We start from the raw sequence: 57671 nt of genomic DNA, 5'->3' as shown, positions 1-57671 counted from the left end.
GTTAGTTTTCTTCCTTGTCCTTTTTCTCTTTCTTCAAACTGTTTAAATTGCTTTGCAGCCGTATGATGGTCAACAATGCTCACTCCTGCTTTTTTAAACGAATGAAGCACAGCTGCGTTTAATTCAACGAGCGCACGGTCTTTCCATAATGTTGAATCTCTCGTTGTATCATATCCGAGTAGAGAAGCAATCTTTGGAAGCATGTTGTATCGTTTTTGATCAGCTAAGTCCCGAGCTCCAATTTCCGTCCCCATGTACCAGCCATTAAATGGAGCCGCTTCATAGGTAATACCTCCAACTTCTAATTTCATATCAGAAATAAAAGGAACACCGTACCACCGCATTTGCAGAGAGGAAAGTTCCTCTTCTGTCGGATGGTGAATGTCCACTTCTAACACGTACTCTTTTGGAATTTCAAACAGTTTTGGCTTTTGTTCTTTTATTTGGATGACTAATGGCAATACATCATAAGGGGTTCTATCCCCTTTCCAACCAAGAGACTCACAAAACTGCGTAAAATGAATGGAATCCGGATCTCCAATGACTCCATCTTCCGTTTCATAGCCAGCATACCTTACCAATTGATGATTTAGTATTCGTACAAAACCTGACTTAAAAACCGTAATGGTCGGAATGATTTTCCCTTGATTTGTCCCATATTGGAGATGAAAAACAGAGCATCCGCGATCTCTTCTTCTGTTGTGAGAGATCTCTCATCGAGCACATGCATCGATTCCCAAAATAACCGACCAATACAGCGATTGCTGTTTCTCCAAGCCATCCGTGCCCCATGAGCTAGTTCTTCATATGTATGAATATATGTACCTGTTGCTTTGATTTCTTCGTATACTTCATCTAAGCGTTTTTCATATTCGTCGCTACTTTTTCCTAATTCTTGATAGCGCGTTTGCAAAAACGTTTTCGCTTCAAGTTCTAACATACCAAACACCTCATTCGATAGTCCTTGTTCCTTCAAGAGCATTGAAAAAGGTGAAAATCAACCTTTTCTGTGCGCTCTGTTCTTAGTGTAGGCGAGATCGCTTATTTTACCAACTATTACGGCTACTTTTTCAAAAAAAAGACATGTTGTCTATAACAACATGCCTACTTAGAGAGAAGCTCTTTGATATCATCTTCTATTTTTTCCGGTGAAACCGTCGGTGCGTATCGCTCTACTACATTCCCATTACGGTCGATTAAGAATTTTGTGAAGTTCCATTTTATTTCTGAACTTAAAACACCTTTTTTCTCTTTCTTTAAATATTGAAATAGAGGATGTGCATGACTTCCATTCACGTTCACTTTAGCAAATAAAGGGAATGTTACACCAAAATTGATCTGACATGTCTCCTCCATTTGTTGATCCGTAACAGGCTCTTGATTCATAAATTGATTACAAGGAAATCCTAGGACAACGAACTGTTCCTCATGATAACGCTGATACAATTCTTCTAGCCCTTTAAACTGCGGAGCAAGACCACACTTTGTGGCTGTATTGACAATAAGCACAACTTTTCCTTTATACAACTCAAGACTTACTTCTTCGCCATTTGGCTTTGAAACCGTAAAATCATGTACACTCATTAAAACACACCATCCCTTCATTACAGCTAGTATACTGAAGCGAATAGAAAAGCACTACAAAAATGCTCTTTCTGTGTTATTTCATCCGTCTGGCAAAATCGACAAACCGAAACTTATCTGGACGGTGTCTTGATTCGGTATACTGAAACAATGTTGTATCTTCAAGATACACATGACTTTTGACTACCACGATCGTATCGTACCCTTTAAGGTCCAGGAGATCACGATCTTCATTAGTTGGCGGTTCAACGGTTATTTCTTTTTTGGCAAAACTGATCGTCAACCCTAACTCCTGTTCAATATATTCGTAAATGGAGTGCTCACAAATTTCTCGGGTTAATCCGGGAATCACGGACGATAAAAGATAATCTTTATCCAAAATGATTTTTTCATGATCAATTTCACGTACACGCTTTACTTCCCAAATCAGTTCCTGTTCTTTTAATTGAAAATGGTCTAAAAGATGTGAACTCATTTGTTGTTCGGTTAGTTGAATCACGTCTGTTCTTGCCCTTTTTCCCATTTTATTTGCCAATTCATGAAAACTAACTAACCCTGATATTGGAAAATTTATTTTCTTCACATCCAGAACAACAGAACCTTTTCCTTGCATTTTTTGAATATACCCATGTTCTGAGAGCAATTTTAATGCTTTGCGAATCGTTTCTCTAGATGCTTCATACGTCACAGCTAGTTCGTTTTCAGAAGGAAGCAGCTCAGAAGCTTGTAATATTCCATCTTGAATTTGTTGTGCTAACTCATCATAAATGATTTGAAATTTGCTTTTATTCATCATACCACCCAGCTAAAGTGTACCACGATTACTTGCTGTAATAAACGAGTGACTCATAAGGACGTAGCTTAATTTCATTTTCTATTACCTTATTTGCCTCGTCATAGTTCGCTAAAAGAACCTTACTATCAGCTAAATCCTTTTTCCACTCATCTGGCACAGCAAACGTCGCTTCTTCCCCGTAAAAATTATTAATGACTAATGCTTTTTCATCGCCATTGACACGCTCATATACAAAAAGCTTTTTATCATCCTCTACAAGTAGACGATACGTTCCTTCCGTAAACAGAGCATACTCTTTTCTAAGTTGTATCAACTTTTTATAGTGATAAAATACAGATGATGGATCAGCTACAGCTTGTTTTGCATTGATTTCTGTATAGTTAGCCGCTACCGGAATCCAAGGCGTACCAGTGGTGAACCCAGCATTTGCTTCATCGTTCCACTGAACAGGAGTACGGGAATTATCACGAGATTTTCGTTTGATGATCTCCATGATCTCGTTATCTTCCATTCCTTTTTCCTTCATAATGTGATAATAATTTAGCGTTTCAACATCGCGGTAGTCTTCAATTGACTCAAAACCAGGGTCCGTCATCCCAAATTCTTCACCTTGGTAAATATACGGTGTTCCTTGCATAAGGTGAATCGTGGTTGCTAGCATTTTTGCTGACTCTTTATGGTAGGTTGTATCATTTCCGTAGCGTGTTACGACTCGCGGTTGATCATGGTTGCACCAGAATAACGCATTCCACCCTCCCCCTTTACTCATTTCCACTTGCCACTTGGTTAGAATTTGCTTTAAAGCTTGGAAATCAAATTCACCAATTGCCCATTTCTCTCCATTCGGATAGTCAACCTTCAAATGGTGAAAATTAAAGGTCATGCTTAATTCGTTACTCTTTGGATTCGTATACTGGATGCAATGCTCAATAGATGTTGATGACATTTCTCCGACTGTCATACTATCGTATTTCGATAGCACCTCTTGATTCATTTCCTTCAAAAATTCATGGACTCTTGGGCCATCTGTATAAAATTTACGTCCGTCCCCCGGAGCAACACTGCCATCATCATTTGGGAATGATTGATCCTTTGAAATTAAGTTGATCACATCAAGCCGGAAACCATCAATTCCCTTTTCAAACCAGAAGTGCATCATGTCATAAACATGCTTGCGTAACGTTTCATTTTCCCAATTGAGATCTGCTTGTGTTACATCAAATAGATGCAAGTAGTATTGACCTGTTTTTTCATCATACTTCCATGCATTCCCACCAAATTTCGATTGCCAGTTCGTTGGTTCTTCTCCATCTACAGGATCTTTCCAAATATAAAAGTCACGATACGGATTATCTTTTGATTGCTGTGATTGCTTAAACCACTCATGCTCTGTTGAAGTATGGTTCACAACCAAGTCCATAATAAGTTTCATACCACGAGAGTGAGTTTCTTCAAGCAATTGATCAAAATCATTCATCGTCCCGTATTCTTCATGGATCGAATAATAATCGGAAATATCATATCCATTATCTTTTTGAGGAGATGCGTATACCGGTGTTAGCCACAGAACATCCACCCCTAGCTCTTTTAAGTAATCTAGCTTCTCGATGATTCCTTGTAAGTCACCTATTCCATTTCCTGTTGTATCATTGAAACTCTTTGGGTAGATCTGATAAACAACAGACATTCTCCACCATTCGTTCATTTCAAAACACCTTCCTTACATGCCAGTAGTATCTTCTCTTGTTTAGTATCTTCACTTTTGTCTAATAAATCATAGTCTGACAAAATGAATCAAAAACTGTTACTTGTATATACAAGTAACTTTACTTTGTTTTTCGTTTCATTTCAACCATAACTTACAAAAAAAGCACACCAAATGATGTGCTTTTTGCTGTCTATTTTTTTACGGTTACGACTAATAAATCTGTTTCTGCTCTTGTAGCATCTTGTTTTTTGCTTTTCTCCATGGCTTCAACCACTTCATCCGTGTTTGTCACGATGATCGGAGTAATCGTACTTGCAGCTTTTTCACGAATAATATCAAGATCAAAAGCGATTAATTTATCGCCTCGCTTTACTTTGTCACCCGCTTTAACGAAAGCCTCAAAACCTTCCCCATTCAAGTTTACGGTCTCTAAACCAATATGAATTAGAACCTCTACACCTGATTTCGTTTTAATCCCTACAGCATGCTTCGTTGGAAAAACTTGAACAATTTCTCCATCAACAGGACTGACTACTTCTCCTTCTACTGGATCAATGGCCATTCCATCGCCCATCATTTTTTGAGAGAACACTGGATCAGGAACCTCTGAAAGTTCAAGAATTTTCCCTGTTAATGGTGCACTTACTGTTTCTACTGCTGGTTCTTTTTTCCCAAATAGACTTTTTAACACACTATACACCTCTTTAAGAAAACAAAGCTGCCCGCTCCCCTCTCTTACAAGAAGTATTTAGACAGCCTCATTTCACTTTATTTATTTTCCTAAACGCTTATATGCGTTAATACCCATCTTAGTTTTTGCTAAAACCATCGTTAATATGATTGGAACAACAATGGCAACGAGCATCGAAACAGCAAACACTAGCATGTGATGCACCTGAATGGACAAGATCCCAGGTATCCCACCAACACCGATTGAGTTAGCCATTACTCCACTTCCAACGGAGATAATCGCTGCTAACGCAGAACCAACCATAGCTGCAAGGAACGGGAATACATATCGTAAGTTTATCCCAAACATCGCTGGTTCAGTAACACCGAGATAACAAGAGATCGCAGCTGGTACAGACACTTGCTTCTCTTTTTCATCTCTTCTGTTTAAGATAATCATCGCTACAACAGCTGAACCTTGTGCAATGTTCGATAAAGCAATCATCGGCCATAAATTCGTACCACCAAATTCACTCATTAGCTGTAAGTCTATTGCATTTGTCATATGATGCAGCCCTGTAATAACTAGTGGCGCATAAACAAATCCAAATAGTGCAGCAAATAACCAACCAAATGCTGATGTTAAACCCGAATAAACAACATTAGAAATCCAAGAGCCAATCGTCCAACCAATCGGTCCTAACACAACATGTGCAACCAAAACAGCAGGAATTAAAGCAAAGAATGGAACAAAAATCATGGATACTACACTTGGAATGACTTTACGTAATCCTAACTCTAAATAAGCTAGAACAAAACCGGCTAAAATAGCTGGAATAACTTGTGCTTGATATCCAATCATATCCACTTGCGCAAATCCAAAATCCCAAGCTGGAATCGCATCTGAACCTGGTACACCGTATGCATTTAATAGCTGCGGAGACACGAGCGTAATCCCTAATACAATCCCAAGGATTTGCGTTGTTCCCATTTTTCTTGAGATAGCCCATGTAATCCCAACAGGCAAGAAGTGGAATATCGCTTCACCAATCAACCATAAAAACGAGTGAACACCAGCCCAGAATTGAGAAACTTCTACTAGAGTCTGTGTTCCACCATTCATCATGTTAATTTCGCCAATTACATTTCTAAAACCTAATATAAGACCCCCAACAACAAGCGCAGGAATTAATGGCGTAAAAATATCCGCAAGATGTCCGATTAAACGTTGTAATATATTCATGTTTTGTTTTGCTGCTTGCTTTGCTTCATCCTTCGAAGTATCACCAACTCCAGCTATCGCTGTAAATTCATTATAAAAAGAAGCAACTTCATTTCCAACGATCACTTGAAACTGACCAGCTTGAGTGAACGTTCCTTTCACAATGTCAATCTCTTCTACTTTTTTAATATCTGCCTTTTTCGGATCGTTTAATACGAACCGCATTCTTGTCGCACAGTGAGTAACAACAGAAATGTTTTCACTTCCTCCCACGTGTTCGAGCAACTGTTTGGCAGCATCCGTATACTTGCTCATTTTTTATCCCCCTTTTAGGTGCATCTTACAACTATTTGTATATACAAGTTTAATTGTTTGCGTTTTCATTCTAACTTGTATGTACAAGTGTGTCAACACTAATTTTTTGATTTTTTTTAGCCCTAGCTCTCTTAACACGAAGTATTGCAATCATTAACTTATTTTGTGACGTTTCAAAAGTTCTATTCATTAAAAGAGGTGCCTGACCAAGTAGTTTCGATTACATAAATAAGGGGCTATCTCAAAAGTCTATTTAAGACCTTTGAGATAACCCCAAACCAAAATTGATATTCTCTTACAGACGGTTTTCTCTTAACAGCACATTAACATTTATTTTTTTACAGATCGTGACATAATGCAAGCATGTCAACAACACGGCAGACATATTCATCCCTAAAATGATTCCGTCCATTTGCAAATTTGGATTAGACCCTAATACGTACATCATTCCAAATGAAAAGACCGTTGAATAAAGTGCATGAATAAAAGCATCTTTTACAAGTCCTAATCCAATTAAATAGGCTTGCATCGGAATCACAAAAAAATGGAATAAAAAGTACGGGACTAACAACTGCAAGTAACGAACAGCTGGTGAGTTTTCAAAGAAGAGACTCGTTAGTGGCTCTGCAAAAAAGTAGAAAGTGGCCGCTGCCGGTATTCCATAAGCAGCAGTAACGAGCATCACCTTTCTCAAAAGAGTTTGCAATCTGTCTGTATCTTTTTTGGCATACGCCTCTGACACTGTAGGGATCAAAACAATTAACAAGGAATGGGCAATAAATGCCGGAAAAAAGCCGATCGTAAAGGCAACCCCAGCCATCTTTCCATACTGAACCATGGCAAGTGTATCGACCATTCCAGCTTTGACTAACGTTTCTTTAATAAAAAATGGTTTCACGGCAAATGTAGCCGCATGGAAAATTCGAAGCCCTGTTGTTGGTATCGATACTTCTAACAACGTTTTTCGAACTTTGCTTCCTGACAAATGCGCTCTTGGTTCGCGTTTTAATTGACGCATATGAATGAGAAAGGCTACAAATAAAAAGCTTAACACTAAAAATTCACTCGCAATTAATGTACACAACGCGACTAACAAAGCTACATCTGCTTCAAAAGTGGTGAACATAAATAATACGACTAACAAAACTAATTGACCCGCACGACGAAGGAAATTAGCAAAAGCGATTTTCCCCATCTTCTGTGAACCCATGAAATACCCTCTAGCCACGGATGAAAATGCAATAACTGGGATTAATAAAATAAATAACCACGGAACTAATGGGTGATAACGATCAAATACCGGGATCATCGGAAGAAGCCATATGGCTAATAACGAAAAGACAACGGTACAAATCGTTGCAAATTTCAAAGCATGTATCAACATACTACGATGGAAAATAACACTTTTCTCCGCTACAAACTTAGAGATTGAAATGGGCAATTCTAAGCTTGCAATTACAACAATGAAGAGAATGGTAGGCAAAATAGACATATAGAGTCCAAGGCCTTCTTCCCCCAACTCCCTAGCCAAAATCATGTTAATTAGAAATTCTATACACTCACCTATAAATGCAACAACGATTAACAACACGGCACTTTTAAAAAACGTATTCATTGTTTCTCTCCTCACATCCTGTCCCTAATTTATATGAGACAAGTTGCTAAAATATGGTGAGAAAAAACAAAAAACCCAAGATCATTTTAGTCTTGAGTTTACAAATAAGATCTTTTATTTCATTGCTGCTGAAGCAGCTTCTAACCGAGCTGTATGACTCTCGGCAATTGGGAGCATGATCGTCACTTTCGTTCCAACATCTAGATTGCTCTCATATCTTAATGTACCGCCCATTTCTTGTATGATTCGAAAAGACACCACCGTTCCAAGACCTGTGCCCTTTTCTTTTGTTGAGTAAAAAAGCGTTCCTATTTTTGCTAATTGATCTGGTGTCATCCCTTTACCATTATCAGTAATGACTACACTCACAACCGTTTCATTCTCTTGTACCTCAACTGTCACTTCCCCTTTTTCAGGAGTCGCTTCGATCGCATTTTTAATGATATTGATTAACACTTGCTTTAACTGATTTTTATCAATGTGAATGAACGTTTGTTTCGGTAATGAATGAATGGACAACGCAACATTTTCCTTCAGTGAATAAGGAGATAAAAAGCTAAAAATTTCATTAATGATTTGATTCACCTCAACAACTTGAACATGTTTAAATTGAGGTTTAGCAAAATTTAAGTAATCACTGATAATCTCCTCAGCTCGGTTCATTTCACACAGAGCAATGTTAAAGTACTCTTTTTTCTTTCCCGTTTCGTCTTTTTGCATTAATTGCAAAAACCCTTTAACGACCGTCAATGGATTTCGAACTTCATGAGCAATCGAGGCTGCTAGTTCACTAATTGCATTTAACTTAGCCGCTTTTTCCATTTCTGCTTCAATTCGTTTTTTCTCCAATAACTGCTCTAAAAGCAAAGTAGCAAATCCCACCGCAATGACAATGGCAGCAGTGAACACTAAAATATAAAAGATAAAGTGACCGTACTGTTTATGCAGATCTCCAATCAATTCTAAATAAATCGTTAACAATGCTAATTCTATAATAGCTACATAAAAACTTAGCTTTATAGCATACATCACTCGTTCCCACTTCATATCGAGCCTATTAAACTTTTTAGCAAGGAAATAATAAACGATAGATGTAGAGAGAATGACAGCATACCCTACAAATAGTTGATCTCCACCAATAACCGTCCTTAAAATAAGCAACAATCCACAAATCGACCAGCCCGCTTTAGGTCCAGCATAGAAAAAGGCTAACATGATTAGAACATAACGTAAATCCCAATGCATTCCCTGTTCCTCAAAAGAAAAAAACATACATATGGAAGCAGAAATGCCTAATAGAACCGTCAAAAAAACCTTTAATTGTTTTTCTTTCCGGTCATTGAGTAGAAGTGATACAACTAATATTGGTATTAAAACAACTAACACATGCAATAGAAGTTTTTCAGCAATCATATAGAGGCTCCCCATCATTTGAGTCACTTTGCTTGACTCGATTATGTAATTCCATTATTCGACATTTTTATGACTAATCCTGCAAAATATCTTAAATAGTATAAAAAAATGAAAAACAAAAAATGTCCCACCAATTTCTGGTAGAACATTTAGACTATTAAGCTAAAATATCTTGTATTGAATCGGTAAGTGCTTGAGTCACAACAGACATTTCCTCATCGTTAATAATAAGGGGCGGTGCGATCGTCAAGACATTATTATAACCAGCTACCGTTGCACCATTCTTTCCGATAATGACCCCTTTTTCTTTACATCTTCCAATGATTTTATTAACGACTTGAACATCTATTGGTTGTTTTGTTTCTTTGTCCTCCACTAACTCAATTCCGATCAGCAATCCTTTCCCGCGAATATCTCCCACTTTTGGATGCTCTGCGAGTTTCATGTTAAGCATTTCAAGCATGGTTTCTCCAACTACTTTCGCTCTTGTAAACAACCCTTCCTTTTTCATGATTTCAAGATTTTTTAGAGCTACTGCACATGCAGCTGGATTCCCCCCAAATGTATTCACATGCCTAAAATATTCATATTCTTCCGTACCTTTAAAAGCATCATAGATTTCTTTTTTCACCGCCGTTACCGACAAAGGTAAATAGGCGCTCGTAATTCCTTTTGCCATTGTAATGATATCTGGCTTCACTCCATAATGCATAAATCCAAATGGCTCCCCCGTTCTTCCGAAGCCACAAATAACTTCATCTACAATGAGTAGCGCTCCTTTTTCTCGGCAAACGTCGTGTACGGATTGTAAATAGTCCTCCGGCGGCATTAAGATACCTCCACCCGTTATAATCGGTTCCATAATAACGGCAGCAACGGTTTCCTCTAACTCCCAGACCATCATCTGTTCAATCGCTTTTACTTCCTCTCTTTCTCTTCCTACTTTAGAAGAGTCTACAGGAGAACGATAAGAGTCTGGCGGTGGCACATGTAAAAAGCCAGATGCAAAAGGCTCATATTTATATTTACGCTGAGCTTGCCCTGTAGCAGCTAAAGCACCCAGTGTGTTTCCATGATACGACCTGTACCTTGATATAATTTTTGATCGATTGGTTTCACCTTTTTGTTGATGATATTGTCTTGCAATCTTAAAAGCTACTTCATTTGCCTCCGAGCCACTGTTTGAATAGAAAAAAACATACTCGCCACCTAACATCTCATTTAGCTTCTCTGCTAGTTCAATTGCCGGTGTATGACTATGTGTAAGAGGAAAGTAAGCAAGTTTTTTCATTTGTTCAAAAGCAGCCTCTGCCAATTCTTCACGCCCATAACCGATGTTTACACACCAAAGCCCTGACATCGCGTCTAAATATCGATTTCCTTCCTCATCCGTTACCCAAACCCCTTTAGCTTGTTGAGCAATTAATGTATTGTTTGGGTTATATGGTTTCATCGCGTGCCACACCAATGCTTCATCTTTCTTTTGAGTCGCAGTTGTTTCCTCTGTTTTGGACATCATGATCCCTCCCTACCTTTCTATATCTTATTGATATTCAGTTCTTTTTAGACACCATTCTTCAACAGATTCAGTCAACCAAAAAAATAATAAGTATGTAAAAGTTTTAGAGGGAACAAAACATAAAGAACCATGAAATGCCTTAGAAAAAGAGGTGTCTAAAGATTGCTCTTTTATCGACACCTCCAGAACGATTACATGCTTTTTTCTGTTTGATCTTGAATCATTTTCGTAACAAAGTATTTTCTTGCTTCAGCCGTTTTAATATGAAGCTGGATAAAGTCATTCTCTTTCCCAGAAATGACCTGAGAAAAGTCAACGAATGCCCCACTTAAATTCTCTATAACCCTTTTAATTTCATAGCCTCGCTCAAACAAAAGATCTATCTTCTCTTTTTCATCTATGAACTGTTGATAATCAGACAAACCTTACACCTCCACTTGAAGAGACGTTTTCATAGGTAATGAATCAGACGTTCCAAACTTTTGACGTTTAATATATTGTCCGTCTCCTTCCGTTCCAACGAACGCTTTTTCCCGTATCACAAATTCCCCACGTGACAACACACTGACCGGTTCGCCCGTTATGTTCATTCCTTCAAACGGATTGTAGTCGACCGCCATATGATGTGTGGAAGCTGAAATAACACGCTCAATGGTCGGATCAAATAAAACTAAATCTGCATCTGCACCAACTGAAATTGTTCCTTTTTTAGGAAACAAGCCAAATAGTTTTGCTGCTCTCGTTGATGTTAAGTCAACAAACTGTTGAAGCGAAATTCTCCCTTTTTTTACGCCCTCTGAAAATAAAATACTGACCCGGTCTTCAATAATTGGGCCTCCGTTTGGTATTTTTGTAAAATCACCTTTACCCAAATCTTTTTGACCAACAAAATCAAATGAACATTGATCCGATCCTAATGTTTGAAGATGTCCAGCCTTTAAAGCATTCCAGAGAGCTTCTTGATGAGATTTTTCTCGTAAAGGTGGCGACCAAACATATTTAGCTCCTTCAAAATCAGGTTTTTCTAAATACGTTTCATCAAGAACGAGATACTGCGGACACGTTTCTCCGTATACTTGAATTCCCTTTTGTCGCGCTTCTGTTATTTTCTCAATGGCTTCTGCACACGAAACATGAACAACATACAGCTGTGAATCCGCTAATCCCGTCAACTGTGCAGCCCGCCCAGTTGCTTCTCCTTCTATTTCAGACGGACGTGTTTTGGCATGATAGATTGGATCGGTTTGACCATTAGCTAGAGCTTGTTTCGTTAAGTATTCAATTACGTCGCCATTTTCGGCATGAACCATCACCAGACTACCTAAATCTTTGGCAGCAACTAACGTCCGGAACAATGTTTCATCGTCAGCTTGAAACACATTTTTATAGGCCATAAACACTTTGAAAGAGGTAATCCCTTCATCATCAATAACAGATGGCAGCTGCTCTAATACTTGATCATTGATTTCTCCAATCATTAAATGAAAGCTATAATCAATAACGGCTTTGTCTTGAGACTTAGCATGCCAACGATCAATTGCAGCTTGCAGAGGTTCCCCTTTATTCGTTAAGCAAAAATCAATGACGGTTGTTGTTCCACCAAATGCCGCCGCTTTTGTTCCGGTTGCAAAGTCATCCTTTGACACCGTTCCACCAAATGGCATTTCCAAATGAGTATGTGGATCAATTCCACCAGGGAACACATACAATCCGGTTGCATCGATCACTTCTGCTCCATCTTCGGGCAAATTTTTACCGATGGCTGCAATCGTTCCTTCTTCAATTAATAAGTCAGCTACGTATTCGTCTGATGCCGTTACGATCGTTCCATTTTTTATCACTTTTTTCAATGAGATCCCTCCATTAGGCTTTTACGGTTGTTGATTTACTAACGATGGCTTGACGTTCGTTCCATGTCATCGACGGCAACCCTGTTTTCACTTCTACCATGTCAATTGCCCCATCTACTGGACAGACGATTGAACATAAATTACAGCCAACACAATCTTCTTCTCTCACTTGCAAATAACTTTTTCCTGATGGATCTTTTAACATATCAATGCATTGGTGCGATGTGTCTTCACAGGCGATGTGGCACTTATTACAGTTAATACATGTATCTGGATTGATTTTGGCCACTATTTTGTGATTCAGGTCCAAATCTCCCCAATCGGAAAAACGCGGTACGGATTTACCAACTATTTCACTTACTGAAGAGAGACCTTTTTCCTCTAGATAATTTGATAGACCATCAATCATGTCTTCAACAATTCGGAATCCATGATGCATCGCCGCTGTACAAACTTGAACATTAGACGCACCCATAAGCATGAATTCTACGGCATTTTTCCAATCAGAAACCCCACCCATTCCTGAAATTGGAACCGATACGCGTGGATTTCTTGCACATTCTGCGACCATGTTTAAAGCAATTGGTTTAACAGCCGGTCCACAATATCCTCCATGCGCTCCTTTTCCTGCGACGTGCGGGATTGTATTCCATGAATCAATATCAACGCCTGCTAAACTATTAATCGTATTGATCATACTGACCGCATCGGCTCCACCTTGAACAGCCGCCTCTGCTGTCACTGTGATATCTGTTATATTCGGAGTCAATTTGACAATAACAGGGGTCTGTGCCACTTCTTTAACCCAATAGGTTTGCCTCTCAACAAGTTCAGGCACTTGTCCGGAAGCAGCACCCATTCCTCGTTCAGCCATTCCATGCGGGCAACCGAAGTTGAGCTCTAAGCCATCTACCCCTACCGCTTCCACTCGTTTGACGATCTCATGCCATTTTTCTTGTTGTGGCTCTACCATGAGTGAAGCAATAATTGTATGATTAGGAAATTGTTTTTTTGTTTCCGCAATTTCTTTTAAGTTCACTTCAAGCGGACGGTCTGTAATTAACTCAATGTTATTAAAGCCTGCTACTCTTTGGCCATTAAAGCTTACAGCAGCAAATCGTGAAGAAACATTTAAAATAGGATCTCCTAACGTTTTCCAAACGGCGCCACCCCAACCAGCTTCAAATGCTCGTTGTACTTGGTATCCAGAATTTGTTGGTGGCGCTGATGCTAGCCAAAAAGGGTTCGGTGAAGATATGCCAGCAAAATTTGTTCGTAAATCAACCATTGAATCTCCTCCTTATGCTGTTTCACTCGCTAGTTTCATCGCTTGTGCATGGATTTGATAAGCTACTAACTTCCCTTGTTGAGCAGCCGAGACAACCATTGCTTCTCCTTGTCCCTTTCCAAAAATAACATCCCCACATGCATAGACATTTTCGTTCGACGTTTGGTAGGTTTCCTTATCAATCTCCACAACGCCATCATCATGCTTTAAGCCAAATTGTTCAATAAGGTCCACATACCGCGATTGACCAATCGCCCGAATGACTACATCGACTTCAAGGATGAATTCTGATCCTTCAATGGCGACAGGACGGCGTCTACCATCTTCACTTGCTTCTCCTAACTCCATTTTGATGCATTCAAGTCCCACCACTTTACCTGAATCATCTGTCACAATTTTTTTAGGAGACGTTAACCATCTAAATTCGACTCCTTCTTGTTTAGCAAATTCAAATTCAAATGGATAGGCAGTCATCTCTTCGGCTGTTCTTCGATACACAATTGATACATTTTCAGCCCCAAGACGCACCGAACATGTTGCAGCATCAATCGCTGTATTCCCAGCTCCGATTACCGCCACCTTTTTCCCAACATACTCGCTTGTTAATTCCTGCGATTTCGTCTCTTTAACAAAGTCGATCGCATCAAGCACCACTTTTGCCTCTTCCCCTCCAATTCCAACAAACGGTACAGAAGCCATTCCGATCGCCAGGACAACCGCATCAAACTTTTTCATTAATTCACTTGCTGATACATCAACCCCCACTTTTGTATTTGTACGAATTTCAACATCAAGACTTTTTACTTGTTCTACTTCCCAGAAGGAGACAGCTTGTGGAAGGCGAAATGAGACAATTCCATACGTATTTAATCCACCAGCTTCTTTTTCTGCCTCAAAAATCGTTACCTTATATCCTAATAGCGCAAGCTCCCGTGCAGCAGACAATCCCGCGGGACCTCCTCCAACAATCGCTACTGTTTTCCCACTTTGTCGTCCTGCTTTAAATAATACTTGTTCATTTTTCATCGCCCAATCGGTTGCATATCTTTGTAAGTTTCCGATCATAATCGGTTTTGTTGAATGATTTAAAACACATGATCCTTCACAAAGTTCTTCTGTCGGACAAACACGTGAGCAGCTTGCTCCTACTGGATTTTCCATCATAATGGTTTTCGCTGAACCTTTTAAATTCCCTGAAGCAATTTTCTTAATAAAAGAGGGAATATCAATTCCAGTTGGACAAGCCTGAATACAGGGGGCATCATAACAATAGAGACAACGACTCGCTTCCTCTAAAGCTTCTTGCTTCGAAAGACCGTTATCTACTTCCTGAAAATTCAATTGAAGCTGTTCCAATAGTGAATGGTTTTGACTCACACAATCGACCTCCTTCATGAAAATCAACAAACGAATAATAATTAAGACAATTCTGAATTTTAATGATGTGGATGATGATCAATTACTTAAATCTGGAATTTCTTTGTAATCGTATCCTAACATGTCTTGTTCTATCTGACTTTTCATTCAGAAGGTTTCCTTACAAACTTTTCAATAAATCTCTACACATATATGTGTAGAGATAAAAAAGGAAACACCACTCAAGAGATGAAAAAATAACCCTAGCAGGGGAATGACACGGAGACTCCTGCGGGAGCAGTGACCCACGTGTGAGACCCGCAGGCGACAGCCGAGGAGGCTCACCGGGCACCCGCGGAAAGCGTAGTGTCATTCCCCTGCGGCTGGTTACCCACTAACTTATGTAAGAAAATCCCTGTTTTCTGCAAGGCTAGTGTCTTACACTAACGAAAATAGGAGCGTTGTGAAGGAATTCCCCTCACTACGCTCCTTTTACTTTTAAAAACTCAAGAAAATAGCTCCGTATCCTAGCCCACCTGCAATGACAAAGGCAGGGTGAACTTTCCACTTTTCTAATAAGAAAAAGGCTGCCACTAGTAAAAACACGGTATGCCAGATTCCGGCACCTACATACGAGCTTTCTAAAAAACGGTACGTTAAAACACCTAATAAAATCGCGATTGTTGGACGTACAAGAGATGTCATGCTTTTTACTTTAGGTGAATCTTTAAACTTATATAAAATTCCTAATAAGGCAATCATCAAAATCAAAGAAGGTGCTACTGTAGCAAATACACCTATAAACGCACCGAACACTCCTCCGACCTCATACCCAATATAGCCAGCCATCTTGGTTGCAATCGGACCAGGCAATGCATTTCCAAGGGCTAATACTTCACTGAATTCTTCGACCGTCATCCATTGATACTTCGCTACTACTTCATATTCTACTAATGGGATCGATGCAGGACCGCCCCCATAACCTAATATACCAGGAATAAAAAAGGCCAAAAACAATTCCCAATAAATCATTTAATTCACTCCTCTCTGTTGTTGCTTCTGCTTTTCTTTTTGCTTATTTGGCTTCAGAAGAGCGTAAGCAAGAAGAGCCGCAATGACAATTCCAGGGTGGATATGAACAAGTTCAATCAATAAGAAACTGACAAGCAGCAGTGTCACACTAATTTTCCAACCAAGTCCTTGATTTGATTTTTTGAAAAAGTCCCACGTTAACACAGCCATCATGACGACAACAACGGGTATGACCCCACGAGTCATTCCTTCTACCCATGGTTGATCTTTAAAGGTTGTTAAGGTTGTTAACAACACAATCATCATTAAAATGGACGGAACAATGGACGAGAGTACGGCATTAATCATCCCAAACACCCCGGCTACCCGATAACCAATATATCCAGCCATTTTCGTATTAATCGGACCAGGCAACGTATTCCCAAGCGCTAAAACGTCACTAAATTCATCATCATTCATCCACTTAAATGTCTGTACTACTTCTTTATGTACAAGTGGAATTGCAGATGGGCCTCCTCCGAAACCTAAAATACCTGACCTGAAAAAAGCAATAAATAGATGCAGGTGAGTTTTCATTTATAAACCTCCAAACTTATAACTACGACAATAAACAAAAATAAAAAACTTTAATACCCCAATGCTGCTCCATCTCCGCGCGGATCGGCACCACCATGCCTCACCTTATTTTGATCAATTTGTATCGCACCTGCATGCCCCATTATGTCGGTAAACTCATCAACTAGTTCTACATCATGACCAAGTTTCTTCAATGCTTGAATCACTTCTGCCGATACTCGTGATTCAACTTTTAGACTATTTGAACTCGCGCCCCACGTTCGTCCATACAACCATCTTGGTGCTTCAATCGCTGCTTGAACATCAAACTGATAATCGATGATTCTTGTCACTAGAGCCGCTTGCGTTTGCGGCTGACCCTCTCCGCCCATCGTGCCATAAACGAGGCTAAGCTCATCATCTTTTAATAACATAGCAGGATTTAATGTATGGAACGTACGTTTATTCGGTTCTAAACAATTAATTTCCTTTTCATCAAGCGAAAAGAAGCTACCTCTATTTTGCAATAAAACTCCTGTATTCTTCGGAATAATGCCGGAACCAAAATCATGGTAAATGCTTTGAATAAAGGAGACTGCATTGCCTTCTTTATCCACAACACCGAACCAAACGGTATCCCCTTTTGGATCCAATTGCTTTTCCATCTCTTTTGATAATTGTACGTTGATTTCATTTGCTAAAGTCATCCCATGAGATTTGGACAACAAATCATCCACTGGGATGTCAACAAAGTCAGGATCCGTCAACCATTTGTCTCGATCCGCGAATGCAAGTTTCGTCGCTTCGATAAGCAAATGATAATACTCTGTTGATCCTTCTTCGATCGTTTCAAAATCAAAGTTATTCAGGATATTTAAAATAGAAAGTGATGCCATTCCTTGTGTATTCGGCGGCAAATTATAGGCTGTATGACCTTTGTATTCTACACTAATAGGGTCTACCCAGTTCGATTGGTGGTTTTTGAAATCATTTAATGTGAGCAATCCGCCGTTTTCTTGAAGATCGGCGACTATCAATTTAGCGATGTCCCCTTCGTAAAACGCTTTGCTCCCTTCATCAGCAATCTTTTGTAACGTGTTAGCCAAATCAGGCTGCTTCATGAGTTCCCCTTTTTTGTATGATGAACCATCTGCTTTTAAGAACGTTTTGCAAAATTCATCAAACCGTTGGAGATAACGAAACTCATGATCGTTCTCATCTATATTGACATTTGTCCAATGTTCTTGGCTCGGTGTAACAGCGAAACCCTCTTTTACGTAACCAATCGCGTAGTTCAAAAGGTCCTTCCATTCATGAGTACGTCCTACGTTTTCAGTTGAATACGTATAAGCCTCTCCCCATCCAGCAACAGCTCCTGGAACAGTATTAGCAGATAAATAACCACGAGCTGGAATTTTATCAAATCCTTTTTCTTTGTAAAAGGAAATAGTAGCCTGTTCTCCAGAACGTCCACTGCTGTTTAATGCTTTTACTTTTTTCGTTTTCGCATTATAAATCAACCAAAAATTGTCGCCACCGATGCTATTCATATGTGGATAGACAACTGAAATCGTCGAGGCTGCAGCAATCGCCGCCTCAATTGCATTTCCGCCATTTTGCAATACATGTAATCCCGCTTGTGATGCCAAATAATGAGGGGTCGTAATCATACCACTAGGGCCCATTGTCGTCGAACGATACCCTTGTTCACGTTTATATGTCATCAAAACCACCCTTTCTTTTTCTTTTGTAAATTACAACACAACACTTTCCAAACAAAAAGAAGTTATTTATTTAAATAATAATACAAAAAGGTCGTTTTTTTCAATATAAAATTCCGATAATTAAGAAACCTCTTTAACAAAAAGGGTAGTCGCAGCTAGATTTGCCTATGCGACTACCACATTATTACGTATTTAACTAATAGCTTTTACAGAAATGGAAACAGATAACGTTTGCTCTGCATTTCCATAATGAACGCCTTTTAACGGAGAAATATCGGCATAGTCACGACCAGTAGCTACACATATATGCTGATTTTGAGCTAGCATGTTATTGGTTGGGTCAAAGCCAATCCAACCATAGGGTGGAAAAAACACTTCAACCCAGGCATGTGTAACCGAATCACCCCGCATCGCCACATCTTCACCGGAGTATATGTATCCACTTACATAGCGAGCGGGAATCCCTTTAGAACGGCAAATCGCTAACATGACATGTGTGAAATCTTGACACACACCCGTTTTTTTACTAAACGCTTCTGCAGCCGTTGTTTTTACATTGGTTGATCCAGGCATGTATTGATACTGTTCATAAATATACGTGTTTAATCGTTTCACAAACGTATAGCGATCCACTGTATCGCTTCCTAGTTCTTCTTTTATAGACGCTAACTGATCATCAGATAATGTTGTATAATCTGTTTTCATCAAAAATTCAGCAAACCTTTGCTTAAATGACTCACTATCCATTTCAATCTCAGTCTCATTCGTCATGTTCATGTCTATTACCGGGTGATTCAGTTCAATCATAGACTTCGTTTTTACAAGTAATTCATGATGTGGAGCCCAAATGTAAAAAGTCGCAACATCATTATTCCAATAATCACGATGTTCAGAACAAAACGCTTCTGGATTAATTACTTGGTCATACGAAAGCACTTGTTGATAGTCATTAGAAAGAGGCTTAAAAATACTTTGATTAATACTTTGCCTTATTGGCATGCTGTATTGGTAATGAGTGCTTTGGAGCACTTCGTATTTCATAATGTACTGATCTCTCCTAAGTAGTAAGTATCCATAATGGCATTACCTACTTCGTCACATAATGTCTGAAGTTTTTGAAAATAGTCGTGAAGAGAAATAGAGATATCGTTAAGAGACTCGTAACTTACTTCACGTTTTAATTCATGTAACGTATCATATAGCCTTCTTGAATAATCCGTCACGCCATCAGCCTGTAATTTAGAAAAAGCATACATCATCCGTTCAGCATTAAAGTTTGCTGATCGTGGTAACGTTGCATCAAAAACCAAATAATTTACGACTTGCAGCGGTTCAATAAAAGCTTGATACTTTTGCAAATACGATTCGTACCCACTTACTGTACTTAAGACCGCACTCCAATAATGATAATTTACACTGTCTATATTATCTCGCGCTGCTATTTTTTTATGATAGTAAACATCAAGGGTTCGTGAAAGCTTACGCAACCGCTCCAAATGCTTGCCAAACATAATAAAGGAATACGAATCACCTCTTGGCATTAGACTAGTAATGATCCCTTGATATTGAAATGATTTTTCAAGAATTTTTTGAAAGAAATCGTTCAATTGTTCAATCGTCACATCTGATGTAGGAAAGTCTCGAATTTCTAAGTAGAGCTCATTAATGACTTCCCACATTTCCATCGGAATGATTTCACGTATCCCTTTTGCGTTTTCCCTTGCCAACGCAATACACGATCGTATCGAGTTAGCATTTTCTTTTGAAAAAGCTAAATAATGGATAACAGATGATCGCTTACACTGGGAATAGGACTGTTGAAATTGATCTAGGTCACCTGCTATTTTGACTAATTCTTCCCATTCATCATCTTGTTTGATCTTAAGGTTATGGTTTTCTAACATGCTGATTGTTCGTACAGATAAAAGCTTCGCAATGTTATCTGCACGCTCCATATTTAGCGATAACCAATAAAGCGAATCAGCTACTCGACTCAACATATTCTTCCCTCTTTTCTATATGTGCGACTTAATCTAGTATCCATGTATCTTTGCCCCCGCCTCCTTGAGAAGAGTTCACCACTAAAGACCCTTCCCTAAGTGCAACTCGAGTCAATCCACCAGGAACGACATGTGGAATTTCGTTTAAAACAACAAATGCCCGCAAATCAACGTGTCTTCCTTTAATGCCCTCATCTGTAAACGTCGGAGATTGAGATAAAGAAATGGTAGGCTGTGCGATAAAGGCACTAGGGTTAGCTATTACTTTACTACGGAACAAATCTTTCTCTTCCTCAGTAGCTTGAGGTCCTATTAACATGTTGTAGCCACCAGACGAATTTCTTTCTTTAAAAACCAAATGATCTAAATTAGCTAGAGCATAATCAAAATCCTCTTGTTTTGACAACTGATATGTTTTGACATTATTTAAAATGGGCTCTTCTTTTAAATAAAAACGGATCATGTCCGGAACATACGCGTATGTAGCTTTATCATCTGCGACTCCATTACCGACACCATTAGCTATTGATACATTCCCAGCTCGGTAGGCATCAATCAATCCCGGTATTCCAATTAACGAATCTTCTCTGAAAACAAGTGGATCTAAGAAATCATCATCGATACGTCGATAAATCACATCTACTTGTTTTAATCCTTTTGTTGTTTTCATATAAACGACCTGATTGTTGACAACTAAATCACGCGCTTCCACTAGTTCAATTCCCATTTCTTTTGCTAAAAAGCTATGATCATAGTAAGCAGAATTATAGACACCAGGTGTCAGAAGGACGATGGTTGGTTGTTGCTTTTTATTAGGTGCGATATATTTTAATGCAGCATGCATTTCGTGAAGCTGATTTTCCAACGATTCAACAGAGTAATCTTGAAATAAATCAGGAAATAACTTTCTCATCACAAACCGATTTTGAAACACATAAGAAAGCCCCGAAGGATTACGAATATTATCTTCTAGTACCAAATAATTTCCTTCATGATCACGAATGAGATCTATTCCAGCAATAAAAATATGATTTTTCGCTGGTACTTGAATGCCATATACTTGATGATAAAAATGAGGAGATGTTACAACTAAGTCTCTTGGAATAACCCCTTCATTTAATATGTTCTGTTCAGAATAAATATCATCTAAAAAAGCATTTAGCGCCAGCACTCTTTGCTGAAGACCTTTTTCAACTTTTGCCCATTCCTCTTTGGAAATAATCCGTGGTAAAGGATCAAAAGGCATCGTTCTTTCGGTTCCTTCCGTATTGTTGTAAACCGTAAACGTAATTCCTTGACGAAGAAAATTTTGTTGTGCTAACTGATACCTTGACTTGACCACTTCTTTATCTAGTTTTGACATATTTCATATAGTGGTTGGTAATGAGCACGAGGAGCATTTAACTCTTCAAACATCTCATCAAAAAAGCCGTTGGAAGCCGCATAATTTCTGATCAATCGGAGCACCTACCTTTGAAGTTTGCTTTAAATCATTCGACAATAACTTTAAATTACCTTCAAAATTTTCAGAATAAAGTGTAAAATAATCTTACAAGACCACACTCGATTACCCCACTCTTTTCCTTTCTCCTTGATTTTCACCCTTCTATTGGCTTTTTCAAACCATTTCCCACGTCAGAAATCTTATCAGCAACTAAAAGAAACTTTCGACATTCCTTGTTACTCTTTCTAATCAAAATTAGCAATTCTCCTCCTTTTTTGTTATGTGAGAAAAGCAAAAAAGCCATAAAAAGAGAGTAGATCTCCTTTTATGACCTATTGCACATATCATAATAATATCCTTTATGCTTCAGCAACTGTTCATGCGTTCCTTTTTCAAAGAGCTTTCCATTTTTAAGCACAATAATTTGATCGGCTTCTTTGATTGTATTTAACCGATGGGCAATAACAAAACTTGTTCGGCCTTCCATTAACCGTTTCAATGCTATTTGAATATTCATTTCCGTCATCGTGTCAATGCTACTTGTAGCTTCATCAAGGATTAACAAAGACGGGTTGGCAAGCATCACCCTCGCAATAGAAAGAAGTTGTTTTTGCCCCTGGCTAATTCCACTTCCATCTTGATTAAGCACCGTCTCATAGCCATTTGATAGCTTAGAAATAAACGAATGAGCATTAGCTTTTTTGGCCGCTTCCATTACTTCCTCATCCGACGCCTCAAGTTTTCCGTAACGAATGTTTTCTTTTATCGTACCTTGAAACAAATACGTATCCTGAAGAACAATGCCGATATGCTGACGCAAGCTGACTAATTGAATGTCGTTCAGATCGACGCCATCAATTGTAATTCTTCCTTCTGACGGTTCATAAAACCTCGATAGCAGATTGATGATTGTCGTCTTCCCGGCTCCTGTAGGCCCAACAAGAGCAACCGTTTCTCCCGCTCTTACTTGAAAACTAACATCTTCAATGGTCTTCTGATTAGCTTCATAAGAAAAGGACACATGTTCAAACGAAACATCTCCCTGAATCGAAGAGACCTGACGAGCATGGGGGTGGTCACGCTCCTCCTCTTCATCAATAATCTCAAACACTCTCTCTGCACCTGCAACTGCTGATAATAGTGTATTAAACTGATTGGCAAGATCATTTAAAGGTCTCGTAAACTGCCTTGAATATTCAGCAAAGATCACAATCACTCCAATTGTAATGAGTTGATAAAAAGCTAAGATCCCACCGATTCCTGCAATAAAAGCAAAACTGAGGTTGTTTAATACGTTCATTAATTTCGGAATAAAGCCAGAGTAAGTTTGCGCCCAAAAGCCAGCCCCTTTTAACTTTTCATTTTTCACAGCAAACGAGGCGATTACATGCTCTTCTCTAGAAAAGGCCTTAACTATTTTCTGACCTGTAATCGTTTCTTCAATATAGCCGTTCACTTCTCCTAAATGCTTTTGTTGTTCTTTGAAAAACACACTCGTTCTTTTTGTAATCCATTTTAACCCAAACACCATTAATGGAATGACCGCTAATGTGATCACAGTTAATAATGGACTTAGCCAAAGCATGACACTAATTATGCCGATAAACGTGAGAACACTCGATAAAATTTGAATCACCGAGCTGTTTAATGTTGTGCTGACATTTTCCATATCATTTGTCAATCTACTCATTAGTTCGCCATGTTGGCGTTTATCTAAATACGAGATCGGTAATTTTTGAAGACGAGTAAACAATTGCCTTCTCATTTCATAAACCGTTTTTTGAGCAATTCCAATCATGAGAAAGTTTTGAAGCCAAATGCTAATCGAATAACTGATGTAAATCAAAAACAAGTACATTAACAACTGAAGCAGCCCATTCACATTGTGAGTGACCAAAAATTCATCAATCGCCATCCCAACAAGAAACGGACCTAACAAGCTTAAAGCAGAACTAATCACAACGAACAAACCAACGATAAAAAGATGCATTCGATGCTGTGCAAGAAGCAGCCAAATTCGCCTTAACGTATTCTTCCAATCTCGAGGTTTGGCTTTCTTGTGATTATTCGGGATCGTCTCTGTTTGTTCCGTGCTTGTTAACGGAATTCTTTTATATTGAAAAGGTTTTATAAGCTGATTAGACATCTACTCTCTCCTCCTCTCTCTCTTGAGATTGAAGTATCGCTTGATACAAAGTAGATTTCTTTGCAAGTTGCTCATGTGTACCCTCAGCGATTATCTGTCCGTCTTCTAACAAGATGATTTGGTCTGCCTTTATAGCAGAACTAATTTTCTGTGTAATGAGCAAGGTTGTACATGAGTAATCTTCTAGTGCTTCCAAGAAACGCCCTTCTGTTTTCACATCTAGCGCACTCGTACAATCATCTAAGAGTAATAGTTTTGGCTTCCTGAGCAATGCCCGAGCGATCGATAGTCGTTGTTTTTGCCCTCCAGATAAGTTGACCCCTTTTTGTCCAATTTTCGTTTCATATTGATCTGGCAGTTGCTCAATTAGATCATGAATTTGTGCATGTTTTGCTGCTTCAATGACATCTTCAATTGACGCTTCTGGCTTTCCCCATTGAATGTTTTCTTTTATCGTCCCCGAAAAAAGAAACACTTCTTGAGGAACATACCCAATTTGATCTCGTAGTTGAAAAGACGAAAGATCATCTATATTGAAACTGTCTATAAAGATATTTCCTTTGTTCACCTCGTAAAGCTTTGGAATTAGTTGAACCAGCGTCGACTTCCCTGACCCTGTCGCCCCCAAAATCGCTAATGTCTTTCCTTTCTCTACGTGGAAAGAAACCTCTTTCAAAACGTCCCCCTGTGTATTTGGATACTGAAAGGAAACATGATCAAATGTTAAAGACCCTTCTAACTTCTCTAGCTCTTTTTCAAGCTGTTCGTCCTTTTGTTCCTTACCATGTTCTAATACTTCTGAAATCCGCTCAGCAGAGGCACGGGCACGTGAAAAGACAATGATGATCATCGAAAATACAGTTAAAGCCGATGTGATACGGGTCGCATAGTTTACAATCGCGACAATTTCTCCGACCTGGGCTCCACCTGAATTCACTTCAAAACTACCAAACCAAAGAATTGCCATAACCCCTACGTTCATTAAAAATAATAATACCGGCATGGTGAGCTCCATTAATCGCAATGCTGATACCGTATGATTCATTAATTGTTCATTGCCTTTTTTAAACCTTTTGTTTTCATGTTTACTTCGAACAAACATTTTCACTAACCGCATTGCTGTTAAATTCTCACGCATCACATGATTCACTTTGTCTAATTTAGCTTGGACCTGACTAAAAAGAGTCCCCCCTTTTTTCATCATCCAAATTAAAAAAAGGACAATAAGCGGAATAGCAATCACTAGAATAAGAGCAATTTTCACGTTAATAAAAAGAGCCATGATCGCTCCGCCTACAATGAGCAAAGGAGCACGAAGCATAATGCGAAGACTCATAAAAATCGTGTTTTGAATTTGCGTAACATCATTCGTTAACCTTGTAATCAAAGACGATGTTTCGAAGCACTGTAATTGCGAAAACGCAAACATCTGGATCTTTTGATACATGGATGAACGGATGAGAAAGCCTGTACTTTGGCTTACATGCGCTGCATAAAAAGAGTTAACCACACCAGCTATAAAGGCAAGAAAAGAAAGACCAACCATTAGTCCTCCCCAGCGAACAATAACAGAGAAGTCTTCCTGTATAATCCCATCATCTATAATTTTTGCTAACAACAACGGATGAATGAGCTCAACAAAAAGCTCAAGTAACATAAGAAATAATGCAATAAAGATCGGAAGCTTAAATGGCTTTAAAAACCCAAATACGGTCGACATGATCTACATCTCCCATCAAACACTTCTTTTTTCGAATAACGAAACAACGTGTTCATTATAGCCTATTTTTTTCCTTTCCTCTAATCTTTGTTTTGAATTTTTCAACAAGTAGAAGGGGGGAAGTTCCCATATAAAAAAGGCCCAAGCTGTTATGCTTGAGCCTTTATGAATACTATGAGTGACTTTTTACCGGTCTTCATCTAGCTGTTTATTGGTAATTCTATAAACACTTTTGTCCCTTTTCCTTCTTCGCTTTCCATTGTCATATTTCCATTGTGCTCTTTTATAATATGATTGCTAATCATTAAGCCAAGACCTGTTCCGTTCTCCTTCGTTGTAAAAAACTGTTTTCCGATGCTCTCCATCTTCTCTTTCGGAATTCCTTTGCCTTCATCAATAAATGCCACTTTCAACCGGTCATTCACTTGTGTGACATCAATGACAATCGTTCCTTCTTTTTTCATCGCTTCAATAGCATTTCGAATAATATTAATAAATACTTGTTTAAGCTTGTTATCGTCACAATAAATGTTTACATGTTTTAAAGACGGATCGAAGTTGAATTTAATTTCGATATTATAGATAATTGCTTGTGTTTTTGTTAGTGTGACGACTAACTGAATAATTTCAAAAAAATGATGTTTATTTTTATTTAACTCTTTTGGTTTCCCAAGGACGAGCAATTCACTGACAATCAAATTAATGCGTTCAATCTCAGATAACATGATTTTTGTATAGGACTTAGAACTTGAATTAGAATGATCCGTTTCAATTAATTGTAGAAACCCTTTTAAACTTGTAATTGGATTCCGAATTTCATGGGCGATCCCAGCTGCGAGTTCCCCTAATACAGATAATTGTTCATAATGCTGAATTAGCGCTTCTTTTTCCTTGTCCTGTTGAAGATCTTTAATGAACAAAACAAATGTATGATTCTTTTCTTGTAAACCCTCACTTGCCTTTTGTAATTCAACATCAACGGTTTCTCCTGACACTTTTGTCAGCTGGTTATTTGAAAAAGAAATAAATTCAGTTACATCCTTCCCACGAATAACCCTCTTCTTGCTACCCATTAATAAATTTAAGGCCTTTTGATTCAAATTAACTATTTTATGCTCTTTTACAATCATAATGGCGATTGGCGCATCTTTCATGATAGACGCCATTTTTAAACGATCGTCTTCTTCCCACTTCCGACGCACATAAAATAACAACATGAAGACAAACAAGCCAGTTGCCCCCAATTGCACTAAAAAACCTTGGAACATATATAAAATCAACACACACCCAACACTTACAAATAAAGCTAACACCATCATTTCTACTACTTTCACCTTGAACATACTTCCTCCTTAAGCAAACAAAAAAGCCTAACGATCCGCTTTGAACACGAAAAGTTAGGCCACACAAGACAATAAACCCTGCATTTACCACTCATTTTTTATTTAATTTAACTACGATTATTTTTCTCGGTAGCTGTTCTTTCCACTGATCCAGCTACTTCACTTACGAATACAGCCTTTTATTTTAATTTAAATATCATGATCGATTTATCATCATGCAAATCCCAGTCAATAAAAATATCTTGAATCTCTCGAGATAAAATCTCATTAAATTTGCTATACCGATGAAAATAGTCCTTTTCCAATTCATCTTTCGTAGCAATCAATTGTTTTTCAAAACCTTTTGAGATTAACGCTTTTTCAATCGCAATTAGGATACCTTTTCTCTCAACCAAAAAAACCGTTTCAGATAATGGTATGGTCTCAATGCTATTTGGAACTTTTTGAACTAACGCACTAATTCGAGCAACTTCTTCTTCAAACTTTTTGATGTTATCAAAAGTGAATTGATCTTCATATCCAGCTACATTTTCTTCAAACACCAAAAGAATGATTCCGGTGTTATTCGGAAAATTCCAGTCATGATAATATTCCTTTACATCAACCCCAAACGAAATTTGAACGACTCCCTTTAACTCATCAAGCACATTGGCAATAATAAGCGTCCTCGCATGATCAACATCATAAGACTTTCCTTGTTGCAGAAGAACTTCTTCCATTGGAGAGATAAAGCCTCGAATATGTAATAACAAGTAATGTTTTGAAAGAGTCGCCGAACATGATTCTGGACCTCTTCCAAATTTTTTCCTTAGCAGTTTACTCGTATAGCTACTAATATGATTTAACTGCTCTTGAAGGTTTTTCATTTTATATCCCTCTTTCAAAAGGGCACGATAATCAATGCCGATAAGACATTAACCAATCGTATTATACCACAACGACTCTTGAATAGTTACTTTTCTATTTGCGGTCAAATACGTCCCCTTGCTTCATTGGTACAGTAATAAAAACAATGACACTTTTATCTAGTTCAAAGTCCCAGTCGACGAACGAATCAATCACTTCTCTTTTTAATATCGAGTGGATGTGACTGCTATTGTGCAGAAATTGTTTTTCCAAATTTCTTTTAACTCTTTTTAATAGTTGTTCATAACCAAGTCTAATTAACTCTTTCTCAATTCGAACAAGAATGCCATTTCGTATATTGACAATGGTTCTTGAATTTACTTCACACGAGTAAACCTCTTCAGGTGCCTTTTCCGCTTGCTTACTAATATCAATAATCTCTTGATTCAATCCATCTTTCCCAAAAAAGTTCTCATCAATTGTACTCTTATCAGTAAAAGGCTCCCTACTTACACAAACAATGACACCAGATTTATTATGAAGTCCCCAATCATAATAGATTTCAGCAATCTTTCTTTTTGTCAACAATTCTAAATAGGCTTTAAATTCAGGTACCAATGATTTCATTAACTTGTCCCGAATTTGTTGAACATCCATTACTTGATCTTGTTCCATTAAAATTCGTTCAGATGGAGTAATAAACTTTTTCAAATAAATCGTGATAAACGTATATCCAATCGAGACAAATACCGATTCAGGCCCTTTTCCAAAATTATCACGTAGAAGACGGCCTGTATAGCCACTTATTTCTTGTTGAAGTTCTTTCTCTGTTAATTCCACCTTCATACGCTCCTATCCCAAGCTATGTAAAAAGTATAGCCATTTCACTTAGAAAATAAACGTTTTTTTAGGTTAGTATGTCTAGCAACAGATTTCTACCATAATCAATTAAATAGGCGGCTGTCATTAAATCACTCGCTGCTGTTCCACTATTTATTTTTCTTGAACAATGAAGCTGCAAATTTGTAAATAGCCTATTTTGAACGTTTAACAACGTAACGACTTCTGTCCCAAGTTCAATGACCCATTCAATATCGTCTTCATTTAGTAGTATGATGTTATCTAATTTTGATAGGTTTGTTTTCTTTTCTGCTATAACTTCCTTCGCTAATCCATTGTCATTTATTGACTTTAAAATGATCTCTTCTATTTTGTTTATTACTTTTTTTAATTCTTCTTTTTTAGTTAACAACTTTTCGACTACTTGTAGACTGTACTTAAACTCGTATACAGAGAAATTTAGATCTTTAGATAATGTAGTTTCCGACATAACATGCTGCTCCTGGTATTTTTTAATAAATAGTGGTAATTGTACGAAAAATAAAAAAAGCCAAAACAGACACGTCATAGAACGTACCTGTTTTGGCTTATGTTTAGCTTTATATTCTAACTCATTTCGACCAATTGATTTTTAAATTTTTATATGTTGTTCTCATTATAAAAGAAAAGCGCTATTCATCTTCCTTCGTTGCTAATATAATACCATATGCTTGAACACTCTTCAATTGTGAAAAAGCAGTTAGTCATTCTATTTAGCGTGCTTTTTTGTATCCTTGTTTTTTGGGATTCAGGTAGAAATAACGTGTTCGTTCCATTGCACTTCAAAAAAATACGTTATTTCAAATAGACGAAACCTTTAGCTAACTCCATTTGTTAAAGAAGGAAACCCTGAAATTCTCGCTTCGACAACGTCGCCATCCCTAATAACCGAAGCCCCTGGTGTTCCTGTCATAATGACATCACCTGGGAGCAATGTAGTCACTTTCGATAAAAATGAAACAATATAGCGAGGAGAGCAAATCATGTTTTTGACTTTATTCTGGTGATGAATTTCCCCATTTACTTTTGTCGTCACTTCGAGTGATGAAAGATTGGGAACTTCATCCTTTGTAAGCAACACCGAGCCAAAGCTAAAGAATGTATCAAAGCTTTTTGCTCTTTGAATAAAGCGCGGATTCTCGGCATGAATGTCAGCCGCTGTTACATCAATGGAAGTTGTATACCCTGCAATTACATCATCAACCTCTTCTTCTGAGACGTTCTTGCATGTTTTAGCAATAATGACGGCTAATTCTGCCTCAGCTGTTGTCTTTTTTGATTGTGGCGGAATCTCAATCGTATCCTGCTCACCAATTAAACTAGTATCTGGTTTCATAAAGAAGACAGGATCAGACTCTTCTAAGCCACCCAACTCTGACCTTACGCTTACATAATTCATACCAATCCCCCAAATTTTACGTGGGGTTCGATACAAAGGAGCATATGTGACATGAACTTCTGGAATAAAAGAATCATCCCTTATGTTGCTTAAACCTCCACTGTCATACCATTCTGTCAATTGAGGAAGTAATCCAGTTTCAAGGATCTCAAAAACCGTTAACGGCCACTCTGTTTCTACTTGTTTATTAACGGTTTCTAACAGAACAATCCCTTTTTCTGTTAGAATACCCGCTACCTCTTTGTTTTCTTGTTTAATAGAAGCAAGTTTCATTGTCTCACCATCACTTTCAGGTTACATAAAACGATTTCTATTTTCATAAACCCATTGCAATAATCTCATATCTTGATTAGGTCCGGCGATCACAGAGATGGAAATGGGAATTCCGTCTTCTCCTTCAATCGGAATGGCTACTTGCGGCAAGCCGGCTAATCCTGCTATACACGATAATTGCATCGTTTCAGAACGTCGCTTCTCAATTTCCGCTCCTGATAAGTTTCGGAGCGGTGCTTTGCCTGGCGTGGTCGGAATGATTAATAATTTATCTTCTCCTAACAGGTCAGCCATTCTTGTTTGAATCATTTCTCGAAGTTTTTGCTCATTTGGTCGATCTTCTTGCTTCAAAGAACTAGCCCATTCAAACCTTGCTGCTATATCCGGTCCAAAACTAGGTTTCACTTCTTTAATCCATTTTCCATGTGCCTCCCAAATTTCCAGCCCTTGAAGTGTACGGAAACACGAAGCCCATCTAGCTAGCCCTTCTGTCGCAACGGTCGTCCATTTTGAATCAAATTCCTCTTCTACTTGGCGAACCATCGATAGAAGCACCTTCTTGCTTTCACCATCTGCTAATTCCCACGTATCGTCTCCAAACAAAATTTCCGTAAAAGGGTTGTCGTCTAACGATGAAACAAGTTCTCCAGTAAGACTCTCCCCTACGTCCAGCAGCAATTTTGCCTCTTTTGCCATCCATCCGACAGTATCAAAGCTTTTCGCCAGAGGGATCACACCTTCGATTGAAATACGTCCATGCGTGGGGCGAATGCCATATAATCCGCAATAAGCTGCCGGAATTCGAACAGAGCCACCTGTATCTGTACCTATTGCAAAATCAACCATATCCGCCGCTACAGCAACCGCCGATCCACTTGATGACCCTCCTGGAATACGCGCATTCGCCTTTGGATTAACGGGTGTGCCATAATGAGCATTCTCACCATTTAAGCTGTACATGATTTCATCTGTAATCGTCGTTCCTTGTAACGTTGCTCCTGCATGCAGGAGAGTCTGAATGACTTCTGCTGTAGTCGCAGCAGGAGAGTGGGTTTTCAGCCAATCAGGATTTCCCGCACTCGCGGTTACTCCTTTTATCGGAAACACATCTTTCACAGCAAAAGTAAGTCCAGAGAGAGTACCTGATGCTAAAGGGTTTACTATGACTTCTTCATCGACAAAAGCATTATAATGATCTTTCATGAATACACCTTCCTTGTTTACAAGCTCAACCGTTCCTTATTTTGATATACGTCAAGAGCGGCTTGAACTCCTTCTCCGACATGTAATTTCACTTTATGACGGAGAAGGACAGCTTCTAATGAAGCAAGTGTCAGAAGAACGTTGCGTTGTTGACAACTATATCCCATCGTTCCAATTCTCCAAATCTTCCCGTGAAGCGGTCCAAATGAACTAGCGATTTCAATTCCAAATTCATCTAAAAGCATGGAACGAACGGAGTCTCCATCAACTCCTTCAGGAATGTTTACACACGTCACAGTTGGTAACTTATGTTCAGCATCTCCAAATAAGGATAGTCCCATTGCTTCGATGCCTTTTACCAACGCTCGCTCATTGAGACGGTGACGTTCAAATCTTTCTTCTAATCCTTCTTCAAGGATTAAGCGCAGACCCTCATACAATCCGTATAACATCGTTGTCGCTTCTGTATGATGGTTTAGCCTTGCCGGGCTCCAATAATCTTGAAGCTGACTTAAATCCAAATAATTGCTGCGGATTTTCCGACTATTATTTGCTGAAATCGAATCAGAAACAAGTCCCTTTTCAATGGACTTTCTTTCTTGAAGAATGGCTTCAATCCGATCGTTGTACGTTAATGGAGCCATCCCAGCAGGAACAGATAAACATTTTTGTGTACCAGTAATTAGTCCATCAATGTTCCACTCATCCGTCCGTACATCTGCTCCAGCTACCGTCGCGACTGCATCAACAATTAGCAGCACATCTTGTTCACGACATGCCTTGCCGATTTCTTCTAATGGCTGCATTCGACCTGTTGATGTATCTCCATGAACCATTGCAACCACTTTTGGACGCACCTTTTTCATCTCTTCAATAATGACTTGTGGATCAAAAACACTTCCCCATTCACAATGAATTAAGTGGATTTGAGCCCCGCACCGTTCCGCTATTTCTGTTAACAACCCTCCAAAACGGCCAAATGACGGAATAAGCACTTTATCTCCTTCTTCGATCACACTACACAACATCGCCTCAATCCCAGCTCGTGATGTGCCGTCAACTGGAAAGGCCCAATGATTTTCTGTTTGTAACACTTTTCTTAGCTGAACCATCGTTTCATTCATTAACGAAGTAAAACTTGGATCAAATTGCCCTAAGATCGATGAAGACATCGCCTGAAGAACTCTGGGATCAACCTCCACCGGTCCAGGTGTCATAATGGTTCTCGCTGGTACTTGTAATCTATTTGCTAGCATTATTTCTCCCCCTTAATCAAACGTTTATTTAGCCAACTTTATTAATGCTTGTAACAAAACTTGTGATCCAATGATGCAATCTTCTTTATCTGTCCACTCCTTAGGATTATGGCTAATTCCGTCCTTTGATCGAACAAAAATCATGCCCATGTCCGTAATTTTTGTCATCATGAGTGAATCATGTCCAGCCCCGCATGGAAGCTTCATCGTTGGAACTTTTAGCTCAGCGCATGTTTGTTCTAGAACGTTAATGATTTTTTCTGAACACGTTGCTGGATCAACGGATTTTTTGAAATCGACCTCTACCTGAATGTCTCGTTTCTCACAAATCCATTCTATGGCATCCGTTATTTCTTTGACCATATTGGTTCTTCGTTCCTTATCTCCGTGTCGCAGATCAATCGTAAATACTGCTTTTCCCGGAATGATGTTTACGCCACCTGGTTCCACTTGTGTTCTTCCAACTGTACCGACACCTTCGTAATGACTTGCAATCCGTTCGACTTCAAGCATAATCTCTGCCATAGCCAAAGAGGCATCTTTTCTCATATGCATCGGCGTTGCCCCGGCATGGTCGGGATGACCTGTTAAGGTAACCTCTAACCAAACAGGACCTTGAATATTTGTGACGATCCCTACAGGTAATTCGTTCTCCTCGAGTACTTTTCCTTGTTCTATATGCATTTCTAAATACGCTTTAATCTCCTCAGGCTTTCGAATGGCCTCTTTGTAACAAGTTGGGTCAAATCCTGCTTGTTGCAATGCTTCTGCATATGTAATGCCACTCGCATCTTTTATTTGCAATGTTTGTTCATCTAAATAGCCAGTTAACGCTTTACTGCCAATATACCCACTGCCAAACCGAGTCCCCTCTTCATCTGTAAATGAAATAACTTCAATAGAATGTTTTAACTTTATCCCTGATTCTTTAATAGAACGCACCGCTTCAATTGCTCCCAACACCCCTAAGGCTCCGTCAAATAGACCGCCTTGAATCACGGTGTCAACATGAGATCCAGTCATAATAACAGGAGCAGTCGGATCTGCACCTTCGAATTTCCCAATAATGTTTCCAATTGAATCTACACGCACGTCTAATCCAGACTCTTTCATCACCCTAATCACATATTCTCTAGCCTTTAAATCTTCTAAACTAAGAGCAAGTCTTGTGATGCCTTCTTCTGAATTTGAGCTAGCTCCTATTTCCCCAAGCTCTTTTAGATTCTCCCATAAACGTTGTTGATTAATTTGAATTGTAGCAATCATTTACAACAACTCCTTTCTGTCCAAACAGTATACGTTCCCTTAATTGTTTCATTGTAGAAAATAGAAGAGTATAAGTCATTGTTCAAACCATCTAAAATAATTAGTTATTTTTATTCAAAACAACTAAAAAGACCATTCGTTTTCCACTATCCCAACAGGAGTAATTGATCTATTTACAATTCCGTATGGGAGATAATATTACGAATTAATTATTCTATGTATGTCATAAAAAAGAGAGATCAAAAGGTCTACAATGTCCCCTTTGATCCCTCTTTGTTTTACTTAATTTGATCCTAGAAATTCAGTCGTAAAGATCTCATTCGCATCAAACGCTTCATCTAATAAGCCTAATTCAGCTAATTGATCGATCAGCAATTGCCAGCGTTCTTCAGACATGTAACCAAAGCCATGCTCAGCTGCATCCCCACCATACACAAACTCTGCTTGAGCGTCTGTCTCAAACTCAAGATCTTCAAGAGCAAGATCAGGGTTTGCTTCGTGGATCACTTCGTTTATTTCATAAGGAGACTCTTTATAATACTCCCAACCTTCAACAAACGCATCGACGAAATTTTGAACAGTTTCTTCATTGTTAGCAGCAAAATCTTTTGTCGTAAACAACACAATGTTGTATGGATCGAAACCTGATTCAGAAACTAACACCGTTTCTGTAGCTATCCCTTCTTTGTCTAAGAAGAATGGCTCTGATGTTACGAATGCTTGACTAATAGCATCTAAATCTTCAATGAAATTTACGTGTTGACCTGTGTAACCCATTTCTGTGACACCACTTAAATCATATTTACTTGTCAGAAAATCCCAATAAGGAATTCCTGGTTGAATGTAAGCTGTTCTTCCATTCATATCTTCAAAATCAGAAATGCCTTTTCCTTCATGAAACATTAACGCGGCAGGACTATTTTGCATAGCTGTCGCTAGAGCCACAAGTTCGATTCCTTCATTTCTAGCAAGAACTAATTGATCAGCATGAACCAACCCAAACTGAGCACCACCTGATGCCACGATTTGAATCGATGATACTTGAGGACCACCTGCTTCAATCGCTACTTCTAAGTTATGTTCAGCAAAAATTCCTTGCTCGCGTGCCGCATATACGCCCCCATGCTGACTTTTTGGAAACCAGTTTAACACTAACTTTACATCTTCGGTTTCAGCCGTCGGAGCTTCTGCCTCTGGACTTTCAGCTTCTGAGCTTTCTCCACCTGATTCTTGGCCACCGCATGCAGCAAGAATCAACATCACCAACAGTGCAATGAACCCTAGTTTTGCTTTGTACATTTTTTTCAAAGTACCCATAATCGATCCCCTTCCAATTACCTCTATTTTATAAAATCATTGGTACTAAATTAACTTCCTCGGTACGTACTGTAGCCACCAGGAGAAAGTAAGAGAGGAACATGGTAATGCTCTGTCTCATTAGCAATGACAAATCGAATCGGGACAACTTCTAGAAATGGAAGATGTTCCTTCTCATCCTTCATTCTGTAATAATCGCCTACATGAAACTCTAGCTGAAAAGTCCCTTTTTTCATCTCTTCTGCTTGAAGCAAAGGCACATCAACTCTACCATCTGAATTGGTCGTACATTCTCCCAGTTTCACAAGCTGTTGATCTTCTTTCACCTCTAAGAGGGAGATTTTCACTTTTGCAGCCGGTTTCCCAACACTAATATCTAAAACATGAGTGGTTAGTTTCCCCTTTTGTTCAATTAAATCCAGCAGTCGAAACTTTGCTATTTTACTCACTTGCTGTAAGGCCGTTTCAAGTTCCTTTTCATAGCTGTTGTGAATACGTGATTTCATATTTTGTTTGATTTCTTCTTTCCCAAACCCTTTGACTGCCATAATAAAGGGAAATCCGAACTTTTCGGTATATTCTTTATTTATGATCGAAAATTCTTCAAACTCTTCTTCAGATAATTGACTTAACCCAGCATTTTTCTGTTCATCTCTTGATGAATTGGTCACTTCTAATCGTGTGCCTAAATCCGGATGCGCCCGTAACAATGATAGTTTCAAAGATAAACTAGCTTCATTTACTTGTTCAATCATACTGCTGTACATATTTTCAAAAGTTTGAAACGGATGGTTACTCCACGAATGTTCTGCTACCCACGGTGAATGCTCAAAAACAGCACCGACAATTTCAATAAATTGCGAACGTTCCATCTCATTTACTTGATCCATTGTCCATTTCATTTCATCACCTGCTTTTTTCTTTAACTTCTAATCTAGTAACTAGTGTTGCTAACTTATTAGCCATATCATAAATTTTTCTAGATGACGAGTCATTGGTCGATACAAACAAAAGTTATCGATAATTTTGTTCAAAAGATCCAAGCAAATAAACATTTGCTCGCTTATTTCTAACTAAAACTTACGAAACATAAATGTTTTGAAAACTTATTCTTCAACCCTTTTAATTGCATTGGCCTAACCGTAAGTGCATGGTTAGACTAAGCGTTTATTTGTTAGAAAACATGACTAGTAACTTTATACCTACAGCAAGAGTTTCTTTTACCTTTCTTCCTGTTTCTCACCTTCCAATTATTTTCTACGTACATCTCGTCTTTCTTTTTATTTTGTACGAAATAACTAACTTGTTGATTATTTTTGTCAGAAAATCTAACGAAAAAGTTTCAGAATTCTTCGTTTTCTTGTACATTGTTCACAATAAGGTATTTAGGTAAGGAGGTACAATGATGAGGTTAGTCGATATATTAGATTTGCCGACTTTTCAAGAGGCTACGATCGTAGCCGGAGAGGAAGGCATAATGAATACGGTCCAATCCGTGAACCTTATGGATGCTCCTGATATCATTGATTATTTAAATGGTGAGCAGCTTTTGTTAACGACAGCATACTCGATTAAAAACAATCCGAACGCACTCATTGAATTGGTCACCCAAATGGCCAACCAAGGCTGCGCAGGACTCGGATTAAAAACAAAGCGGTTCATTGATGTCATTCCAGCTGAGGTCATCGAAACAGCGAACGCTATGAATTTCCCGATTATTGAGATTCCATTAAATTATTCTTTAGGAGAGATGTTAAACGAGGCACTAGGCTGTATTTTAAAAGAGAGAACACATGAATTAAATTACGCTTTAAATATCCATCGTGAATTTACCGATATTGTTGTTTCAGGTGGAGGGTTCTCAAACATCATTGAAAGCCTTGCTACCATCTTGAATCTTCCGGTTATACTCTTAAACTATCGATTAGACATCATGGCTTATTCACATGACATCGATAAAGATGTATTCTTTGATATTTACTGGTATATTCACGAAAAAATTCACCATGAAAACTTAGATACGTATAAAGTGTTGACCTTGCCACGTGAAGATGAAAAAAGCGGATTTACTGAAGTTTCTATTTATCCAATAAATACTACGAATCAGCAAAAAGGCTATATCATTATTTTCGGAACAACCTTATCCAATGAATCTTCCTTTACCTTAGCTGTCGAGCAGGCAGCCAATGTCATTTCCTTTGAATTCATGAAACTTCATGCCTTAGAGCAGCATTCGAGAAGATTAAAAAATGAATTCTTTTCTGATCTTGTAGAAGGTGTGATTCCTAGTGAAGAGGAGATCATAAACCGTGGAAAAACGTATCAATTAAATAAGTCGCTACAATACATTTGTATTACTAGTAAAATGGATGACTCTTCGGATTTGTACCAAGATTCACACCCCCTCCAAACGGAAAAGGAAATTAGCTTACGGAGAGACCGCATTTACGAATTTATAGAATCGCTCTTAACGAAGCAATATGAAAATTGTATCGTTTTTACAAAAGGCGATCTTTTTACAACGTTAATTGGATTTGATTTTTATAATGATGATATGGAAAAGAAGGTTATGGACTCGATTCTGGACCTTCAGTCTGATTTGTATCAAGCTATTGATTCCTCGATGTCGTTTGGAATTAGCAATTATACAGAGAGCATTACGGACATTCCTACAGCGTTTCAGGAAGCTGTAGATGCACTTAGAGCTGGTTACCGCGAAAACAAAAAAAGGTTTATTAAAACATACCGCATTAAAGAGCTTGCTGAAATCTTTAAAACGATTCCATCACAGAAGTTAAAAGAGTTTTATCGTTCTACTTTACGAGAGCTGGCTTATCCAAAGGATAAAGAAAAAGAAGATCTCGTCCAAACTCTTTCCGTTTTTCTAAATCATAACTGTCAAATTTCTGAGACGGCGAAAATTATGTTTATCCATCGAAACACCGTTATTTACCGAATCAAAAAATGCGAAGAAATTTTAGGGATCGAAATAAAAGGGTCAGATGAAACACTCACATTACGAATCGCCTTATTCATCCGCTCTTTTTTTAATAATAAGATTGAGAGACAAGTACTTTAATTGTACAAAAAAGACGTTAGGTAAAAAAATCGTTCGGACTTGAATAGGAGCTTCGATCTCGCTCCCGGGATGGGGGGCACGCTTTCCGCAGGCGGGCGTTGAACTAACCGGCTACGCCGGTGGATTTCAACCTGCCCTCTCCTTCTGCAGGAGTCGGCCCCCCATCCCGTCCGCTTTGCTGAGAGGAAAGATAGAATTTTCCTACTCTTCAACAATCAAAAGAAAATAGGAGAAAAATAGTGTAAAATGCCCTTGAGAAACAAAACTCAAAGGCATTTTGTCTAAAGTCTGTCATTTTATTTTATATTTTTATGTATGACTTAAGTATAGGCCAATCTAATGATATCAAATGATGAAACAAGAACACTCAGTTCATCTATGGGAATTTATGAACTGGTTGTCCCTAAAGAATCACATTACATTTTGTTATTATCGTTATTTTTACTGTTATTGCATAGACTAGTTTGATAAAAGAGTTTTCATAGCTCTTATCATGCTAATTAACAAAGGATCCCTCTATACTAGCGAAGTGTATGTCCGGAGCGGTGGTTTAGAGCGAGTTTCGAATCTTTATAATTACTTATTAATCTTAAGATAGACTCACTAGGCGTGTTCCTTTTTAATCTTTACAAAATATACACATGTAAATTAAGTACATTTAAGAATAAAAGAGGAACCCTAGCAGGGGAATGGCACGGAGACTCCTGCGGGACCAGTGACCAACGTGTGAGACCCCGCAGTGCGCCAGCACGAGGAGGCTCACCGGGCACCCGCGGAAAGCGGAGTGTCATTCCCCTGCGGCTGGTTACCCATTGGTCCTTGTAAGAAAATACCTATTTCTCAAGGCTAGTAAGGTGCATCCTTTTATGTTTCAACCACTTTTTCAAGCGCTCGTTCATAGTCCTCTCTTGTATCAATATCAAAAAGAATGTTTTCATCATTTACATGAACGAACTCCCGTCTAACAGATTCCATTATGTTTTTGCCACCAGAGTCACCTGTTAAGGATGAAAAATCCATCTCTTTTACATTGCCCCAAAAGACTGGATGACCTGGTTTCTGATCAAACATCGGACGGATGACAAATGGATCAGCACTCTCTCCCGCTTTCCTATAACCTAAATCAATCATAGCATTAACAGTTTCCGCACAAATAAATGGTTGGTCTCCTAGAAAGAAAACAGCATGTTTTACTTTTGAACTGATCGAATGAACCGCCGTTAGAAACGACGTACTTTGCCCTTCTTGGTAGTTCGAATTATAAAGAATCGTAACTCGATCTGAATCATAGTGAAGTTCCTTTTCGATGGCATGCGCCTCATGACCAAGTACGACCAAAATGGATTGAAAAGGATGATGGGACACATTGTCAATAACATGCTGCAGCAGCGGCCTCTCTCCTATTTGAAGCAATTGCTTAGCCTCTCCCATTCTGCTAGACGTCCCTGCTGCTAAAATGACCGCACATCCATTTTTTTCTACCATTGAATTCTCCCTCCTTATACCAAAAAGGGACGACCCGATTAGGATTGACCCTGAACTTCTCTTTCTTGAACCTGTGCTCTTTTACGCTTTTTGTTTAATACACGCTTTTGATTTCGTACTTTTATGAGCTCTCCTAAGATGCTTATACTAATTTCTTCGGCACCTTCAGCATCGATATTCATTCCAATAGGCGAATGCACCCATTTTGGAACAGATTCAGACTGCAATAAACGCTCTGTTCGCCTTCTTGGCCCTAAAATTCCTAAATAACGCGGAGGGCGTTGGAGGAAAGCAGAAAGGATGAGTTGGTCCCTTGTAAAACTATGAGTCATAATTAAGACATAAGCATTTGCCATTGTTTCGTTTCGTTTTAAAAACGTTTCCGGATGTTCTTGAATAAGGCGGTGAGCATTAGGAAAAAATTGATTGTTGCAGCGTGCTTCTCTCGGATCAATAACAATTGGCAAAAAATCAAATTCCGCTAACCTTTTGACAACCGGTTCAACATCAGCACCCGCTCCAAAAATATAGACCATATCTTTCGCTTCATGCAATTCAAATAAATATTGAGCATTCGTCTCGAAATTAAGTTGATATTCAAAAAGTCGTTGCTGTTGATAAAATTGTTGAACGTCCTTATGAAAGGAAACATCGGTATGAAGCACTTCTCCTATTTCCAATCCTCCTGTTGTAAAAAAACACCTCGGTCCAATCTCTCCTCCTGAAAACTTACGAACAGAGATCACATCATTTCCTTGACCAAAGGTTTCCAAGACGGCACTCCAAACCGTTTCATCCCATGAAAATGGTTCAAGCAAAACGGTAATTTTACCGTTACAACCAGCACCTTGCCCCCAATCCAAATCGTCTTCTGATCGCAAATCGTATGTGGCCGTTTCAGCCTTTTCACTTTTCATGACGTCTTTAGCCCGAATGCGCAAATCATCTTCCAAGCACCCTCCACTAATCATGCCATACTGACTTCCCTTTTCTAGAAAAAGCATTTTAGCTCCTTCATGGCGGTAGGCTGACCCTTGCACCTGAATAACCGTTGCTAAAACAGACGTCTGTTCTGGGTATTGCTTCAGAATGGACAAAAAGTTGTAAAGCTCCTTCATCACCGTCACCCCTTAATCGTTTTCAGAAGCCGTTAACCTCCGTAACACTCGGTAAATTCCACCATACCCTGTGCAACGGCACAAGTTTCCAGATAGACCTTCTTTTAACTGTTCAAACGTTGCATTAGGTTTTTCTTGTAGTAAGGCTTTAATGGATACAATCATTCCTGGTGTACAATACCCACATTGAAACCCACCTTCCTCTAAGAAAGCTTGTTGAATTGGATCGATGTTTCCTTCGCTAATTCCTTCAATTGTCACAACATCTTTTCCCTCGCATTGGTAAGCCATAGTTAGACAGGAGTTTTGCTGCTTTCCATCGACCAACACCATGCAAGCACCACATCGACCAATCTCACAAGACACCTTTGTACCTGTTAAATCTAAATCCGTTCTAATGATATCGATTAAACGTCTTGAGGGATCAACAGTAAGGTGAACAGAATCTCCATTTAAACGAAAAGAAAGCTGATAATCCAAGCTTTTGTCAGGCTTTATCGGATTGGTTTTTTGACTCATCTCTTCCCCTCCTAGTACCTCATCTACTTCTGAACAAGAAAAGGTGTTTTTTGTAATTGCTCGGGTTTAACTGGCAACTGGGTTACCCACACCCCTGTTGCCTCTTTAATGGCCGAAACGATCGCCGGTGCCAACGCAACAGACCCTACTTCTCCAACACCACGCGGTCCAAATTGATCTCCTTCAGGTAATTCCTCAATCGCCTGAACATGATGTTCTTCTGGTACGTCGAGAATGGTTGGAATTAAGTACGTGTCTAGATTTTTTGTTACGTAAGAGCTCTCACTCATTACGGCATCTTCTGTGAGAGCGAAACCCAGAGCCATGACACTTCCACCTTCAATTTGCCCGACATATCCCATTGGATTGACCACTGGCCCAGCTGCCACAGCATGATCGATTTGAATAACGTTCACCATTCCCGTTAATTCATTAACCTCAACCTCTGCAATGACAGATGTATTTGTATACAAATAATGTCCGCCCATAAACGGGTCAGGCGACACTGGAAAATGAAAGTCTGTTGATTGCTCTAGTTTTTCTACACCACTTTTTGCAATCTCTTTATAAGAAATAACCATTTCTTCCTTTTCTGCATTCTTGACCCAAACGCCGTTAGGGCCTGTATACAACTGATCTTTTTGGTGCCCCGTTAATTCATGTACTTTTGCAAATAAAGAATCTAAGAAAGGACCTTTTAGACGGTTCAGGGCTTGCCAAACCATATTGGTAGTTCGAGACGCTGTTGATGATCCACTTGGAGGAACAAGATCCGTGTCCCCAATGATGATGCTCAAATCTTCCTTGGAACATTGAAAATGGTCCTGAAGCATAATCTCCAATGTTCCGATTAACCCTTGACCAAACTCTTCGTGTCCAAAAGCAACCTCAATTTTGCCTTGTTTGTTTAAACGAATTAACCCACCGGCATGATCTGGAATGCCATACCCTAATCCTGATCCATGCATAGCAAGCGCTACTCCAATACCACGTTTTAACCATGGCTGACTTTGTTCACTTTTTGCTTCCCTCTTTGCCCAAAGAGGTGATTGTTGGATTGCTTCCCACACTTGCTCAGGACCATTTGTCGGAACGACTCTTTGGCCAATCGGACCTAAGTCATCAGGTTTTCGTAAGTTTTTCTTCCGCAATTCCCAAGGGTCCATTTGCAGCTTTTCTGCTAATCGGTCTAGTTGGCCCTCTAACGCAAAAATAACTTGATTTCCTCCAAACCCACGAAATTCTCCTGAAATCCCATTGTTCGTAAAAACGGCTTTTCCTTTTACATCCACATGGCTGATGATGTACGGGCCAACAGCATGTTCAGAAGCAAAATTTAAAACAGGACCTCCGAGCGTTGAATACGCCCCTGTATCAGATAAAATATTCACTTGGTGAGCAACGAGGTCTCCTTTGGCATTTACTCCTGTTTTCATCGTTACTTTCATCGGATGTCTTTTCAATCCCGCTTTCACCGATTCCCACCGTGAGTAATGCATTTTGACCGGTTGGCCACAAACCAATGCGAGCAGTGCTCCGTACGGCTGCACATTTAACTCATCTTTCCCTCCAAATGAACCGCCAATTGGACTAGAAATCACCCGAATCTCTTCTTCCTTGCAATTTAGAATTCTAGCAAGCTGCATACGATCTTTATAGCCATGCTGAGTAGGAGCATACACGGTCAATCTTCCGTCTTCATTCGGAACAAAAATGCCTCCCTCTGTTTCGAGGTACGTATGCATTTGCCTTGGTGTTTCATACGTTTCTTCTATTATGAACTCACAATCTTTGAATCCTTCTTCAATATCACCATGAGAATAATCGGTTTGATGTAGAATATTCCCAGGCTGATGCAAAGCTGGTGCATCAGGGAGCAAAGCTTTTTCCGGACTATCCAACGTTTCCAATGGCTCATAACTCACTTTGATTAAATTTAGCGCCTTTTCTGCAATTTCCTCTGTTATCGCAGCTACAGCCGCAATCGCATCGCCCTCAAACCGAACAAGATCTTCACAAAAAACCGGCTGGTCAGGTGTACTGATTCCAAACCCATTTAACCCAGGTATGTCCTCATGCGTGATGACCGCTAACACTCCTGGATATTCAAGCACCAATGACGTATCAATCGAAAGAATCTTTGCATGTGGCAAGGTACTTCGAAACACTCGACCATGAATCATATCGGGAAAGGTAATGTCGGTTAAATACTTCAAACCTCCAGTTACCTTCTCTTCTCCATCTGGTCTTACCCTCCACCGATCTCCACTAGAATGACGATCGAGCCACATATGAAACACCTTCCTTTCCATCACAACATTGCATTAATTCACTTACAATTAGATTGGCTACCATTATTTTTTTGTAATTTTCAGACGAAAAAGCGTCTGACGATGCCCTGTATTCATTTACAATTATCGGGTAAATTTCCTGAAATAATGATTCAGATGGTGCCTTCCCTATTAGCTCTGTTTCCGATGAAGCTAAACGTAAAGGAATCGGTCCCCCGCCAGCTGCAAGAGTGATATTTTCAAATAAGCCATCCTCAGATAACGTCCCTTTCCCAGCTACTGTAGCAACCGCTGCTGTGAACGTTTCTCTTCTACCGACTTTTGTAAAAAAAGAGAAGTCACCTTCCTGACTTTCCGCAATTTCTATAACTATATCAACTAAAATACGCTGATCTCTTTTAAACTGATTTGTCTGCAATGCTTGTAGCCACTGTTCCAACGACTCCGTTTCTATTTCTGTTCCATTAAACCAGCGCAATGTCGTATTATAAATGAGAAAAACAGGAATCGTATCACCCGCAGCTGTATAAACATTGCCGCCTATGGTAGCTAAGTTCCTAATAGACGGGGCAGCAATTTTTTTACAAGCCTCCACTAAAGGGGCAACGTATTTTTGCAGAATAGGATGATTTATACAAGTAGCTAATGTTACTTGTGAACCAATTACGATTTCTCTTCTCCCGAATGAAAGAGCCTCCTTTACTTCAGTCAGTTCAGAAATACGCTCTAAGCTAATCAGATTCGCTGGCATTTCCCGTAAATCTGCTTCCCATTGTGTCCGCAACCATGTTCCGCCCGATACAAAACAATAATCCTCTGTACCTTGATTGAACTGAAGTTCCCATGCTTCCTTTAGATCCGTTGGTTGCCAAATCGTTTTCGTTTCAATCAAACTCTTCACCTCTTTCACTCAGACGTTCATGTATGTTAATGGCCCTAATTATAATTATCATAAAGATCTTTCTTGTGATGGTCTTTATACACATTAACTAAAAACTATCTATACATTTGTTAAGAAGAAACAAATATAAGCTTTCAGTATACTCAATTAACTACCTTGAGCAACCTGTGACATAGTATGGCAGTTGTTAGATTGTTTAACTAATTTTTTTCAGACAGTACTGATTATTTTAGTTATTACCTCTATTCCATTTTGAAACATTTAACCAACTTTCACAGTTAGTTAGTCAGATTTCCTTACGTGTTTTTCTACTTTCAAAAAACATTTTATAAAACACCTATAGATAAAACAGTTCTTCTCGAGATTCTTACATATTTCCATAGATTATCTTGTCTATTTATGTAATAATTTCTGTAGCAACCTACAAAAAGTAACTTTGATCACACTTTAAGTAAAAGCTGATCCACAACTTTAGTACAGGAAAAAGATCATTAATTAGCAGAAAGAAGGGAAACGGTTGAAACAACTATTTAAAGCCAAAAAGCCTACTACGAAACAAAGCAAATTATTATCTTTAATGGAGAGAGAGTTGGAGAATGTTTTCATCGATATTCCGAGCTCGAGTACGTTGACTACTCAAATCGAGATGATTGACTTAACAACGGAAGATCTTGCCATTATTAGAAACTTTCAACCTTATATAAAAAGTCAGATCACTGAAATAGTATCTAACTTTTATAAAAACTTAGCAAAAGAACCTTCTCTTATGCAGATTATTAATGATCATAGTACGATTGAGCGATTAAAAGGAACGTTACACACGCACATTTCCGAGTTATTCAATGGTCAAATTGATGAGAAATTTATCCAACAACGAAACATCATCGCCCATGTTCACGTTCGCATAGGATTGCAGCCGAAGTGGTATATGTGTGCGTTTCAAGATTTACTTTCTTCAATTTCATCTATTGTGGACGAACAGACAAGCACGAAGGAAGAATATAAAAAGATTACAAATGCCGTTACGAAAATCTTAAACCTTGAACAACAATTGGTTTTGGAAGCATACGAGCTAGAAAACGAGCGAATACGAAATGAAGTAAATAAGCAAAAGAATCTTCTACGAGATGAAGTGAGTAAAAGTGCGGGAGAATTAGCTGCCGTTAGCGAGGAAACTAGTTCATCTTTACAAGAAATGACTGCCAAAACCACTGAAATTACGAAGTTAACAGAGCAAAGCTCGAACATTGCGATTTCAACAGAGTCTAAATCGCAAGAAGGCAAAAAGCGATTGAATAGTCTTGAAAACATAATGGTTAGCACACAAACAAACATGAAAAAAATATCTAGTGAAATGGAACAGCTTATTGTAACATCTAAGAAAATTGAGCAAATTTCTCAAATCGTTACAAGCATTGCCGATCAAACAAACTTATTAGCCTTAAATGCTTCGATTGAAGCGGCTCGCGCTGGGGAACAAGGAAAAGGGTTTGCCGTTGTTGCTGGGGAAGTTCGTAAGCTAGCTGAAAACACAAAAGAAACGGTATCAGAAGTATCTAATCTAGTAAACGAGATCAACCGATATACAATGACGATGTCTAATTCGATTGCTGAGAACAATCAATCGATTGAAAGAGGAACGACTGAATCGACTGAAACAAATCGTTTCTTTGATGATATTCTAAGTTCAATGGAGCAGATGAAACAACAAAATATGAAAATATCAGATGAAATGAAAACATTAGCTGACATTTTCAACGAAATCAATCAAGCCGCTGAACACGTGGCCGTCTCATCTGACAACTTAACGAATATCACGCACTCTTTATAACATTTCAGCCAGCTCAAGGGTTCACATCCCTGAGCTGGTCTTTTCATTTGGGTTACCTGTTCAACCCCATAGTCGTTCCATTGCGCTGCAGCCACTCGCTTTCCGCGGGGAGGTGGTGAGCCTCCTCGGCTGTGCCTGCGGGGTCTCACCCCTACCTCTATTTCCCGCAGGAGTCGAGTGGCTTCCGCTTCATTACACTAAGAGGGTAACCTTTTTTTCAGTTCAACCTTCAGAAAAAATAGCTTTTTTATTGTTGGCAGTTCTTGCAATAAAATGTTTTGCGAGATGAGATTTCGTCTTTGATTATCGTTTGGCCACATCGATCGCATGGTTCTCCTTCTCTGTCGTATACAAAGCAATGATCATTATAGCCGCCGGTTACGGTATCTCCTTTGAATATAGGAAGGTCGATGTAGCCCCCGTATTGAATCCCTCTTTTTAATACAGCCAGTATGCTTCTATATAGATTTTCTTTTTCTTGGTGCGCTAGTTCATTGGTCTGTCGGGTTGGCAGTAGCTGAGCATGGTAGCAAATTTCATCCGAATACAAATTGCCAATACCAGCGATAAACTTTTGGTTTACGAGAGTCGTTTTCAAGGCACCACGCTTTTTTTCCATTAATTCAAGAAAAGCAGCTAATGTAAAAGCTGGTTCTAATGGTTCCGGACCTAATTCACGAAACGTTTCAGCCAATTGCTCTTCTGTGAGCAAATGTAAGTATCCAAGGCGTAACCCTATAAACAACAGCTTTCTTTCTCCAAATGAGAGAATGACTTGTTTAGTTCTCTCAAGATCCTCCCCCGCTTCTGCTACATGCATTAACCCACCTAGCATGAGGTGAACGAGTAAACTCTTTCCCGTACTCAATTTAAAAATCACATACTTCGCACGACGCTCTACTCCGGTGATCGACGCTCCTTGTACCTCTTTTACAAATTGCTCAACGGGTACATTAATCGTTTTTTCTCTTGTCACTTCAACAGCTGTAATCGTCTGACCTGTCACTCTTTCAGCAAGCTTCGTTCGATATGTCTCCATTTCCGGCAACTCCGGCATACGATTCAACCACCTTCTTGTATCTTTTCATTCGTTTTTTATCATTAGACTGTTTTTCACTTTGTTATTTCTAGGGTGGACGTGTTCTTCCCGTGTTCGTTCCATTGCGCTGCAGTCACTCGCTTTCCGCGGGGAGGTGTCGAGCCTCCTCGGCTCCGCCTGTGGGGTCTCGACCCTACCTCTATTTCCCGCAGGAGTCGAGTGACTTCCGCTCCATTTCACTATGAGAGTAACCTTTATTTATAGCAATAAACTTATTAAAAAGAGCCTTATACTAAGAGAGCCTTATTAGACATAGCAGACAAAATCCACATAGACCCCTGTGGGCTTACTCTATTTCTCCTAGTTCCTTTTTATCGGTGAAGAGTACGAATTTCTCTTTCCTCTCAACAAAGCTCCCTTTCATGTCCGAAGTAAACGAGCATTTTTTCAGTGAACCATAAAGCCTCACCAGCCATCCGAAGAAAGCGAAGTGTATTCAGTCTGCGGTCATAGTTCAATAAAACAGGGTTGCAACCCAGTAATAGTAAGGAATTCCGATGACTAAATTAAATGGCAGTGTGAGACCAAGGCTGATCCTAAATAGATACCTGAGTTTGCTTCTGGTATCGCTTGGTCAATGGCTGCAGGTGCAGCAATGTAGGAAGCACTACCGGTTAAAACCGCTAAAATAAACGAACCACCTAGTGACAACCCAATCATCTGCCCTGTCAAAATCCCAATCGTCCCCCCAATAATAGGAACAAGAAACGCAAACAAAAAGGAAATCAACTTTATATTCTTCATCTGCTGTATACTCTGTGTCGCAATCATACCCATATGCAACAAGAAGATACAAAGAATTCCATAAAACAAGTCGCCAAAGAGCGGTCGAATTAGCAACAAGCCATCTTCATGGGCAACAAAGCCAATAAAGATCCCACCTAGCAACAAAAAGATGCTCTTCCCGAAAAATGCTTCTTTAACGACATGCCCAATGCTTGCATTCGGATTTTGCTGTTCGGTTCCTTGCTTTTGCAAATAAAGCTTGTACATGATAATCGCTAAAATAATCGCTGGTCCTTCCATAATCACCAAAATAGCTGACATATACGCTTCATAGAAAACGTCAATTTTGTCCAAAAAGGCCATCCCAGCAATAAACGTAACCGCACTAACAGAGCCATAATGCGCAGAAACGGCCCAAGAATCTACGACAGAATAAGCAAAAAGTTTATGAACAAACAAAAACGTAATATATAGCATGAGGATGCTCAATATTACAGCTGCTATGATTGTCGGTATCATTTCTACTAAAGAAACATGCCTTAGTTCGACTCCGCCTTTAATGCCAATAGTAAACAAAATAATCATCGTGTAGCCGGAGTAAAACGCATTTGGTACTTTTAAGTCAGAGTTCACAATCACGGCTATAATTCCTATTAAGAAAAATAAGATCATCGGTGAAAGCAGATTCGAATATGCGATCTCAATCATTTGATTCAAGAAACCACCTCATTCACTTTAACTAAACGTTTAATTAACTCTAGTTTGCTTTAACTAAACGTTTGATTAACTCTGTTTAGCTTTCACATTTGATAGCATAATATGTGGCATTGTCATCCAAAAAAGCAGAGATCTCTTTGATCTCTGCTTTCATAAAAACTTATGCCACTACGCTTTTTTCAATTTGTTTTAGGTGATAAAAGTACCCTTCATTGTTCATCAATTGCTCAAACGAGCCCGTTTCAATCACTTTGCCGTTTTCCATCACAATGATCTGATCCATGTTTTCAAGACCCGCCAGGCGATGACTTACAAGAATGACCGTATCGTCTTTCGCTTCTTTAAATAGAGCTTCGTATAAACGCTGTTCTGTCCAAGCATCAAGAGAGGATGTTGGTTCATCAAGAAGCCAAAGATGACCTTTTTTGGCGATCGCCCGTGCCATCGCCAGTCTCTGCTTTTCTCCACCGGATAAGTTCTGCCCTCTTTCAAGCACTTGATCCTCTAATGAAAAGTGACTTAGCTGAACCCGTTCTAATAACTGAATTAGATCCTCATCTGTATACTGATCATTTGTTAACAAGAGGTTATCCTTAATCGTTCCATAAAAAAAGTGATTTTCTTGCAAAACAACCTTAGTCATCTCCCAAACTTGTTCTTGGTGCAACTCATTTATGGAGACGCCGTTTACAAATAGATCTCCTGTTGATTCATACTGCTTTAATAGAAGCTTCAACAATGTTGACTTCCCTGATCCACTTGGACCAACAATCGCCGTTTTAGATCCAGAAGGAATTTTCACTTGAACATCAGTTAGTGTATTTCGAATCGCTTCAGGAAAGGCAAACGTAATCCCATTTGCTTCAATAGACGGTACTGATTTGGAAACATTTGTTAACTTAGTTTCTTCTATTTTTTCTTGGTCAGCCTCTTTGTTCACAGAATACAACCTGCTTGCTGCTCTTTCACTTTCATCATAATGAATCGGAAAAAGCGCCATCGGAACGGCATGTTCAAACAGAATAAAACTAATCATAATTAGCATCGCTAAAAAAATGCCATCTAACTGTCCATTTGAAACAGCTAAAGCTCCAATTACGATCACCAACCAAGAGATAAGCAATGTAACAGCAGAGTTAATCGACTGATACGATACAGACTGCAAGCCTTCCCGTTCTTGTTCCTTTATATATCGCTCAGATGCCGCAACGAGTTGATGATGCTTTTCTCTTTGTTTTTGATGAATCGTTAACTCACGAAATCCATAAAACCACTCCGCCGTTTCTGTTGATAAAACCGAACGTTCTTCCAACACCCGACTGCTTACTTTTCGTTGTTTTTTCGCAAACCATGCTGGAATCAAAACCCCTGTTAATAACAGTCCGAGCAAAAAAACAAGCACAATCGAGAATGAATAAAAGGAAACGAACAAAATCGTACTTAAAAAGACAAGCGCCATCACAATCGGTGGATAAAATACGCGAAGAAAGAAGTTTTGCAAGCTTTCTACATCGCCGACAATCCGTGCAAGAAGATCACCGCTGCGATATTTTTGAAAAAGAGTCGGACCAAGCTTTTCTAGTTTTTCATAAAAATGAACACGCAAATCACTGAGCATTGTGAATGTTGCTCGATGAGAATAATAGCGCTCCCCGTAGCGACTAAGAGCCCGAATAAAACTGCCGATTTTCACGACTGCCACCATAGCAATCAACACATATAATGGCGGTTCAAGAGCAGCTTGCGAAATCAAATACCCATTTGCTGCAAACAACCCAACAGCCGCAATCCCTGCAATAAAACCAAACAAGATTGAAAGGACGACATCTCTCTTTTGCTGAAACATCGTTTTCATAACTGACTGTAGCTCTCTCACTGCTCTTTTCCACCTCCATGTAAACGAAATAAATCTCGATAGCTAGATGATGTTTGTACTAGTTGTTCATGCGTTCCTTCTGCTAGTAACGTACCTTGCTCAATAAATAAGATGTGATCAGCTTTTTTGATCGTTTGCACACGATGAGCAACCGTCATGACAAGCGACGTTTTCATTAATTGGTTTATCGAATCATGAAGAAGCTGTTCCGTCTCTAAATCAAGTCCCGTTGTTGGTTCATCAAATAAAATAATCGATGGGTTCTTTAAAAAGGCTCGCGCAAGAGCAATACGCTGCTTCTCTCCACCAGATAGTCCTCGACCACCTTCGCCAATGTATGTTTCGTACCCATTTGGCAACGTGTCAATTAAATCCGATATTCTAGCAAGGCGAGCCGCTTTCTTGATTTCTTCTTTCGTTGCAACCACTCCAAGAGTGATGTTTTCTTCAATCGTTCCGGCAAATAAATACGGATGTTGCGTAATATAGGAAACGTGTTGGAACCAGTCTTTTTCACGATAATCAAAAAGCGGTTTGCCATTGACCATCACATTTCCTGACGATGGAGATAAAAGTCCCGACATCACATTTAATAACGTCGTCTTTCCAGATCCACTTTTCCCAACAATCGCAACTTGGCCCGTTGACGGGAGAGTAACATTAATCCCATTAAGTTCAAAGCCGGTATCATACTGAAAGCCAATTTGCTTTAACTGAATGGTTGTCGGGGTATGAAGAGGCTCCTTCCCCCAAACTATTGTATTCTCTTCTTTTTTCAGTTCTTGTTCTATTTTTTCGGCAGCACCTGAACTACTTCTTCCTGAATGAAAGGCACTTCCTAGTTCTTTCATTGAATTAAAAAACTCTGGAACGAGTAACAAAATCAGAAAAGCCGTAAAGAAATCAATTTGCTGGAAAACGACTAACCGTAAGCCCAGTTCTAGAGCCACCAACCCAATTGCTAACATTGAAATAAATTCAAGCATTAACGAAGATGTAAACGCCACTTTTAAAATGTCCATTGTCGCGTCACGGAAATCGAGGCTGCTTTTTCGAATCAGTTGTTTGTACTCAGTCGAGCGACGGTACAGCTTTAAGCTTTCAAGCCCTTGAACGGTATCAAGGAAACGGCCCGAAAACTCATTCAAACGATCCAACTTTTCCTCTGATTTCTTTTGTGTCATTCCACCAACAATCGCCATAAATAAAGGAATAAACGGGGCTGTCACAATAATGATCAACCCCGAATACACATGCTGAGTAAAAATAACGATTAAAATCATAAGCGGAACAATCGTCGTTACGATCCGCTGTGGAACATATTTGCTAAAAAAGCTATCTATTTCATCTACAGCATCTAACAGCACACTCATTTTCGATCCAATTTGTCCATTTGAGGTACCAATCAACGTGCGGCTACCAAATACGTCTAGTAACTTCTTTCTGTAATTCGCTTTAACGTTTGCGGCCAATTGAACCCCGATCTTGCCACTTGTATAAGACAAGAAGGCCCGAATTAAGAGAACAAAAAATAAAAGAATCAGAAAAGGCATCACTTGATCAAACGTTTGATTAGCCAAAAACAGACCATCGACAATCGACACAATGAAATACGCTTGTGCGATGACAATCAGTCCTAGAACAACAGCGACAGCGTAAAGCGCGTAAGAACGTCCTTTCTCAGCAGATGCTAGCTTCTGAAGTGTCTTCATCGCTAATCCTCAAACTTCGTGCTTTTATTGGCAACGAAAAAGGAAACGACAAGTGCCAGTACCGCAACAAGAACAGGTGCATAAAACAGTAAAAAATTGTGCATGTGTATTTCCTCCTTACTTGCCTTTTTTAATATAAGGCTTATTCATAATAAATAACTTAAACACAAGATAAAGTGATGGAATTAAGAGCATCAACCCTAACACAAAGACGATAATTAACGCATACGCCATCGTTTGATTTGTAAAGCTGTCGTAAATCGTTAAATACGGATAAAGCAAGTACGGATAACGTGATACACCATACGCATAAAAAGCAATTGCAAATTGCAAGACGACGAAGATGAACGACCAACCATAGCGTTTTGTTTTTAACAGCCATAAGCTTACAACAAAACAAGCAAATGATAAGGCAAACAACCACCATAGAGCCAGAAGTCCTTCAAAATGAGCTGGGTTGTGCCATTTCATCTCGATAATGATACCTAACGCCGTAAACATCGTCGGAAAGCTCCAGATCCATGTATACTTTTTAAATAGTTTCAATGCATCCCAATCTTCTGCAACCGAAGAATAGTATGCTAAAAAGCTAGCTGAAATAAACAGAACACTAACAAGGCTAAGAGCGACGATCGACCATGCAAATGGACTTGTTAAAAGGGCCATATAATCAAGATCAATCCGGCCTGATGCGGTCTCCACTATAAACCCACCTTGTGACACAATAAGGGCTGTGGAAAGGGATGCTGGTATTAACACACCGGTCACCCCATACATCAACGTATAACCAAAGTGCCCTTTCGTTCCATACGTACTAAACGCATAATAGCTCCCGCGAAGTACGAGTAAAATGATTGATATACTAATCGGAATTAACAGCACCGTCCCAAAGTAATAAGCTGTTTGCGGGAAAAACCCAATCATCCCGACAAAGAAAAAGACAAGAAACACGTTCGTAATCTCCCAAACTGGAGACAAATATCGTTGAATAACCGTGTTTACGATATGATGTTTTTTCGTAATAATCGTTGATGCATTAAAGAACCCGGCTCCAAAGTCAATCGATGCGACGATCACATAGCCAAAAAGGAACAACCATAACACTGAAATTCCAAGTACTTCTATGCTCATTTCGCCACACTCCTTTGTTCATCGGAAAGCTTCTCAAGCTCTTTCTCGACTGGATTTCGTTTAAACATCCGAGTTAATACAACTACCGTACCAATCAGGAGAATCATATATAAGAAAGCGAACGCGATAAACATCGCCCAAACATATGGAGAATCGGTTGCTCCTTCTGCTGTACTCATAAAGCCACGCATAATCCAAGGCTGACGACCCACTTCAGTGAACCACCACCCAGCCTCAATCGCAATCATCGCAAGCGGACCTGAGGCAACTAGTAGAATTCTAAATAACTTTGTCTTAATAACGGACCAACCGCGCCATAGAGCAATCCAATAAAACAATGAAAATACCGTTAACCAAATCCCGATCGTCACCATAATGTCAAAGAAATAATGAATCACTAATGGTGGATGATATTCCTCTGGAATATCATTCAAACCCGTTACTTCCCCAAATGGGTTACTATGCACAAGAATACTAAGTGCATAAGGAATTCGAATTGCATATTTCACTTCATTTGTTTCTGTTAACACTCCGTATAAAACAAGAGGGGCTTCACCTTCTGTTTCAAAATGCCACTCAGCAGCAGCTAGTTTTTCAGGTTGATATTCTGCTAGAAACTTTCCAGATAGATCCCCAACTAATGCCGTAGCAATCGAGAAAATAAGGGCAACCTTCATCGTTAGTGCCAACGCTTTTCTGTGGTACTCATGACGATTGCCTTTTAATAAGTGATACGCAGCAATCGACGCTAACACGAACGCTGTTGTCATATAAGCAGACGTTAACACATGAGCCACTTTCGTTGGCGTTGCTGGGTTAAACATGGCAACAAGCGGCTGGATGTTTGTTAAAACCCCATCCACTAACGTAAACCCTTGCGGCGTATTCATAAACGCATTGACGGTCGTAATGAAAAACGCCGACATTCCTGAACCTAACACAACAGGAATCAACAAGTAAAAATGACGCCACGGGTTTTTGAACCGATCCCACGTATACAAATAAATACCAAGAAAAATCGCCTCAAAGAAAAACGCGAACGTCTCCATAAACAATGGAAGCGCGACAAGCTGTCCCGCAAATTCCATAAAACGCGGCCATAATAGCGCTAATTGCAAAGCAATCGCGGTACCTGTAACAACCCCAACGGCCACAGTAATGACGTACCCGCGTGTCCAACGCTTCGCAAGCAAAATATAATGCTCATCGTTTCGCTTTAATCCAAGCCAATGAGCAATGGTTATCATAATCGGAACACCAACACCGAGTGTCGCAAAAATCACATGGACAGACAATGTTAGCATCGTTAAATATCGACTAAATTCAACTGAATCCATCTTTCTTCCTCCTCTTCATGTTTCCAATGTGAAGATAGTGACATTGTATAACGAAAAAGTATGTGAAATACATCACATTTTAAACGATTTCGTTACGAAAGAGTGATGAAATTATGACATTTCAATCTAGCAATAAAAGTAAGCGTCTTAGAGTTTCTTCAATGACAGAAAAGGACCTGAAGCTTTATTACGCTTCAGGTCCTTTTCCTTTATTTTCAAAACCCGATCTTCTCCAAATACAAACCATGTGCATCGGCAAAACCAGCTAAACTTCGATCCTTTGACTCCAAGATGCTTTGAATTTCTTCCAGCTTTCTTTCACCTAAGCCAACTTGTATTAACGTCCCGACCATTTTCCGGACCATGTTATAAAGGAACCCGTTCCCACGAACACGTATGTTTACAAATCCAGCGTCTTCCTCAATCTGAATAGTATCAATGTGGCGTACGGTTGTTTTCTTTTTCGACTTCGCATTCGAAAAAGCTGTAAAATCATGTTCTCCAACAAAATAACTCGCCGCTTCTCTCACTTTAGCAAGGTCTAGCTTCTCTGCCACATGTAAACTATGTTTTCTCATAAATGGGTTTGGATAGCTCTCATTCCAAATCTTATACACATACGTTTTTTCTTTTGCATTGAAACGAGCATGAAAACGTTCATGAACAGCTGTAACAGCTGTCACGCTTATGTCTTGCGGCAAATAGCGATTTAAATATTGATGGATTTCAGACTCTGTCATTTCTCCAGCAAGCTTTACATTGGCTACTTGTTCAAGGGCATGAACCCCTGCATCCGTTCTACTAGAACCAATAATCTCAATCGTTTTTCCCGTCATTTCTGATAAAACGTTTTCTATTTTTCCTTGTATGGTATTGTCTGTATCGCCTAGACGCTGCCATCCTTTGTAACGGGCACCGTCATATTGAATCGTTAATTTGTAATTATTCATTGTGTTCTCCTTCAATTCTTACATCGCTACCCTAGTATCGCCCTTTTTTAGGACCTAGTATTCATGCTGTGCTTCTTTCGCCCATTTAATGTTTTCGTTATGTTTTAACAGCATAAACAAGACAATAAAGAAGGCTGCTACGACTGCTATTCGTTCCTCATAGCCGATATATTGATAGGGAACCATTAAAACGGCAGCCACTCCAGCTACGACGATATACTTTTTGAAAACTAGCCCTAATATCCACAACACGCCAATAATAAGCAACGCAATCGGTTCTGTCGCTAGGAATATTCCTAAACTAGTTGCAATTCCTTTGCCACCTGTGAAATGTAAAAAAATTGATTTTAGATTTCCGATGATTACACAAAGTGCAATAAGCATTGTTTGTCCACCATTAAAATATTGTGACGCAAACATGACCATGAAGAAAGCCTTTCCCACATCTCCAAGTAACACAACAAACGCCAGTTTCTTCCCTAAGTTCAAGTAAACATTGCTTGCTCCTATATTTTTTGTTCCTACCGACTGTATGTCTACACCTTTAAGTTTAGCTACTAGTTTCCCAGTAGGAATCGCTCCAATTAAATACGCTAATACGCAGAACATCAGAAATATCATCATGTCTTTTCCTCTTTTCCAATATTCATTCTATGACTTTAGTATAAACGAATAATTTCAACTCGGATATATGAAAAATGAAACATGAAAGACTTGCCAGTGTTTACTAGCTCTTATTACATTCATATTAGTAAAAAAGAGAATAAAAAGAGACACCGTATCTAGTACCGATGTCTCTCCTATTCTTATAATAAATCAGAAGCATATTTATTTAACTGCTTGCTCATCTTCTCAATCTCGTCAATAAACGAAGCAATCTCTTGAGTAGAAGCCGCTTGGTCGTTTCCAACTTCGACTACTTTCTCGATGGAAGCTGAAATTTCATCCATTGATTTTTGGATATTCGTTAATGTCGTCCGAATTTTCTCTGTCGATGATACGGTTTCATTTGATAATTTACGAATTTCCTCAGCAACAACTCCAAAACCTCTTCCCATAGTCCCAGCTCGAGCAGCCTCAATGGACGCATTTATGCCAAGTAAATTCGTTTGATCAGCAATTCGCTTAATAAATTTTAAGACCTCATCTGTATCATTTACA

At 39.1% G+C, this 57671-nt stretch carries 47 protein-coding genes and 2 pseudogenes (1 of these 49 running past the window's edge); 2 read left to right on the top strand and 47 right to left on the bottom strand.

Annotation, left to right across the window (positions count from 1 at the left end; all coding sequences use genetic code 11):
- The 32 genes and pseudogenes from JCM9140_RS09565 to uraD form a co-directional block, all read right to left on the bottom strand.
- Positions 1 to 940 (bottom strand): annotated as a pseudogene (locus JCM9140_RS09565) (nitric oxide synthase oxygenase) (it extends 118 nt beyond the left edge of the window).
- Between the two features lie 164 nt (positions 941 to 1104).
- The gene (locus JCM9140_RS09560) at positions 1105 to 1584 is read right to left on the bottom strand and encodes a glutathione peroxidase (protein ID WP_034745373.1); all 480 of its coding nucleotides are present in this window, start codon (positions 1582 to 1584) and stop codon (positions 1105 to 1107) included.
- 76 nt (positions 1585 to 1660) lie between these two features.
- Positions 1661 to 2377 carry a trehalose operon repressor gene (treR, locus tag JCM9140_RS09555; RefSeq protein WP_034745371.1) on the bottom strand — a complete coding sequence of 239 codons (717 nt, stop codon included), beginning with the start codon at positions 2375 to 2377 and terminating at the stop codon, positions 1661 to 1663.
- Positions 2378 to 2405: 28 nt separating this feature from the next.
- Complete coding sequence (gene treC, locus JCM9140_RS09550; protein WP_034745369.1) at positions 2406 to 4085, bottom strand: alpha,alpha-phosphotrehalase; 1680 nt, start codon at positions 4083 to 4085, stop codon at positions 2406 to 2408.
- A 193-nt stretch (positions 4086 to 4278) separates the two neighbouring features.
- Complete coding sequence (locus tag JCM9140_RS09545; protein WP_034745367.1) at positions 4279 to 4779, bottom strand: PTS sugar transporter subunit IIA; 501 nt, start codon at positions 4777 to 4779, stop codon at positions 4279 to 4281.
- 81 nt (positions 4780 to 4860) lie between these two features.
- Positions 4861 to 6294, bottom strand: coding sequence for a PTS system trehalose-specific EIIBC component (gene treP / locus JCM9140_RS09540; RefSeq protein ID WP_034745365.1), 1434 nt, complete (start codon positions 6292 to 6294; stop codon positions 4861 to 4863).
- Between the two features lie 295 nt (positions 6295 to 6589).
- Positions 6590 to 7909 (bottom strand): polysaccharide biosynthesis protein, encoded by a 1320-nt coding sequence (locus JCM9140_RS09535; protein ID WP_034745363.1) that lies wholly within the window; start codon positions 7907 to 7909, stop codon positions 6590 to 6592.
- A 114-nt stretch (positions 7910 to 8023) separates the two neighbouring features.
- The gene (locus JCM9140_RS09530; RefSeq protein ID WP_034745361.1) at positions 8024 to 9322 is read right to left on the bottom strand and encodes an ATP-binding protein; all 1299 of its coding nucleotides are present in this window, start codon (positions 9320 to 9322) and stop codon (positions 8024 to 8026) included.
- Between the two features lie 157 nt (positions 9323 to 9479).
- Positions 9480 to 10838: an aspartate aminotransferase family protein gene (locus tag JCM9140_RS09525; protein WP_034745360.1), complete on the bottom strand. Its 1359-nt coding sequence runs from the start codon at positions 10836 to 10838 to the stop codon at positions 9480 to 9482.
- A gap of 194 nt (positions 10839 to 11032) precedes the next feature.
- On the bottom strand, positions 11033 to 11263 hold the full coding sequence (locus tag JCM9140_RS09520; RefSeq protein ID WP_034745358.1) for a hypothetical protein: 231 nt from the start codon (positions 11261 to 11263) through the stop codon (positions 11033 to 11035).
- Positions 11264 to 11266: 3 nt separating this feature from the next.
- Positions 11267 to 12691: a dihydropyrimidinase gene (gene hydA, locus JCM9140_RS09515; RefSeq protein WP_034745356.1), complete on the bottom strand. Its 1425-nt coding sequence runs from the start codon at positions 12689 to 12691 to the stop codon at positions 11267 to 11269.
- 13 nt (positions 12692 to 12704) lie between these two features.
- Positions 12705 to 13979 (bottom strand): NAD-dependent dihydropyrimidine dehydrogenase subunit PreA, encoded by a 1275-nt coding sequence (gene preA / locus JCM9140_RS09510; protein WP_034745354.1) that lies wholly within the window; start codon positions 13977 to 13979, stop codon positions 12705 to 12707.
- A 12-nt stretch (positions 13980 to 13991) separates the two neighbouring features.
- Positions 13992 to 15356 carry an NAD(P)-dependent oxidoreductase gene (locus JCM9140_RS09505; protein ID WP_034745352.1) on the bottom strand — a complete coding sequence of 455 codons (1365 nt, stop codon included), beginning with the start codon at positions 15354 to 15356 and terminating at the stop codon, positions 13992 to 13994.
- A gap of 477 nt (positions 15357 to 15833) precedes the next feature.
- Entirely contained in the window at positions 15834 to 16367 is a 534-nt protein-coding gene (locus JCM9140_RS09500; RefSeq protein ID WP_034745350.1) for a chromate transporter, read from the bottom strand.
- Positions 16368 to 16943 (bottom strand): chromate transporter, encoded by a 576-nt coding sequence (locus JCM9140_RS09495; RefSeq protein WP_034745348.1) that lies wholly within the window; start codon positions 16941 to 16943, stop codon positions 16368 to 16370.
- A gap of 50 nt (positions 16944 to 16993) precedes the next feature.
- Positions 16994 to 18646, bottom strand: a complete 1653-nt coding sequence (gene ggt, locus JCM9140_RS09490) for a gamma-glutamyltransferase (RefSeq protein WP_034745346.1) — start codon at positions 18644 to 18646, stop codon at positions 16994 to 16996.
- A gap of 192 nt (positions 18647 to 18838) precedes the next feature.
- On the bottom strand, positions 18839 to 19687 hold the full coding sequence (locus JCM9140_RS09485; protein WP_034745344.1) for a transglutaminase family protein: 849 nt from the start codon (positions 19685 to 19687) through the stop codon (positions 18839 to 18841).
- Positions 19684 to 20646, bottom strand: a complete 963-nt coding sequence (locus tag JCM9140_RS09480) for an alpha-E domain-containing protein (protein ID WP_034745343.1) — start codon at positions 20644 to 20646, stop codon at positions 19684 to 19686. Before JCM9140_RS09480 ends, JCM9140_RS09485 begins: the two co-directional genes overlap by 4 nt.
- Before the next feature lie 28 nt (positions 20647 to 20674).
- Positions 20675 to 22009: a circularly permuted type 2 ATP-grasp protein gene (locus JCM9140_RS09475; RefSeq protein WP_369384413.1), complete on the bottom strand. Its 1335-nt coding sequence runs from the start codon at positions 22007 to 22009 to the stop codon at positions 20675 to 20677.
- Between the two features lie 406 nt (positions 22010 to 22415).
- The gene (locus JCM9140_RS09470) at positions 22416 to 24236 is read right to left on the bottom strand and encodes an ABC transporter ATP-binding protein (protein WP_034745341.1); all 1821 of its coding nucleotides are present in this window, start codon (positions 24234 to 24236) and stop codon (positions 22416 to 22418) included.
- Positions 24229 to 25956 carry an ABC transporter ATP-binding protein gene (locus JCM9140_RS09465; RefSeq protein ID WP_034745339.1) on the bottom strand — a complete coding sequence of 576 codons (1728 nt, stop codon included), beginning with the start codon at positions 25954 to 25956 and terminating at the stop codon, positions 24229 to 24231. The genes JCM9140_RS09470 and JCM9140_RS09465 overlap by 8 nt, the downstream gene beginning before the upstream one ends.
- Before the next feature lie 200 nt (positions 25957 to 26156).
- On the bottom strand, positions 26157 to 27299 hold the full coding sequence (locus JCM9140_RS22465) for an ATP-binding protein (protein WP_052002167.1): 1143 nt from the start codon (positions 27297 to 27299) through the stop codon (positions 26157 to 26159).
- Positions 27300 to 27478: 179 nt separating this feature from the next.
- Positions 27479 to 28165 carry a Na-translocating system protein MpsC family protein gene (locus tag JCM9140_RS09455; RefSeq protein ID WP_052002166.1) on the bottom strand — a complete coding sequence of 229 codons (687 nt, stop codon included), beginning with the start codon at positions 28163 to 28165 and terminating at the stop codon, positions 27479 to 27481.
- A gap of 94 nt (positions 28166 to 28259) precedes the next feature.
- Positions 28260 to 28985 (bottom strand): Na-translocating system protein MpsC family protein, encoded by a 726-nt coding sequence (locus tag JCM9140_RS09450; RefSeq protein ID WP_235715316.1) that lies wholly within the window; start codon positions 28983 to 28985, stop codon positions 28260 to 28262.
- Between the two features lie 67 nt (positions 28986 to 29052).
- Positions 29053 to 29475, bottom strand: a complete 423-nt coding sequence (locus JCM9140_RS09445; RefSeq protein WP_034745335.1) for a hypothetical protein — start codon at positions 29473 to 29475, stop codon at positions 29053 to 29055.
- A gap of 366 nt (positions 29476 to 29841) precedes the next feature.
- On the bottom strand, positions 29842 to 30696 hold the full coding sequence (locus JCM9140_RS09440) for a fumarylacetoacetate hydrolase family protein (RefSeq protein ID WP_034745333.1): 855 nt from the start codon (positions 30694 to 30696) through the stop codon (positions 29842 to 29844).
- A 21-nt stretch (positions 30697 to 30717) separates the two neighbouring features.
- Entirely contained in the window at positions 30718 to 31899 is a 1182-nt protein-coding gene (locus JCM9140_RS09435) for an amidase (protein ID WP_034745331.1), read from the bottom strand.
- 17 nt (positions 31900 to 31916) lie between these two features.
- Complete coding sequence (locus tag JCM9140_RS09430; protein WP_156314842.1) at positions 31917 to 33155, bottom strand: pyridoxal-phosphate-dependent aminotransferase family protein; 1239 nt, start codon at positions 33153 to 33155, stop codon at positions 31917 to 31919.
- A gap of 24 nt (positions 33156 to 33179) precedes the next feature.
- Positions 33180 to 34421 (bottom strand): Zn-dependent hydrolase, encoded by a 1242-nt coding sequence (locus JCM9140_RS09425; protein ID WP_034745327.1) that lies wholly within the window; start codon positions 34419 to 34421, stop codon positions 33180 to 33182.
- Positions 34422 to 34703: 282 nt separating this feature from the next.
- The gene (locus JCM9140_RS09420) at positions 34704 to 35738 is read right to left on the bottom strand and encodes an ABC transporter substrate-binding protein (protein ID WP_052002165.1); all 1035 of its coding nucleotides are present in this window, start codon (positions 35736 to 35738) and stop codon (positions 34704 to 34706) included.
- Between the two features lie 50 nt (positions 35739 to 35788).
- A complete protein-coding gene (gene uraH, locus JCM9140_RS24450; protein WP_235715317.1) occupies positions 35789 to 36151 on the bottom strand; it encodes a hydroxyisourate hydrolase in 363 nt (120 codons plus the stop codon).
- Between the two features lie 15 nt (positions 36152 to 36166).
- Positions 36167 to 36610, bottom strand: a pseudogene (gene uraD / locus JCM9140_RS24170) (2-oxo-4-hydroxy-4-carboxy-5-ureidoimidazoline decarboxylase); the annotation flags it as partial.
- Between the two features lie 533 nt (positions 36611 to 37143).
- Here uraD and JCM9140_RS09410 point away from each other — a divergent pair.
- Entirely contained in the window at positions 37144 to 38817 is a 1674-nt protein-coding gene (locus JCM9140_RS09410; protein ID WP_052002164.1) for a PucR family transcriptional regulator, read from the top strand.
- An 864-nt stretch (positions 38818 to 39681) separates the two neighbouring features.
- Here the strand turns inward: JCM9140_RS09410 and JCM9140_RS09405 are convergent.
- The 5 genes from JCM9140_RS09405 to JCM9140_RS09385 are packed head-to-tail and all read right to left on the bottom strand — an operon-like array spanning position 39682 to position 45122.
- Positions 39682 to 40302, bottom strand: a complete 621-nt coding sequence (locus tag JCM9140_RS09405; RefSeq protein WP_034745323.1) for a nucleotidyltransferase family protein — start codon at positions 40300 to 40302, stop codon at positions 39682 to 39684.
- A gap of 38 nt (positions 40303 to 40340) precedes the next feature.
- On the bottom strand, positions 40341 to 41420 hold the full coding sequence (locus tag JCM9140_RS09400; RefSeq protein WP_034745321.1) for an XdhC family protein: 1080 nt from the start codon (positions 41418 to 41420) through the stop codon (positions 40341 to 40343).
- Between the two features lie 12 nt (positions 41421 to 41432).
- The gene (gene pucE, locus JCM9140_RS09395) at positions 41433 to 41939 is read right to left on the bottom strand and encodes a xanthine dehydrogenase subunit E (RefSeq protein ID WP_034745319.1); all 507 of its coding nucleotides are present in this window, start codon (positions 41937 to 41939) and stop codon (positions 41433 to 41435) included.
- 23 nt (positions 41940 to 41962) lie between these two features.
- Positions 41963 to 44230: a xanthine dehydrogenase subunit D gene (pucD, locus tag JCM9140_RS09390; protein ID WP_034745317.1), complete on the bottom strand. Its 2268-nt coding sequence runs from the start codon at positions 44228 to 44230 to the stop codon at positions 41963 to 41965.
- Positions 44208 to 45122, bottom strand: coding sequence for an FAD binding domain-containing protein (locus JCM9140_RS09385; protein ID WP_034745315.1), 915 nt, complete (start codon positions 45120 to 45122; stop codon positions 44208 to 44210). Before JCM9140_RS09385 ends, pucD begins: the two co-directional genes overlap by 23 nt.
- Positions 45123 to 45648: 526 nt before the next feature.
- Here JCM9140_RS09385 and JCM9140_RS09380 point away from each other — a divergent pair.
- On the top strand, positions 45649 to 46962 hold the full coding sequence (locus JCM9140_RS09380; RefSeq protein WP_034745313.1) for a globin-coupled sensor protein: 1314 nt from the start codon (positions 45649 to 45651) through the stop codon (positions 46960 to 46962).
- 247 nt (positions 46963 to 47209) lie between these two features.
- On the opposite strand, the gene mutM is transcribed toward JCM9140_RS09380, so the two are convergent.
- The 10 genes from mutM to JCM9140_RS09335 form a co-directional block, all read right to left on the bottom strand.
- Positions 47210 to 48019 (bottom strand): bifunctional DNA-formamidopyrimidine glycosylase/DNA-(apurinic or apyrimidinic site) lyase, encoded by an 810-nt coding sequence (mutM, locus tag JCM9140_RS09375; protein ID WP_034745311.1) that lies wholly within the window; start codon positions 48017 to 48019, stop codon positions 47210 to 47212.
- Positions 48020 to 48562: 543 nt separating this feature from the next.
- Positions 48563 to 49495: a sodium-dependent bicarbonate transport family permease gene (locus JCM9140_RS09370; protein ID WP_369384414.1), complete on the bottom strand. Its 933-nt coding sequence runs from the start codon at positions 49493 to 49495 to the stop codon at positions 48563 to 48565.
- A 169-nt stretch (positions 49496 to 49664) separates the two neighbouring features.
- Positions 49665 to 51380 (bottom strand): thiol reductant ABC exporter subunit CydC, encoded by a 1716-nt coding sequence (gene cydC / locus JCM9140_RS09365; protein ID WP_034745310.1) that lies wholly within the window; start codon positions 51378 to 51380, stop codon positions 49665 to 49667.
- Positions 51377 to 53092: a thiol reductant ABC exporter subunit CydD gene (cydD, locus tag JCM9140_RS09360; protein ID WP_034745308.1), complete on the bottom strand. Its 1716-nt coding sequence runs from the start codon at positions 53090 to 53092 to the stop codon at positions 51377 to 51379. The genes cydC and cydD overlap by 4 nt, the downstream gene beginning before the upstream one ends.
- 2 nt (positions 53093 to 53094) lie before the next feature.
- The gene (gene cydS, locus JCM9140_RS25395) at positions 53095 to 53196 is read right to left on the bottom strand and encodes a cytochrome bd oxidase small subunit CydS family protein (protein ID WP_439644286.1); all 102 of its coding nucleotides are present in this window, start codon (positions 53194 to 53196) and stop codon (positions 53095 to 53097) included.
- A 13-nt stretch (positions 53197 to 53209) separates the two neighbouring features.
- Positions 53210 to 54223, bottom strand: a complete 1014-nt coding sequence (locus JCM9140_RS09355; protein WP_034745306.1) for a cytochrome d ubiquinol oxidase subunit II — start codon at positions 54221 to 54223, stop codon at positions 53210 to 53212.
- Entirely contained in the window at positions 54220 to 55560 is a 1341-nt protein-coding gene (locus JCM9140_RS09350) for a cytochrome ubiquinol oxidase subunit I (RefSeq protein ID WP_034745304.1), read from the bottom strand. The genes JCM9140_RS09355 and JCM9140_RS09350 overlap by 4 nt, the downstream gene beginning before the upstream one ends.
- A 215-nt stretch (positions 55561 to 55775) precedes the next feature.
- Positions 55776 to 56510: a tRNA pseudouridine(38-40) synthase TruA gene (truA, locus tag JCM9140_RS09345; protein WP_034745302.1), complete on the bottom strand. Its 735-nt coding sequence runs from the start codon at positions 56508 to 56510 to the stop codon at positions 55776 to 55778.
- Between the two features lie 54 nt (positions 56511 to 56564).
- On the bottom strand, positions 56565 to 57134 hold the full coding sequence (locus JCM9140_RS09340; protein WP_052002163.1) for a glycerol-3-phosphate acyltransferase: 570 nt from the start codon (positions 57132 to 57134) through the stop codon (positions 56565 to 56567).
- A gap of 182 nt (positions 57135 to 57316) precedes the next feature.
- A partial coding sequence (locus JCM9140_RS09335) for a methyl-accepting chemotaxis protein (RefSeq protein ID WP_034745301.1) occupies positions 57317 to 57671 on the bottom strand: 355 nt, incomplete at its 5' end.

It is taken from the genome of Halalkalibacter wakoensis JCM 9140, from assembly GCF_000513095.1.
In the GTDB taxonomy this organism is placed as follows: Bacteria; Bacillota; Bacilli; order Bacillales; family Bacillaceae_D; genus Halalkalibacter; species Halalkalibacter wakoensis.
This window is presented reverse-complemented; position numbering and strand designations above follow the sequence as displayed.

Bases quoted from the DNA above. Each gene is read 5' to 3' on its own strand.
- JCM9140_RS09560 (WP_034745373.1), bottom strand. From the start codon at position 1,584: ATGAGTGTACATGATTTTACGGTTTCAAAGCCAAATGGCGAAGAAGTA.
- treR (WP_034745371.1), bottom strand. From the start codon at position 2,377: ATGAATAAAAGCAAATTTCAAATCATTTATGATGAGTTAGCACAACAA.
- treC (WP_034745369.1), bottom strand. From the start codon at position 4,085: ATGAACGAATGGTGGAGAATGTCTGTTGTTTATCAGATCTACCCAAAG.
- treP (WP_034745365.1), bottom strand. From the start codon at position 6,294: ATGAGCAAGTATACGGATGCTGCCAAACAGTTGCTCGAACACGTGGGA.
- JCM9140_RS09535 (WP_034745363.1), bottom strand. From the start codon at position 7,909: ATGAATACGTTTTTTAAAAGTGCCGTGTTGTTAATCGTTGTTGCATTT.
- JCM9140_RS09530 (WP_034745361.1), bottom strand. From the start codon at position 9,322: ATGATTGCTGAAAAACTTCTATTGCATGTGTTAGTTGTTTTAATACCA.
- JCM9140_RS09525 (WP_034745360.1), bottom strand. From the start codon at position 10,838: ATGTCCAAAACAGAGGAAACAACTGCGACTCAAAAGAAAGATGAAGCA.
- preA (WP_034745354.1), bottom strand. From the start codon at position 13,979: ATGGTTGATTTACGAACAAATTTTGCTGGCATATCTTCACCGAACCCT.
- JCM9140_RS09500 (WP_034745350.1), bottom strand. From the start codon at position 16,367: ATGATTTATTGGGAATTGTTTTTGGCCTTTTTTATTCCTGGTATATTA.
- JCM9140_RS09495 (WP_034745348.1), bottom strand. From the start codon at position 16,943: ATGAAAACTCACCTGCATCTATTTATTGCTTTTTTCAGGTCAGGTATT.
- ggt (WP_034745346.1), bottom strand. From the start codon at position 18,646: ATGACATATAAACGTGAACAAGGGTATCGTTCGACGACAATGGGCCCT.
- JCM9140_RS09485 (WP_034745344.1), bottom strand. From the start codon at position 19,687: ATGAAATACGAAGTGCTCCAAAGCACTCATTACCAATACAGCATGCCA.
- JCM9140_RS09480 (WP_034745343.1), bottom strand. From the start codon at position 20,646: ATGTTGAGTCGAGTAGCTGATTCGCTTTATTGGTTATCGCTAAATATG.
- JCM9140_RS09475 (WP_369384413.1), bottom strand. From the start codon at position 22,009: ATGTCAAAACTAGATAAAGAAGTGGTCAAGTCAAGGTATCAGTTAGCA.
- JCM9140_RS09470 (WP_034745341.1), bottom strand. From the start codon at position 24,236: ATGTCTAATCAGCTTATAAAACCTTTTCAATATAAAAGAATTCCGTTA.
- JCM9140_RS09465 (WP_034745339.1), bottom strand. From the start codon at position 25,956: ATGTCGACCGTATTTGGGTTTTTAAAGCCATTTAAGCTTCCGATCTTT.
- JCM9140_RS22465 (WP_052002167.1), bottom strand. From the start codon at position 27,299: ATGTTCAAGGTGAAAGTAGTAGAAATGATGGTGTTAGCTTTATTTGTA.
- JCM9140_RS09455 (WP_052002166.1), bottom strand. From the start codon at position 28,165: ATGAAAAACCTTCAAGAGCAGTTAAATCATATTAGTAGCTATACGAGT.
- JCM9140_RS09445 (WP_034745335.1), bottom strand. From the start codon at position 29,475: ATGTCGGAAACTACATTATCTAAAGATCTAAATTTCTCTGTATACGAG.
- JCM9140_RS09440 (WP_034745333.1), bottom strand. From the start codon at position 30,696: ATGAAACTTGCTTCTATTAAACAAGAAAACAAAGAGGTAGCGGGTATT.
- JCM9140_RS09435 (WP_034745331.1), bottom strand. From the start codon at position 31,899: ATGAAAGATCATTATAATGCTTTTGTCGATGAAGAAGTCATAGTAAAC.
- JCM9140_RS09430 (WP_156314842.1), bottom strand. From the start codon at position 33,155: ATGCTAGCAAATAGATTACAAGTACCAGCGAGAACCATTATGACACCT.
- JCM9140_RS09425 (WP_034745327.1), bottom strand. From the start codon at position 34,421: ATGATTGCTACAATTCAAATTAATCAACAACGTTTATGGGAGAATCTA.
- JCM9140_RS09420 (WP_052002165.1), bottom strand. From the start codon at position 35,738: ATGGGTACTTTGAAAAAAATGTACAAAGCAAAACTAGGGTTCATTGCA.
- JCM9140_RS09410 (WP_052002164.1), top strand. From the start codon at position 37,144: ATGAGGTTAGTCGATATATTAGATTTGCCGACTTTTCAAGAGGCTACG.
- JCM9140_RS09405 (WP_034745323.1), bottom strand. From the start codon at position 40,302: ATGGTAGAAAAAAATGGATGTGCGGTCATTTTAGCAGCAGGGACGTCT.
- JCM9140_RS09400 (WP_034745321.1), bottom strand. From the start codon at position 41,420: ATGAAGGAGCTTTACAACTTTTTGTCCATTCTGAAGCAATACCCAGAA.
- pucE (WP_034745319.1), bottom strand. From the start codon at position 41,939: ATGAGTCAAAAAACCAATCCGATAAAGCCTGACAAAAGCTTGGATTAT.
- pucD (WP_034745317.1), bottom strand. From the start codon at position 44,230: ATGTGGCTCGATCGTCATTCTAGTGGAGATCGGTGGAGGGTAAGACCA.
- mutM (WP_034745311.1), bottom strand. From the start codon at position 48,019: ATGCCGGAGTTGCCGGAAATGGAGACATATCGAACGAAGCTTGCTGAA.
- JCM9140_RS09370 (WP_369384414.1), bottom strand. From the start codon at position 49,495: ATGATTGAGATCGCATATTCGAATCTGCTTTCACCGATGATCTTATTT.
- cydD (WP_034745308.1), bottom strand. From the start codon at position 53,092: ATGAAGACACTTCAGAAGCTAGCATCTGCTGAGAAAGGACGTTCTTAC.
- cydS (WP_439644286.1), bottom strand. From the start codon at position 53,196: ATGCACAATTTTTTACTGTTTTATGCACCTGTTCTTGTTGCGGTACTG.
- JCM9140_RS09355 (WP_034745306.1), bottom strand. From the start codon at position 54,223: ATGAGCATAGAAGTACTTGGAATTTCAGTGTTATGGTTGTTCCTTTTT.
- JCM9140_RS09350 (WP_034745304.1), bottom strand. From the start codon at position 55,560: ATGGATTCAGTTGAATTTAGTCGATATTTAACGATGCTAACATTGTCT.
- truA (WP_034745302.1), bottom strand. From the start codon at position 56,510: ATGAATAATTACAAATTAACGATTCAATATGACGGTGCCCGTTACAAA.
- JCM9140_RS09340 (WP_052002163.1), bottom strand. From the start codon at position 57,134: ATGATGATATTTCTGATGTTCTGCGTATTAGCGTATTTAATTGGAGCG.